Source organism: Nonomuraea sp. NPDC050786 (assembly GCF_040654115.1).
GTDB lineage: Bacteria > Actinomycetota > Actinomycetes > Streptosporangiales > Streptosporangiaceae > Nonomuraea.
In genome coordinates, this window is the sequence record NZ_JBFAHJ010000017.1 from 1 (window position 1) to 57,671 (window position 57,671).

Here is a 57,671-nt window from a genome sequence, read left to right on the forward strand (position 1 = left end):
CGCAGTTCCTGCTCGGTCAGCTCCTCGATCGCGCCGATCTGGGCGTAGCCGGCGTTGTTCACGATGACGTCGAGCCGGCCGAAGTGCTCGGCGGCCCGCTTGACGCTCTCGAAGACGGCGCCCTTGTCGGCCACGTCCATCTCCAGCGGGAGCACCGCGTCGCCGTAGGCGGCGACCAGCTCGTCAAGGCTCGCGATGTTCCGCGCGGTCGCGGCCACCTTGTCGCCGCGGGACAGGGCGGCCTCGACGAAGGTGCGGCCGAGGCCGCGCGACGAACCGGTGACGAACCAGACCTTGCTCATGATGTCTTTCCCTTCTTCGTGCGGTAGTGGAGTGTCTTGGTGCGAGTTACCAGGCGACGGGGCCGAGGCGGTCGACGAAGATGCCGGTCGGCCCGTCGGCGTCGAGCGTCGCGAGCCGGACGATCGAGTCGGTGCCCTCGGTGACCGTCAGCTGGCCGGTGTGGTGGTTCATGTCGGTGGCCGCGAACTTGCGGTTGGCGACCTCTCCGGGGGTGGCGACGTTGAACTTGATGTCCGGCAGTGCCTGGGCGTACCGGACGGTGATCATGTTCAGCGCCGCCTTGGAGGAGCTGTAGGCCAGCTCGTGCATCGCCGAGGCCGGCTGCTGCGGATCGGTCACGACCGCGAAGGAGCCGACGCCGCTGGACACCATGACCACGCGCGGGTTCTCCGCCGCCCGCAGCAGGGGCAGGAACGCGTGAGTGACCCTGATCGGGCCGTACACGTTGGTGTCGTAGACGGAGTGGACCTCCTCGGCGGTCGCCTCCGCCGGCGGGACCGCCCTCCCCGGCGCGCCGGCGTTGTTGATCAGCACGTCGAGCCGGTCGGTGTGCTCGCGCACGAGCCGTACCGCGCCGGCGACCGACTCGTCCGAGGTCACGTCCAGGGGGACCAGGACCACGTCGGCGCCGTCGGCGGCCAGCTTGTCGGCGGCGGCCCGCCCCCGGCCCTCGTCGCGCGAGCCGAGGAAGATCTTCCATCCCTGCACGGCGAGCCGCCGGGCCGTCTCGAGACCGAGTCCCTTGTTGCCCCCGGTGATCAGCACGGAGGTCCGCCGCTCCGGGTTCGTCATGTCCATGCCGGTCTTGTCGTTCATGAAGTTCTCCGCCTCATTCCCAGAGTCACACTCATGCAGTCATTGCATTCATGTGCAATGACTGCATGAGGATATACTCATCTTGTGAGCGGTCGTCAAGTCGGCCGCCGACCGACCCAGGAAGGGCAAGGGGGCACGATGACCAGTGACGCTCCAGTCCGTCGCGGCGGGCGCGAAGCGCAGCGCCGCCGCACCCGCAGAGCGATCGTCGACGCGGCGGTACGGCTGAGCGCCGGCGGCACGATGCCGTCCATCGACGAGATCGCCGCCGCCGCCGACGTGTCACGCCGGACGGTGTACATGTACTTTCCGACCCTCGACCATCTGCTGGTCGACGCGACCGCCGCCGCGATCAACGAGCCCCCGGTCGAGCAGGCGCTGGCCGACCCCACGCTGGCCGATGACCCCGCAGCCCGCGTGGACGCCCTCATCCGGACCCTGCTGGCGTACTCGCCGCAATCCCTTCCCCTGGGCCGCCGGCTGATCCGCCTGACCGTCGATCCGTCGGCGAACGACAGTCAAGAGCCGGACGCCCCGAGGCGGGCACCCCGCCGGGTGGAATGGCTGGAGAAGGCCTGCGAACCGCTCCGCGGCACCCTGGGCGAGCAGTCATTCCAGCGCCTGATCTCAGCTCTGACCATCGTGGTCGGCTGGGAGGGGCAGATCGCGCTGCGCGACGTCCGCGGCCTTGACGACCCGCAGGCCGAAGAGGAGGTCATCACCTGGGCCGCACGTGCCCTGGTGGAGGCCGCGATCAAGGAGGGGTGACCTCCGGCCTCGCGGGCGGCCGAACCGGTGGTGGGCTCCCGGGGGCTCGGCCGTGACCGTCGTCGTGGAAGCGCGTTCGTGTGGGACCAACGTCCCGCGGGGCCGGGCCGCATGGCCCTACAGGGCGGCTCCGCCCGAGCGGAGACTGGCTGCCATGGGCTGGCGAAAGGAACCCATGAACCGCATCGTGCTCGGCTACGACGGCTCCGACTTCTCGGTGCAGGCCCTGGATTGGGCGCTGGACGAGGCGGAGCTGCGGAAGCTGCCGCTGACCGTCGCCCACGCCTGGCAGTGGCCGTACGGCGAGGCGGAGGAGGACGCCAAGGCCCACCTGCGCAAGGCGGCCGAGCACGTGCTGTGGCACGGCGCCGACTGCGCCCGCTCGACCAGTGCGGGCGTACGCGTGGAGACCGACCTGTACGAGGGTCCCGCCGCCCAGCGCCTGGTCGAGCTCTCCGGCGACGCCGCGCTCGTCGTGGTGGGCTCCCGCGGGCTGAGCGCGCTGCCCAGAGCCGTCGTCGGCTCGGTGGCCGGATACGTCGCCGCGCACGCCGACTGCCCGGTGATCGTCGTACGCGGCCCGGGACCCATGCCGGCCGAGACGGATCCGGGGCCCATCGTGGTCCCCGACAAAGAGCCCGGCGCGTCCGTCCTGGAGTTCGCATTCGACGAGGCCGCACTGCGCCGGGTTCCGGTGTCCGCCTCGGCCGACCTGGCGGCGTGGGCGCGCCGCCGTCCTGAGGTCCGCATCCAGCAGGGGGAGACCCACGAGCGCTGGACGCTCATGGTCGTCGGGCGCGGACGGTCCGCTCATTTCGGCGCGGCGAACTTCCTTCTGCAGCATGCTCCCTGCCCGGTCGCGGTGGTGACGGAAGGATGACCCCCGGCCGTACGGATCGTGACTGAGTGCTCACGCGCCGCGCTGCTCGTTTGATGCGACATTTCCCGCCTCTTCCGGCCGCCGTGGCCGCCGTGGCCGCCTACCGGCGATGGCAGGCTCCGGCTCCGTGACGGAGCTATGTGCGCCAATGTCCGTTTCGGGAAGGGGGAGGGCAGGGGATGGCTCTGTGAAGGAGGCCCGGTGATGGCCGGACCGATCGTGGTCGGCGTGGACGGCTCCGAGTGCGCGAGAGCGGCGGTGGAGTGGGCGGCGGCCGACGCCCGGCGCAGGCGGCTGCCGCTCAAGGCCGTACATGTGTGCGGACGCACGTCGCGCGGCTTCGACAGCAGGACGTACTGGCACGGCGTGCTGGAGGCCGCCGCTGACAGCGCTCGCGCGATCAGCGCGGAGGTCGAGGTGAGCACCGAGCTGGCCGAGGGGAACGTCGTCGAAGCCCTGATCCGCCAGTCGGCGTCGGCCGATTCCCTGGTGCTGGGCGGCCGGGGATCGGGGGGATTCGCCGAACTGGTGCTCGGCTCGGTCGGGCTGGCGGTCGCCGGGCACGCCCAGGGACCGGTCGTCGTCGTCCGCGGGCCCGCCGCCACGGAGCACGGCCGGGTCGTGGTCGGCGAGGACGGCTCAGAGAGCGCGCGGGAGGCCATGGCGTACGCCATCGAGCAGGCGCGTGCCCGCCACGCCCAGCTGCTCGCCGTTCACGCGTGCCAGGCGCCGGTCGTCTCGGCCTATGCCCCGGACTACGGTCTCCTGCTGGAGGACGCCTTCCAGGAGGAGGCACGTACGGCGCGGGAGCGGATGACCCAGTGGCGCGCGGAGAACCCTGACGTCGAGATCCTGGAACAGCAGGCGAGAGAGCATCCGGTGCCCGCCCTCAGCCAGGCCTCGACCACGGCTGATCTGGTCGTGGTCGGCTCGCGCGGGCTGGGCGGTTTCGCCTCCGCGCTGCTCGGCTCGGTCAGCCACGGCGTGCTGCACCATGCCACGTGCCCGGTCGCGGTGGTCCGGCCCCGCACCGGGAAGCCATGAGCGCATAGGGCCGCCGGAGGTGACGGTTCAGGTCGCCACCGGCGTGGCCGTCGCCTGGCACAAAGGCGTCACCTGGGCGGTGCGGATGTACTCCGGCGCGCGGCCGCCCGGGATCACCAGCGCCTGACAGCCCTCAGGGCGCACGTCGGCGAATGCGAGGTTCACAGGCGGTCAGAAGAAGCACTCGGGCCATCACTCACTCCTGCTCTCCTACGGTGGATCTTTCATCAGCATGGGGCACAAATGGCAGACCCCTCCGGGGGCTCACTGCGGACGTCAGCGCCGGACGCCCGTGCGGTGCCGCCGGGCGAGGGCGAGCCAGGCCGCGAGGGCGACGAGCGCCGCGAGGACGATGATGCCGATCTTGAGGGGAGTCCCCATCGCACCTTGGTCGTCCATCGCGGACGCCGGCGCGGCGGCCTTGTCCCGCCCGGGCGCCGTCGCCTGACCCGTTGCGGGGGCCGTCGCCTGGCCCGTTGCGGGGGCGGTCGCCGACACGGGTGAGGCGGCGATGACGCCCGCCTTCACCTTCACCGTCGCCTTCGCCTTGGAGGGCTCGGTCGCGGTCACGGTGACCCGCCACTCGCCGCTCGGCAGCGGCTCGGCGGAGTGGTAGAGGTTCTGGCCCTCGGGCGCCGACCTGAGCGGCACCGGCCCGAAGGAACGGCCGTCCGCCGAGGTCGCCTTCAGCGTGGCCTCGACGATCTCCGTTACGGGATGGTTGTCCTTCTTGTACGTGACCAGCACGTTGACGTTGTCGGCGCCGTCTCCCGTCACCTCCAGCTTGATCGGCCCGCCGTGGGCGGAGGCCGCCGGTGCGCCGAGCACCATCGTGAGCCCGGACAGCAGGGCGGTGAGCAGGACGGTGAGGACGTATGCCGGTGCCTTGTTCACGAGTCGTGACTCCCCTCGGGTTCGGTGTCGGGGGTGAGCGCCCCTTCGCCGGGTGATGTCGGTAGGAACACGTGCTGGTGGCCGTAGCCCGCGTCGACGTTCACGGCGTCGAGAGCGGTGGCTCCGACCGACCAGGTGAAGAGCGCGTCGGCGCGTTGCCGTACGGCCAGGTCCATGGCGGCGGCGCGGGCAGGTCCTGCCATGTCCCGCGCGGCCGCGTAGGTGTCGACGGTCGTGGCGAGTTGCCGTACGGCGGAGGCGAGACTCGACCGCGCCACGTTGGTGGCGGTCTCACCGGACGGCGGGTCGGCGAAGCCTTGGACGGCCGCGGCGGCCGCCTGCCGCCAGGTCCCGACGTCGGCGGCGGTCACCGCGACGGGCCCCGCGGTGCCGTCGGCCGGCATGGCCAGGCTCAGCCCGTCGAGCACGGGGAGGAGCCGGGCCCGCGTGCTGCGGGCCAGCTCGGTCAGGGTCTTGATCTGCGTTCTGTCGCGGAGGGCGGACTCGGCACGGAGACGGTCGGCCGTCCGCTCGATCGAGTCCGGCCGGGTCAGCGCGAACACCCCGCCGCCGGCGACGATCGCGCCGAGCGCGAACGCGACCGCGAGGGCGAGCACGCGGGCCCACGCCGCACCCTGTGCGGGGGCCGGTTGCCTGGGTCGGTTCGTGATGGTCGCCACCTCCTGAGGGCGGATGTCGATGGCGCTCACGCCTCCTGAGGCGTGCCCTTGGTGTGGAGCATGATCAGCTTCTTGATGCGCCTGCGGCGCCAGGCGGCGGCCAGCCGGACGGCGAAGGGGGCGAGGACGAGGAGGACGAGGAGGGCGAGCTGCGGCCACGGCAGGGCCCAGACCGTGGTGTCGATCGCCGTCCGCTGGGCGGTGACGCCCGGGATCGGCTTGCCCGCGGGCGAGGGGAGCACCGTGACCGCCGTGCTGATGGGTCCTAGCGGCCACGTGCCGGGCACCCGTGCGACGAACGTGCGGCTGCCGCCCGGCATGAGCTCCCTGGCCTTGGCCGGGGACGGGTCGGTCCAGGTGTTCTCGCCCACGAGCGTGGACGTCAGGACCTGGTTCTCCGTGACCAGCCGGACGTTGCCGACGTTGGCCACGGTGTAGGTCACCTCGACGGATCCGGCGGCGAAGGGGTTCCACGATCCCGTGTACTCGGCTCGCACGTCGGTGACCGCCGCCTTGGCCACATAGCCGCCGGTGACGCGGATGTTCAGGCGGACGCCCACCCGGTTCTGGACCCGTACCTGACCGGAGACGGTATCCAGGGACGCGGTCACACCCGCGGGGTGATCGCCAGGCGTCGCGTTCTGGGGGATCGACACCGTCACCGGCACGACGGAGGTGGCCCCGGCGGCGATGGTCACCCTCTCGGGAACCGCTATCCAGGAGCCGCCGTCGGTCGGTTTCGCGTCCGAGGGCCGCATGTCGAAGTAGCCCTTGGCGGTCAGGTAGCCGTCGTTGGCGTCGATCGCGAAGTCGACCGGCTGAGTGGAGCGGTTGATGACCGCCACATGCTCGACCACCTGCTGTCCGCCGGCGAGTTCGAGGTCGATGACGCCGCGGCCGTCAGGACCGTCGGCGCTGGCCGGAACGACCGACCAGGTGGTGTCGGCGTCCGACGGGGTCGCGAACGCGACCATGGTGGCCAGGACGGCGACCAGCAGGGCGACACCGGCAGCGGGTAGGACGGCGAGGTGGGCGAGGGCGCCTCGCGGACGGCTTGTGGTCAACAGAGGGTCTCCAGTCTCATCGTGGCCGTCCGGGACCTGCGCCAGGCCGGCACAGGTCCCGGACGCCCAGAGCGGGCGATGGCGTCCTGCCTCCGGTTCAGGACTGGTTGAAGAGGGAGAGCGTCAGAGTCGAGTGGTACTCGCCGGCGGCGACGTCGGCGGGAGTGCGCAGCGCGAGTTCGGCGTTGACCTGCCAGCTGCCGATCTCGTCGGCGGAGTTCGCCGTCGACACCAGCAGCTCCTGCCCCTGCAGACCGACGGTGGGCGCTCCCGAGCCGTCCGAGATGACGCTGGAGACGGGCTCACCGGCCTCCACCGCCCCGGAGGAGGAGTCGCTCAGCAGGCGCGGCCGCCAGCCCAGATACTGCGGGCCGATGGGCGGCGCCGAACCGCTCGTCGCGGTGAACTCGCCGGCCTGGCCGACGACCGCCCAGAAGTCACCGGCGGGGATGTCCTCGGGCCGGCGGGTGTCGGTCACCGTGACCGTCGGCAGGGTGCCGACGAACTGGCGGGCGGCGGCGTTGGAGCCGTCCTCCCGCAGGGCCACTCCGCCGTTGTCGGCGACGGTCATCGACACCTGACCGGGAGTGGTTTTCGGCTCGATCGTCACCGACACGTCGATGCCGTTGTCGGGGTCGTCCTCCGCCACCGCGGGACCGGCCACGCCGGCGCCGGCGGCGGCGAGCGCGACACCGAGCACCGCCGCGGCGAGCATCTGCGTCATCCTGTTCGTTTTCATGTGTTCGCTCCATTGAGGGGGTGGGGCCGGCCGGCTGGTCGGCCGGCCGGCCCCGGTTCTGCTGTCGGCGGTCAGCGGCAGCTGATCGCCGGATAGGCGGCGTCGTACGACGAGCTGACCTGCTTGCCGCCGATCGTCGCGGTCCCCTTCACGGTCACCGTGCCCGCGTCGATCTGCCCGGCCCGGCTGTTGAAGGACTGGTACGCCTGCTTGCCCGGGGCCACGTCGGCCACGGTCTTCGAACCGAACGGGGTGGTCAGCGTCACCGTCGCCGGCACGTCCGAGCCGTTGACGGCCGTGACCGCCACGTACGCCGAGGTGCCGATGCAGCGGGACGAGGCGGAGACCGTCAGCTTGACCTGCGGCGCGGGCGCCGAGATCGTCAGCGTCAGCGTCCTGGCCTCTTCGACGTTGCCCGCCTTGTCGGCCGAGCGGTACTTCAGCTCGTGCTGCCCGTCGCCGGTCACGGTGACCGGCCCGGTGTAGGCGGTCCAGGCGCCGCCGTCGAGCTGGTATTCGGTCTTGTCGACCCCGCTGCCGCCGGCCTCGTCGGTGGCCTTCAGCGTGACCGACACCGGACCGGTGAACGTGCCGCCCGCCGGCTGCTCCGGATCGGTCGTCGCCGTCGTCACGGGCGCGGTCCTGTCCCCGCCCGAGCCCGCCTTGGTCAGGTGGAAGTAGTCGAACGTGACCGTCTTCGACGCCGACTGGCTGGTGCCGATGGTGTACACGCCGACCTTCGCGCCGGTGGCCACCGCGGTGTTCTCCACCGGCGCGGAGAGATCCGTCCAGGTCTGACCGTCGGAGGAGTAGGAGCCGGTGTAGGTGGTGCCCGCCTTCTTCAGCCGCAGCCACCACACGCCGCCGGTGAGGTTGTTCACCTGCGGCTGCGGGTTCTGCACGGTGCCGCCGACCTCGCTGCGCAGTTCGATGCCCCGAGCCACCGTCGAGCCTGCCGCGTTGGTGGTCAGGAAGTCGAGCTTCACGTAGTCGTCGTCGCCGGTGTACACCATCAGGCCGCCCTGCTGGTACTGCTCGTTGAGCGCAGAGGCGTCCAGCTTGGTCTCCAGCGTCCAGTCGCCGCTCGGCGCCGTCTGGAGGATGAAGTTCTTCGGGCCGCTGTTGCTGGTCCCGTAGATGTCACCGGTCGTGGTGTCGAGCGCCAGCTTGCCGTTGGCGACGCGCGCCGCCGTGGCGTCGGGGCGCACGACCGCGTTCCAGCGGCAGGCGTCGAGCGCGGTGCCGTCGAACTCGTCGTCCGGGGCCGGCGCCGTCGCCTTGTCGTCCGGCGTGATGTGGAACCAGTCGAAGGACGCGTCCACCACCGGGTGGCCGGCCCCGGCCAGCGAGATCAGGCCGATCTTGGGGTTGGCGATCCCGGCGAGCGCCTTGGTCTGCGGCATCGCGGTGAACGTGGTGCCGTCCGAGGAGTAGTGGGCGGTGATGTTCGTGCCGTCGCTGACGAACCGCACGTACACCGTGTCGGGGTAGGAGTCCCCGAGGTTGGCCGAGTTGCTCTGCGACACCTCGTTCGGGCTGCCGTTCTCCTCCCGGATGAACTGGAAGATGCGGCTGGAGTGGTCGGAACCCGAGGTCGACCGCGCCTCGAGCACCATCTTGGCGTAGTTGTCGTCGTCGCCGTAGATGAGCAGCCCCGCCTGCTGGTACGCGTCACGCGCGTCCAGCGTGAGCTTGGCGGTGGCGGTCCACGCGCCCGACGGCGCCGGCTGCACGACGATGTTCGGCGTGTTGCCGCCCGTGCTGTAGATGTCGGTGGTCGAGGTCGGGATCACGAGCTTGCCGTCCGCGACCCTGAGGTCCTGGTTCTCCCGGATGACCGACCAGCGGCCACGGTCGAGCCCGGTGCCCAGGAAGTCGTCGGAACGGCCGGTGAAGCAGACCGTGGCCGGCGCGTCCACCTTGACCGGGACCCGGGCGGTGGCCGAGGCGCCCTTGTCGTCGGTCGCGGTCACCGTGGCCGTGTAGCTGCCCGGTGCGGTGTAGGTGTAGCTCGCCTCGGCCGTGGTGGGTTCCGGCGCGCCGGTCACCCCGAAGTTCCACTTGTAGGTGATCGGGTCGCCTTCGGGGTCGGTGGCCGTCGCCTTGAAGGCGACCTTCAGCGGGGCGACGCCCGCCGCCGGGGTCGCCGTCGCGGTCACGGCCGGATGCTGGTTGTCCGTGGCGCCCTTGCCGACGAAGTCGACCCAGTTGACGTTGGCCAGGTAGGCGTTGTCGGCCGCGCTCGCCGGCTTGCGCACGACGAAGTACAGCGGTCCGCTCTCGGTCGGTGGGCTGGTCAGGTCGAGCGTGACGTCGGTGAACGTCTGCCAGCCGCCGGTGGGCGGCACGTCGACCTTGCCGACCAGAGTGCCGGTCTCGGGGTTGCCCGCCCGGACCTGCACGGTTGCGCCGGCTCCGCCCGAGGAGGCCCGGAGCCGGATCGCGGTGACGTTCGACAGGTTCACCGGGTCGAACGACCACCAGTCGCCGTCCTGGATGAAGGCGATGTGCTGGTTGCCGCCCTGGGGGTCGGTCGTGCTCTCCGCCTGGACGCCGGCGGCGTCGGTGCCCTTGCCGTCGGCCACCCGGCCGGTCCGCGCGAAGTGCTCGGCCTGCTTGCGCTTGGGCTCCAGGATGATCTGGCCCCGCCCGGTCAGCGGTCCGGCGCCGTTGGCTCCCGCGTCGGTGTAGCTGGCCTCGATGGCGTAGAAGAGGTTGTCGTACTCTCCGTGGCCGGCCTGCTGGGTCTGCAGGGTGCCCTCACAGCCCTTGAGCTGGTCGAGCGGGTGGCCGTGGCTGTCGTGGCCGAGGATCGCCTGGATCTTGACCTTCTCGCAGTCGATCGTGCCGTCCTCGGGGTCGGTGACGGTGACCTTGAACTTCACCTGGTCGCCGAACTCGAAGAAGGCGCCGTTCGGCGGGACGTCCACCTTGACGGTGGGACGGGTGTTGCCCGCGGTGATCGACACGCTGGCGGTGGCGGTCTTGCCGTCGGGGGTCCTGACGGTCAGGACCACGCTGTAATCGCCGCCCTTCTCGTAGGTGAAGGTGGGGTTGGGCTCGGTGGAGTCGGTGTCACCGTCACCGTCGAGGTCCCAGGCGTAGGAGAGTGTCTTGCCCTCCGGGTCCCGGCTGCCCTCGCTGGAGAACTTGACCGTCAGCGGCAGGGGCCCGTCGGTCTTGTCCGCCGTGGCACGGGCGATCGGCGGGCGGGTGCCCTTGGTGTACGCGATGCGGTAGATGCCGGAGTCGGCGTTGTCGCCGCCGAAGCCGGAGCCCCACTCGATCATGTAGAGCGCGCCGTCGGGGCCGAACTTCATGTCCATCGGCTTCTTGAACGACAGGGAGCCGAGGATCGGGTTCATCTCGACGAGCTTGCTGCCGGTCTCGTCGAGCTGGAACGACCACACCTTGTCGTTGTTCCACTCACCGAAGATGGCCTTGCCGTCCCAGTACGCCGGCCACTTCACGTCCGACTGCAGGTTCGGGTCGGAGCGGTAGACCGGGCCGCCCATCGGCGCGCCGCCGCTCAGCTCCGGGAAGTTCTGCGGGTCGGCCGCGTAGTGGTACCAGATCGTCGCCGGGATCACCGGCGGCAGGCTGGTCAGGCCGTCGTTGTTCGGCGAGTCGTTGACCGGCGCGGCGCAGTTGAACGGCGACCCCGACTGCTTGGTGGCGAAGTTGTAGTCGACGTACGGGGTGTTGTTGCCGATGCAGTACGGCCAGCCGAAATTGCCCGGCTTCGTGATGAGGTTCCACTCGACCGTGTTCTGCGGACCCCGGGTGGAGCTCGCCGCGTTGGCGTCGGGACCGTACTCACCGAGCATGATGTTGCCGGTCTTCGGGTCGAGACCGATGCGGAACGGGTTGCGCAGGCCCATGCCGTAGATCTCCGGCTTGGTCTTCGCCGTGCCCGGCGCGAACAGGTTGCCGGCCGGGACGGTGTAGGTGCCGTCGGCCTCGGGGTGGATCCGCAGCAGCTTGCCGCTCAGGCTGTTGGTGTTGCCCGCGGTGCGCTGGGAGTCCCAGTTGGCGCGGCCGGACTGCTCGTCGATCGGCGCGTAGCCGTCGGAGGCGAACGGGTTGGTGTTGTCGCCCGTGCCCAGCCAGAGATTGCCGGTCTTGGGGTCCATCACCATGCCGCCGCCGTGGTGGCAGCACTCGGCCCGCTGCACCGGGACGTCGAGGATCTTCTTCTCGCTCGTCAGGTCCACGGTGTCACCGGTGACGGTGAACCTGCTCAGCCGGTCGACGTTCGTCCCGGTGGGCGAGTAGTAGAGATAGACCCAGTGGTTGGAGTCGAAGCCGGGGTCGAGCGTCAGCCCGAGCAGGCCGCTCTCGTTGGCGGTGAAGACGTTCAGCTTCGCCGCCGTCACCGTGCCGCCGGCCGGTTTGATGATCTTGACCTCGCCGAGGCGGTCGATGTAGAAGACCCGGCCGTCCTTGGCGACGTCCAGCATCATCGGGTTCGAGGTGTTGTCGTCGAGCGTGACCTTCTCGAAGCTGCTGCTCTGCGAGGCCGAGCAGTCGGCCTTGACGGCGCCGGCGGCGGTCTGGATGCCGCCGAGGAGCAGCTTCAGGAAGTTGGGCTCGCTGTAGTTCTCCTTGAGGTGGCCGAGCCCGGTGTACCACGAACGGCCGCCGTCGAAGTCCTGGCACCACGTGTTCGGGTGGTCGGCGCCCATGGTGGCGCCGGTGTAGGACTTCTCGTCCATCGACGTCAGCACGTGGACCGTGCCACGCGGGTTCGCCTGGTAGTCGTACCATTCGTCGGTACGGGTCCAGGTCGTCGGCAGGCCCTTGGTCGACGGGTGGGCCGGGTCCTCGACCTTGACCGTGGCCTGCTGGATCGCCGGGTGCTGCTTGAAGTACGCCCCGACCAGCTTGCCGTACCAGGCCCAGTTGTACCCGCTGTCGGCGGCGGCGTGGACGCCCACGAAGCCGCCGCCGCGCTGGATGTAGCGCTGGAAGGCGTCCTTCTGCTCCTGCGTGCCCAGCGGGTCACCGGTCGTGGACATGAAGATCACGGCCTGGTACTGAGCCAGGTTCTGGTCGGTGAACAGGGCGCTGTCCTCGGTCGTGTCGACCGCGAAGTTGTTCTCCTGGCCGAGCTTCTGCACGGCTGCGATGCCCTCGGGGATCGAGTCGTGCCGGAAGCCGGTCGTCTTGGAGAAGACGAGCACTTTGAAGGCGGGCTCCGCGGCCGTGGCGGCCTCGGCGCTCATTGGCGCCGCGAGGAGCGTGAGGAAAGGGGCGACGAGGGCTAAGGCCATCGTGGTAGCGGTGCGCCGTCTCGGGCGTCGTCCGCTCGCTGGCAGGACCGCGTTCAGCAGTCCCGCCGCCCGCGCCCATGTTCGAGGACGTGGTGACATGGAAACCCTTCCTGACCGGGGGGACGTCAGCAAGGCGCGCGCCGCCGCGCTTGTTGCCACTGGGTGGTAGCGGATGTTGCGGTTGCTGGAGGGTGCCCTCTCCAGGTCTGTGGGGCCGTCGCTAAGATGCCGGCCTGGGGAGTGAATCCAAGATCGTCGGATCGTCGATGATGTGGTTGACCACCATGCTCGCGGCGCCCCGGGAGGCGGCGCCGAAGCCGAGCGTGGAGGCGACGAATCGGCACTGGACGGCGGGAGCGGCCACCACGAGCCGGCGCAGCTGATCTTGCGCGTGCGGCAGCAGCCACTGGGCCAGTGAGGCGAAGTAGCCGCCGATGACGATCACTCGCGGGTTGAACAGGTTGGCCAGGATCGAGCCGCCGAGCCCGAGCCACTCGCCTACCTGCGCCACCGCCGTCATCATCCGCCGGTCGCCCGAGGCCAGCCCTCTGGCGATGTCGGCCACCCGTTCGTCGGGGTCGGGCACCGGCATGCCGGGCAGCCCATACGCCTGCTCGGGCATGGCCGCGCGGACGAGCGCGGCCAGGCCGACCTTGGTCTCCCAGCAGCCGATGCGGCCACAGCCGCATCGGTCACCGTTGGGGTCGACCCGCAGATGCCCGACCTCGCCGGAGAATCCGTCCGCGCCGCGCAGAAGCTCGCCGTCCGAGATGATGCCGCCGCCCACGCCCACCTCTCCGGTGAGATAGACCAGGTGGGGCGTGCCGGCGGCGACGCCGGAGGTGTATTCGGCCAGGGCGGCGAGGTTCGCGTCGTTGTCCACCCGCACCGGCACGCTCCGCGGGCCGAGCATGGAGCTCAGCTGCTCGGCCAGGGGCAGGTCGCGCCAGTGGAGGTTCGGCGCGAGTGTCACGACGCCGCGTGTCACGTCCACGAGTCCCGGGACGGCCACCACGATGCCGGAGGGGACGGCTCCGGCCCGCCGCATCGCCTCCACGGCCTCCTTGGCCACGAGTCCGAGCCGGCGCACGGCGCTGTCCGGGCCGCTGCCCATCGCGTCGTGAACCAGCCGGCGCTCGACCAGGCTCCGGCCGCTGAGATCGGTGCCGTGGACCGCGATGTAGTCGACGTTGATCTCCATGCCCAGGGCGCCGACGTGCGCGCCGTGCAGTGCCACCCCCCGTCGTGGACGGCCGATCGCCCCCACGTGCTCGACGCCGACCTCCCGCACCAGCCGCCGTTCCAGGAGCTCGGCCATGAGGTTGGAGACGGTGGCCCGGTGCAGCCCGGTCGCCTGCGCGATCTCGGCACGGGACAGGGAGGTGTGGTCGCGCAGCTCGCGCAGCACCAGCGAGAGGTTAGCCCGGCGCAGCGTGGCGGGACCCGTCGGCGCGGCGCCGCCCGGGACGCGGGAGCGGGACAGTCTGTACGCCATCCGCACCACCTGCCCGTTTGTTTCTCTCCCAGATCAATTAATCAGGGTTGTAACACGGGGATGTCCGACCCCGCACCCCTCAAGTGCGTAACGAGTTGGCATCGCTCACTTACGTGCACTTCAGCCACGTTACTCGCCTCAGTTACCGGAACGTTATGCAAGTTACGAACGATTTAACCCTTGTGCCCGCAGGCAGTCGTGCCTTTAATTCGGCTAGCCGTCTGAACTAATCGAGGAGGGGCGCGTGGACCACAGCCGGGCCGACGGCCACGCGACCGACTCGATGAGTCGCGGCGGGTCCGCGGGAGTTCCCGCGGACCAGGCCACCGTGCGCCGTTCCAACCTCGCCCTCGTGCTGCGTCACGTCAGCGCGTGCGGCCCGTGCACCCGATCGGCCGTGGCCGCCGCGACCGGGCTGAACAAGGCGACCGTCACCAGCCTGGTGAGCGAGTTGCAGGGGCGCGGACTGGTCAAGGAGATGGGGCCGCAGCACGCCGGCTCCGTCGGCCGCCCGGGTGTCGCGCTCACCCTGGACGGCTCCCGGGTCGGCGCCCTCGGCATGGAAGTCAACGTCGACTACATCGCCGCGATCGCCACCGACCTGGCCGGCAGGGTGATCATCGACCGGCGCATCGGTTTCGACGCCATGGGCTCCGGCCCGGAACGCTCGCTGGACGAGCTGGCCCGCATGGCCGAGAGGACCGTCGCCGACCTCGACCGGCTCGGGATCGCGCCGGCCGGGATCACCGTGGCCGTCCCCGGCCTGATCGACACCACCACCGGCACCGTCGTCGTCGCCCCTAACCTCGGCTGGCGCGGGGTGGCGGTCGCGGAGCGGCTGTCCCGCGCGAACATCGCCGCGGACATCCCCGTCGCGGTGGACAACGACGCCAACCTCGCCGCCCTCGCCGAGTACACCTCGGGCGTCGCGGCGGGCACCTCCGACCTGGTCTACCTCACAGGCGAGGTGGGCATCGGCGGCGGCGTCATCGCCGGCGGCCGGCTGCTGGGCGGGGCGGACGGATTCGCGGGGGAGGTCGGCCACGTCATGATCGATCCCTCCGGCGAGCCGTGCCGCTGCGGCCGGGCCGGCTGCTGGGAGACCAAGGTCGGGCTGGCCGCGCTGGTCCGCATGGCCACACCTGACCGCGCGTACGGTACCGGCCCGCAGGTCGTCCGCGACCCGGAGGAGCGGCTGGCCGAGATCGAGCAGCGACGGGCCGAGGGAGATCCCCGCGTCGACGCCGCCGCCGCGGAGGTGGGCCGCTGGCTCGGCATCGGGGCCGCCATGCTGGTCAACCTCTTCAACCCACGGGTGATCGTGTTGGGCGGCTACTTCGCGCGACTCGCCGACCTGCTCATCCCCGCGGCGCAGCAGGCGCTGGCACGCCTGGGCATGAGCGACGCCGTCGAGCGCTGCCGGTTCGTCGCCTCCGACCTCGGCTTCGGCGCCGCCTCCCGCGGAGCGGCCGGAGTCGTCGTCGAACGAGCACTGTCCGACCCCACAAGCATCTCGATCCGAACGTCTCCCACCATCGGAGTTGTCGAGGGAACCCCGATGGCCTGATCGCCACAGTCAGCCTGATCCGCGTGTCCGCCACGCGGTCCCGATCTACCGCCCGCTACCTGAACCTCTCGTCCGCCTGACCGTCCTGTTCCGCACCGCCTCGGCACATCCCGCCCGTCTCGCGTGCCGCGGCCATGGGGCATGCGGTCAGGCGGACGGGAAACCCCCGTGTCCCTTTTCCCGTGCCCTTTCCCCACCCAGAACGTCCCGCCCGCCTGATCGGTCATCCGGGCCGCACCGGCACCGTTGACGCCGACCTCGGTGCCGTCGCGGCGGTGCCCACCGGCGCCGTCAGGCGGGCGGGGCCACCAGGCGGGCCCATCAGGTGGGGCACGGCCACACCGTCATCGAGGGAGGCCCCTGTGCCGCGGTCACCATCCGACTCGTCATCGCTGCTCGTGATGCGGGGAATCGTCAAGCAGTTCCCGGGCGTGCGCGCCCTGGACGGTGTGGACCTTGAGGTCAGAGCCGGCGAGGTGCACTGCCTGCTCGGCCAGAACGGCGCCGGGAAGTCCACGCTCATCAAGATCCTGTCCGGTGCCCACGAACCCGACGAGGGCGAGGTGCTGCTCGACGGCTCGCCCGTACGGCTGGCGCCGCCGACCGCGGCGATGGGCCACGGGATCGCCACCATCTACCAGGAGCTCGACCTGGTGGACGGGTTGAGCGTGACGGAGAACATCTTCCTCGGCCACGAGCCGGCGACCTTCGGCTTCTCCCGCCGGGCCGAGGGCGACCGGGCGGCGGCCGAGCTGCTCGAGCGGCTCGGGCACGGCGAGATCCGCCCCCGGGCCGAGGTGGGCCGGCTGTCGCCGGCTCACAAGCAGATCGTCAGCATGGCCAGGGCGCTGTCGCACTCGGCCCGGCTGATCATCATGGACGAGCCGTCGGCCGCGCTGGACCACGACGAGGTCGGCAACCTGTTCCGGGTGATCCGCGACCTCACCTCCCAGGGGGTGGCGGTGATCTACATCTCCCACCGGCTGGAGGAGATCCGCGAGATCGGCGACCGGGTCACCGTGCTGAAGGACGGCCGCACGGTCGCGGTGGGGCTGGCGGCCAAGGAGACCCCGACCTCGAAGATCGTGGCGCTCATGACCGGCCGCAACGTCGAGTACGTCTTCCCGCCCCGGCCCGGCAGGACCGCCCCCGAGGAGCGGCCCGAGGTGCTGCGGGTGGAGAACCTGACGCTGCCCGGCCGGTTCGCGGACGTGTCGTTCAGCATCAGGGCCGGGGAGATCGTCGGCCTGGCCGGCCTGGTCGGCTCCGGTCGCAGCGAGATCATCGAGGCGATCTACGGCGCGCGGCGGGCCCGCGGCCGGGTCGTGCTCGACGGGCGGACGGTGCGGCCGGGCAGCACGACCCGCGCGGTGCGGATGGGCATGGGCCTGGCCCCCGAGGAGCGCAAGGCGCAGGCGCTGCTGCTGGACCACCCCGTCGCGCAGAACATCACGCTGGCGAGCCTGAGCCGCTACACCAGGCCGCGGTGGCTGGGCTGGCTCGACCGCCGGGCCGAGTTCGCCGAGGCCGAACGGCTGTCGCGGGCGCTCGACATCCGCCCGCCCGATCCGCGCCGCCCGATCAGGACCTTGTCGGGCGGCAACCAGCAGAAGGCGGTGCTGGGACGCTGGCTGGCCGAGGACCGCAAGCTGCTGCTGCTGGACGAGCCCACCCGGGGTGTGGACGTGGGCGCCCGGGCCGAGCTGTACGCGCTGGTGCGCAAGCTCGCCGACGACGGCATCGGCGTGCTGCTGGTGTCCAGCGAGGTGCCCGAGGTGCTGGGCCTGGCCGACCGGGTGCTGGTCATCCGCGAGGGCCGGATCGTCCATGAGGCGCCGGCCGAGGACCTGGACGAGCACCGGGTGCTCGACCTGGTGATGGCCTCCGCAGGACCGAGGCCAGGATCCGATGTGGCGAATCCCCCCACCGAAGGAGCATCGCATGACCGAGGTTGATCAGGCCGCGCCGACAGGCCCGCGATTGAGGGCGGCGGGACCCGGCGGGCGGTTCGGCCGGCTGGGTGAGGTCCGGCATCTGGGGCTGGTCGCGGCGTTGGTACTGCTGGCGATCGTGGGACTGGTGACGAGGCCGGAGAACTTCGCCACCTCCTCGAACATGGTGAGCATCCTGGCGCTGGCCTCGACCATCGGTGTGATCACTGTTGGCATGACGTTCGTGATCATCGGTGGCGGCATCGATCTGTCGGTGGGAGCGCTGATGGCGCTGGCGTCGGTGTGGGCGACCACGCTGGCGACCCAGTCCTACGGGCCGGTCGTGATGATCGCCTGCGCGGTGCTGGTGGGCACCGGCGCGGGCCTGCTGAACGGGATCTTGATCGCCTACGGCCGGATGGTGCCGTTCATCGCGACGCTGGCGATGATGGTGGCCGCGCGCGGTCTGGCGCAGCGGATGTCCAACCAGCGCACGCAGCTCGTGCACCAGGACAACTCGATGATCGTGAGCCTGTCGACCACACGGGTGCTCGGGCTGCCGCTGCTGGTGTACGTGTTCGCGCTGGTGGTGCTGCTCGGCTGGCTGGTGCTCAACCGCACGACGTTCGGCCGGCGCACGTACGCGGTGGGCGGCAACCCCGAGGCCGCTCGCCTGGCCGGCATCGACGTGCGCAGGCACACGCTGCTGCTGTACGCCCTGTCGGGGTTGTGCTGCGGGATCGCCGCGGTGCTGATCATGGCCAGGACCACGACCGGTTCGTCCACCCACGGCGACCTGTACGAGCTGGACGCGATCGCCGCGGTGATCATCGGCGGGACGCTGCTGAGCGGCGGCCGGGGCACGATCATCGGATCGATCCTCGGTCTGCTGATCTTCACTGTGATCACCAACCTGTTCATCCTGAACGGCCTGAACACCGCCGACCAGCTCATCGCCAAGGGCGCGATCATCGTCGCCGCCGTGCTGCTGCAGCGGCGAAGCCTCAGAACACCCACCTGACACCAGGGCCGGATCGCAAGCCTTCCGGCTTCAGCAAGGAGAGAGCAGACATGGACAAGAACGTCGCCCGGCGCGGCTTCCTCTTCAGCGGCGCCGCCCTCGGAGCGGGTGCGCTCATCAGCGCCTGCACCAGCAACGAGCCGGTCGCCACCCAGCAGTCGAGCGCGCCCGCCGCCGCTCCCGCGGCCAAGGAAGGCAACGACGCCCCTGGCGAGAAGGTCGTCATCGGCTTCTCGGCCCCGGCCGCCGACCACGGCTGGATCGCCGCCATCAGCAAGAACGCGGCAGACGCGGCCAAGCAGTACACCGACGTCGAATTCAAGCCGGTCGAGCCGACCAACGACATCAACCAGCAGATCTCGGCGGTGGAGTCGCTGATCCAGGCGAAGGTCAACGTGCTGGTGATCCTGCCGAACGACGGCCAGCAGCTCAACCAGGTCGCCCGGCAGGCCATGGACGCGGGCATCCCGGTGGTCAACGTGGACCGCGTCTTCCCGGACAAGCTGTCGTACCGGGCCTGGATCGGAGGGGACAACTACGGCATGGGTGTGGCCGCCGGACACCAGATCGGCAAGACGCTGAAGGACAAGGGCGTCTCCAACCCGGTCATCCTGGAGATCCAGGGCATCGCCACGCTGCCGCTGACCCAGGACCGCAGCAAGGGCTTCGCCGACGCGCTGAAGACCTACGGCTTCAAGGTGACCGCCCAGCAGGACGCCAAGTTCACCGTGGAGTCCGGCACGCAGGTGGCCGCCAACCTGCTCCAGGCGCACAAGAAGATCGACGCGATCTGGAACCACGACGACGACCAGGGCATCGGCGTGCTGGCGGCGATCAAGGAGGCCGGCCGCAACGAGTTCTTCATGGTCGGCGGCGCGGGCTCGGCCAACGCGATGCGTGACATCCAGGCCGACAGCGGCGTGCTGAAGGCCACCGTCACCTATCCCCCCACCATGGCCGGCTCGGCGATCAAGATCGCCCGGCTGATCGCCCAGGGCAAGGGCATGAGCGACCTGCTGGAGCAGCAGGTGCCGCAGTCGATCACCCTGGCTTCGGAGACCATCACCAAGGAGAACGCCGCCCAGTACCTGCCTCTCGGGTTCGAGTCGTGAGGCCCGTCATCGGGATCGGCATGGTCGGCTACGCGTTCATGGGCCGTACCCACTCCCAGGCGTGGCGCAGCGTGGACGCGTTCTTCGACCTGCCGTTGAGGCCCTCGATGGTGGCCGTGGCCGGCCGATCAGCTGAGGCGACCGCGCAGGCCGCCGAGAAGCTGGGGTGGGCCGGCGCGGAGACCGACTGGAAGCGCCTGCTCGACCGCGACGACGTGCAGATCGTCGACATCTGCACGCCCGGCGACTCGCACGCCGAGATCGCCGTCGCGGCGCTGGCGGCAGGCAAGCACGTGATCTGCGAGAAGCCGCTCGCCAACACCGTCGCCGAGGCCGAGGCCATGGCCGCGGCGGCGAAGGAGGCGGCGGCGCGCGGCGTGCGCAGCATGGTCGCCTTCAACTACCGCCGCGTGCCCGCCGTCGCGCTGGCCCGGCGGTTCGTCGAAGAGGGCATGCTCGGCGAGATCCGGCACGTACGGGCGCAGTATCTGCAGGACTGGATCGTCGACCCGGAGTTTCCCCTGGTCTGGCGGCTCCAGAAGGACAAGGCCGGCTCCGGGGCCCTCGGTGACATCGGCGCCCACATCGTCGACGTCGCCGAGTTCGTCACCGGCGAGCGGCTGACCGGGGTGACGGCGCTGACCGAGACCTTCGTCAAGGAGCGTCCCCTGGCGGCCAGTTCGGCCGGGCTCTCGGCCGGCGGCGGAACCGGGAGGGGAGCGGTCACCGTGGACGACGCGGCGCTGTTCATCGGCCGGCTCAGCGGCGGCGGGCTGGCCTCCTTCGAGGCCACCCGCTTCGCGGCCGGGCGCAAGAACGCGCTGCGCATCGAGGTCAACGGCGCCCTGGGCAGCCTGGCCTTCGACTTCGAGTCGATGAACGACCTGTGGTTCCACGACCACACCATCGACAGCGCCGAGCACGGATTCCGGCGGGTGCTGGTCACCGAGCCGGACCACCCGTACGCGGGGGCGTGGTGGCCGCCGGGCCACGGCCTCGGGTACGAGCACACCTTCGTCCACGAGATGAAGGACTTCCTGGAGGCGATCGCCGCCGGCGCCGACCCCGCACCGTCCTTCGAGGACGGCCTGCGGGTGCAGCGGGTGCTGGCGGCCGTCGAGCAGAGCGCGGCTGAGGGCAGCCGCTTCATCACTGTGGAGGGTTCATGACGAGGCCGGTCACGTTGTTCACCGGGCAGTGGGCGGACCTGCCGTTCGAGGAGGTCTGCCGGCTGGCGTCGGAGTGGGGCTATGACGGGCTGGAGATCGCCTGCTGGGGCGACCACTTCGAGGTCGACAAGGCCCTCGCGGACGACTCCTACATCGAACGCAAGAAGGAGACCCTGGCCAAGTACAACCTCGGGGTGTGGACGATCTCCAACCACCTGGTCGGCCAGGCCGTCTGCGACCACCCCATCGACGAGCGCCACAAGGGCATCGTGCCCGCCCGCATCTGGGGTGACGGCGAGCCCGAAGGCGTACGGCGGCGCGCCGCCGAAGAGATCAAGAACACCGCCCGCGCGGCGGCGGCGCTCGGCGTCAGGACCGTCGTCGGCTTCACCGGCTCGTCGATCTGGCACACGCTGGCGATGTTCCCGCCGGTGCCCCCGTCGATGATCGAGGCGGGCTACGCCGACTTCGCCGACCGGTGGAACCCGATCCTCGACGTCTTCGACGAGGTCGGGGTGCGCTTCGCCCATGAGGTGCACCCGAGCGAGATCGCCTACGACTACCACACCACGGTCAGGACGCTGGAGGCCATCGGGCACCGGCCGGCCTTCGGGCTGAACTGGGACCCCTCTCACATGGTGTGGCAGGACCTGGACCCGGCGAACTTCATCCTCGACTTCGCCGATCGGATCTATCACGTGGACTGCAAGGACGCCCGGGTGGCCACCCGCGATGGACGGCGCGGCCGCCTCTCCTCGCACCTGGCCTGGGCCGACCCCCGGCGCGGCTGGGACTTCGTGTCCACCGGCCGGGGCGACGTGCCGTGGGAGGCGTGCTTCCGGGCGCTCAACCACATCGGCTACGACGGCCCGATCTCCATCGAGTGGGAGGACGCGGGCATGGACCGGCTGCACGGCGCGCCGGAATCCCTTGCCTACATCCGTTCGCTCAATGCCATCACCCCACCGGCCGCGGCCTTCGACGCCGCCTTCTCCTCTGAGTGACGCATCACGCCGGGGCGGTGGCCGCAGGTGGCCGCCGCCCCGGCAGCACCGGCTGGGACTCCACCGGAACGGCTCAGTTTCTCGGCGGTGCCGTGCTCTCCCGGACCGTGAGCGTGGTCGCGATCTCCAGTCCCACCTGATGGACCGGGTCCCCACGGCCGATGGCCAGCGCCAGCTCCGTGGCGGCGACCGCCATCTCGCTCAGCGGCTGGTGAACCGTGGTCAGAGGCGGGTCGATCCAGGCCACGACCGGGAGATCGTCGAAGCCCACCACGCTCAGGTCCCGGGGGATGGACAGCCCCAGCTCGCGAGCGGCCTGGTAGACGCCGAGCGCCTGCAGGTCGTTGGCGGTGAAGATCGCGGTCGGCCGGTCGGGCCTGGACAGCAGCTCGCGCGCCGCGGCGCAGCCGTCCTCGCGGGTGAGGAGTGTCCGGACCAGGAGCCCGGGATCCGCGGGAACGCCGGCTTCAGCCAGTGCGGAGAGGTAGCCGGCCACTCTGGCGCGGCAGAACGGATGGTCCGGTCCGCTGATCATGGCGATGCGCCGATGGCCCAGCTCCAGCAGGTGCCGGGTGGCCGCCTGGCCACCCCGCCAATTGGTGGCGCCCACGAACGGGACGTCGTCCGGCAACTCGTCGATCGGGTCGAAGACGACGAACGGGATGCCTTTCGCCTTCAACTTCTCACGCTCGGACGGCGAGAGCTGAGCCACCGACAGGACGCAGCTGGGGCGCCGGCCGACCGTGTCGTCGATGGACATCGCGGGCGTGTCGTGGAGGCCGAACTCCGAAACCATGACCCCGACCCGGCTCTTGCGAGCCACCCGCTCGACACCGCGGATGATCTCCACGGCCCACATGTTCTCGAGTTCCCGGAAGACGAGCTCGACGACATTGCTCCGGCTGCCCGAGGGCTTGCGGTATCCGTGCCGGTTGATCAGTTCTTCGACACGGGCACGAGTCCGCTCCGAGACCCCGGAGCGTCCGTTGAGCACCTTCGACACGGTGGGGATCGAGACGCCGGCGGACTCGGCGATGTACGCGATGGTGACCGACCCCGGCCCGTCACCTTGCGCGCCCTGCGCGTCGGCCACCGGCTCGTCCGATCGGTTGTCCGTCACGTTCGCCCTTCCTCCGCGGCGGGTCGTACTCAAGGAAACTATAGAGCAAGGCCGCCCAAAACTTTCCTGTCGCGCGCCCGCCGGCCGAAGTCCGTCCTCACCGACAAGCCGTGCTTTCCCCTGGTGCACCGGCGCAGGCGAGCGTGGGGCGGGCCGTCCCGTACAGCCGGGGTATGGCGGTTGTCGCAGGTGCAGCACGCCTTCCCGGAAGCCATGTTCGATAGTACGGTTTCGCGAGAAAGTTTCGCACTGCGCTCAGGAGAAGCATGCTCCCTCGCTACTTCGAAGACTTCTCACCCGGCTACGGCGGGCTGGCACCGCGTGCCGTTCTCGCTTCGGACGCCCCGCGGCTCGACCTGAACGGTGACTGGGCGTTCCGTTTCTCTCAGACGGGCCTCGACGAGCCGGACGGTTTCGAGCTGCCCACCTACGACGACAAGGAATGGGATCGGCTCCCCGTCCCTTCGCACTGGCAGCTCCATGGGTACGGCAAGCCCGCATACCTGAACATCCCTTACCCGATTCCGCTGGATCCCCCTTTCGTCCCGGACGAGAACCAGACCGGTGACTACCGCCGGGTCTTCGACGTGCCCGAGTCGTGGGAGGGGACACCTGCCGTGGTGCGCTTCGAGGGCGTGGACTCGTGCGCGCGGGTCTGGCTCAACGGGGTGGAACTGGGGGTCAGCCGGGGCAGCCGCCTGCCGGTGGAGTTCGATGCGTCCGAGGCGCTGCGTCCGGGACGTAATGTCCTGGCGGTCAGGGTCCACCAGTACTCCTCGGGCACCTACCTGGAGGACCAGGACACCTGGCGGTTGTCCGGGATCTTCCGCGACGTCGCACTGCTGGCCCGGCCCGTCGGCGGCATCCGGGACGTGTTCGTGCACGCCGACTATGACGCCTCGAGCGGCGGCGGGCAGGTCCGCTTCGATGTGGAGGCGGGGGCATCCGTCCAGGTCAGCATCCCGCTGCTCGGGGTGAGCGCCGCCTCCGCCGGGGAGACCCTCGCGTTCGACTCGGTGCGGCCGTGGAGCGCGGAGGAACCGTTTCTGTACGAGGCCGTCCTCGCCACCCCGGACGAACAGGTGCGCGTGCGGTTCGGCTTCCGCACCGTCGCCATCAGCGACTCAGGCGTGCTGACGGTGAACGGCCGGCGAGTGGTGCTGCGCGGCGTCAACCGGCACGAGTTCGACCCCGATCGCGGGCGCGTGATGAGCCTGGAGCTGATGCGCCGCGACGTGGAACTGATGAAGCAGCACAACATCAACGCCGTCCGCACCTCGCACTACCCGCCCCACCCCGCCTTCCTAGACCTCTGCGACGAGCTCGGCCTCTGGGTCATGCTGGAGTGCGACCTGGAGACCCACGGTTTCGAGCAGACACGGCCCGAGCCCTGGCAGCGGAATCCCTCGGACGATCCGCAGTGGCGTGACGCCTATCTGGATCGCGTCCGACGGACCGTGGAGCGCGACAAGAACCACCCCAGCGTCATCGCCTGGTCACTCGGGAACGAGGCCGGCGACGGGCAGAACCTCGCGGCGATGGCCGCGTGGATCCACGAACGGGACCCGTCCCGGCCGGTGCACTACGAGGGCGACCGGCTGGCCCGCTACGTCGACATCTACGGCGAGATGTACCGCACCCCGACCGTCGTCCACCGCATCGGTCAGGGACGGCTGCGGCCCGGGGAGATGTTCTATCCGGCCAAGGACGGCGCGGGCGACCCGGCGGACGAACCGCGCAACAGCAAGCCCTTCGTCTACACCGAGTTCGCGCACGCGATGGGCAACGGCCCCGGCGCCCTGGCGGAGTACATGCGGCTGTGCGAGCAGTACCCGCGCGTCCAGGGCGGGTTCGTGTGGGAGTGGCTGGACCAGGGCCTGCGCTCCACCGACGCCCTCGGCCGTGAGTTCTTCGCCTACGGCGGCGACTTCGGGGAGGACCTGCATGACGGGAACTTCATCTGCGACGGCCTCATGTTCCCGGACCGGACGCCGTCCCCGGGCATGCTGGAGTACCAGAAGGTCAACGAGCCCGTCGTCATCGAGCCGGGCGGCCCCGGCCACCTCTCGGTCCGCAATCGCTACGCCTTCCAGGACCTGTCCCACCTGCGGTTCACCTGGTCGCTCGCGCAGGACGGAGAGCCGATCGCCGACGGGCGGCTTACGGTGCCGCACGTCGCCGCCGGGGAGCGCGTGGAGGTCCCTGTCCCGCAGGCGTACGAGAAGGGTGACGGCTGGCTGACCGTGCAGGTCGAGCTGGCGGAGAGCACCGCGTGGGCGCCCGAGGGCCATGTGGTGGCATGGGGCCAGATTCCGCCCACCAGCGGGACCGGTGCCCGCGCCGCCCTGACCGACAGGCGGGTGCCCGCCGAGACGGCCGGCGAGCACATCGTCCTCGGCCCGGCGCGTTTCGACCGGCGTACGGGGACGCTGGCCGGCCTCGGCGACCACCGTTTCGACGGGCCGCGGCTGGCACTGTGGCGCGCGCCCACGGACAACGACGCCGCATGGGCGCAGGGCGACGCCCGGTACTGGAAGGCGCGCGGCCTGGACCGGCTGCGCCACCGCACCGTCTCCGTCGAACCGGGCGAGGCCGGCCTGGCCGTCGTGGTACGCAGCTCGGCGGCCAACTCCGACTGCGGCTACCTCAGCACGTACCGCTGGGACACCGACGGGCGGCACCTGCGGGTGCGGGTGCACACCGAGCCGTTCGGCCACTGGCCAGAACGGGAGGATTTCTTCGCCGAGGCGATGGTGGACCCCGACCTGCCGGACGAGGAGCGCGAGGAGCTGCTCCGCCGCGACAAGGCGCCATCCCTGGCGCGCATCGGCCTCGTCTGGCAGCTTCCCCAGGAATGGTCGCAGATCCAGTGGTTCGGCGCCGGACCCGGCGAGGCGTACCCCGACTCGCGGCAGGCGGCGCGGATCGGCCGCTTCCACGCCACGGTCGACGAGCTGCAGACCCCCTACGTCCGCCCGCAGGACAACGGCACTCGCGCCGACGTGCGCTGGGCCGAGATCACCGACCGGGCGGGCGCGGGAATCCGCATCGAGGGTGAGCCGCTGTTCAACCTCGCCGCCCGGCGCTGGAGCGACCGGCACCTCGCGGCGGCCCGGCACCAGACCGACCTGGTCCCCGAGCCGCTGATCTACCTGCACACCGACCACGTCGTCCACGGTGTCGGATCCGGGGCGGTCGGCCCTGGCGCTCTTCCCCGCTACCGGCTCGACGTCCGGGCCGCCGACTTCGCCTTCATCCTGTCGGCGACGTCCTGAGCGGAAAGCCACCGCCCCCTGCGCATGCGCAGGGGGCGGTGGCATCAGATCAGAAGAGTCAGGACGCGATGCCGGTGACCGTGTCGCCGGACCTGGTCACCTGGTAGGTGACCTTCGCGCCACTCCAGAAGTGGAACGTGAGCGTCAGCGGCGCGCCCTCGCGCATGACGCCGAGGAAGTCCTTGAGGAGGCGGACGGAGCCGCCGGCGTAGTCGGGGGAGTAGGTCCTGCCGTACTCCTTGTAGGACGTCCAGTCGTGGGGTGCGGCGTTGGTGCCGTCGGCGTACGTGGCCTCCATCGTGGCGACCCGGTCACCGTTGAACCGGGTGGGGATGGCCAGCGACTCCGTGGTGCCGGTCGCGTTCGACAGGACCGGCGTGTCGTAGCTGATCACATAGATCTTCCACGGGATTCCCGAGGAGAACCGGGCCTGGATCGTCGCGTTGACACCGTGGGACCGGTCGCCTGCCAGCCGGGTGAGGGCCGCCGCCGTGAGCGTGAGCTTGTCGCCGGAGACCGTGTAGTCCGGGCCCGGGTGAAGCCTGGTGGCGCCGTGCCAGAGCCCGCGGAACGAGGTTCCGTTCAGGTTCAGGGTGAGCGTCCTGGCCTCGATCGCGCCCGACGTCGGCAAGAAGATCGAGTCACTGGACGTGCTGCCGGAACGGGTGGTGAAGCTCGACCTGATCTGGGCGAACAGGTCGGGGTCCTGCCACTCCCGCAGGGTCTGCCGGTTGAGGTGCTGGCCGTTGTCCCACCACATCGTGGTGAGCTTGTTGATCCGCGCCTGGTGCCCCAGCAGCTCGAAGAACTTCAGCTTCTCGCCCTGCTGGACGGCGTTCCGGTCCACGTCGAAGCTGAGCAGGCCGTACTCGCCGACGATCACCGGGATGCCGCGGTCGACGAAGGTCCTGGCCGGCCTGTCGAAGTAACCGATCAGGTCCTGCCGGGTCGTCTCGTCGAGGGTGGTGACTCCGGCGATGTTCACGCTGAACGGCCAGTAGCCGTAGAAGTGGACGGTCGCGGCCAGGTTCTTGTCGTTCAGCGCGGCGATCTCGCCGGCGAGTCCGTCCAGGTACTTCTGGTCCGCGCTGGTGTGCACGGTGGGCAGGACCAGGATCCGATCGGCGTTGCGGCCGCCCGAGCCGCGGACGATGCCGTGGAAGGAGCGGTTGAGCTCGGCTAGAAGGCTCATCTTCGCCTCGTCGGTGGCGTTGTCGAACTGCGGCTCGTTGACGCTCTCGAAGAGCACCTTGCTCGGCGCGTCACGGAACGCGCCGGCGATCTGGGTCCACGAGGCGTTGAAGCGGGCCACCACCTCGTCGCGGCTGGCGGCCATCTTGGAGATCCACTGCCACGAGTCGTGGTGCACGTTGATCAGGACGTAGAGGCCGGAGGCGAGCGCCAGGTCGACGACCTCCTTCACCCGGTTCATCCACTTCGCGTCGATGGTGTACGGCGCGGTGGCGGACTGGTGGTCGGTCCAGGTGACGGGGATGCGGACGCTACGGAAGCCCTGGGCACGGATCGTTTCGAACAGGGCCTTGGTGGCCGGCGGGTTGCCCCATGAGGTCTCGTCGGGGAACGCGTCCAGCGTGTTGCCCAGGTTCCAGCCGGGCTGCATCGCCGCCACGACGTCCATCGCGCCGCGGACGTTCCTGTCGGCCGAGGCCGTGGTGGGGCTGCTGACCAGCCCCACCACGGTGATCAGCGCGATGAGGAGGCTCGCCGCGCGCGAGAGGGGGGTTTTCCGCATGTCTTCCCTTCCATGAGTCGCCACCGCGCCTGCTGCGCCGTGGAGTGGAGACGGCCGGTGAGGAGCAGGAGGCCGGCGCCGGCGGTTCAGGGCGTGACCTCGTAGTCGAACCAGTCGAAGTGGACGGCGCCGGTCGCGGCGTACATGCCGATCACCCGGCCGGTGAAGCCGCCCGCCACCTCCGTGGACAGGGAGCAGCCGTCGAGGGAGGCGAGCACGGTGGAGAGCCGGACCGCCAGGCCGCCGCGCCCCTGCGCGGCGTCGATCAGGGTCCTGGCCCGCCACCTCACGTGCTGCGCGCGGCGGCCGAGGAAGGTCACGTCGGGCTCGTCGAGGGAGGCGCCGCCGGCGCGGAGCGTCAGCCAGCCGGCCCGCTCCTTGGTGGTGCACAGGTCCGCCGGGCGGCTCCGCACCGAGATCCAGCACGCCTGAAGCTCGGCCAGGTCGAAGTCGTCCAGGAATGGTCCGGGCGGCGAGCCGGAGACGATCTCGCCGACGACCGGCCAGCCGTCCTCCCAGGTCACGGGGGCGAGGAAGGTTTCACGGCCGAGGACGTGCCAGCCGGGGGTGCCTCCGCCGGGCCGTACGCCGAGGAAGACCATCCACCAGGAGCCGTCGGGAGCCTGGACGAGATCCGCGTGGCCGATGTTCTGGACCGGATGGCCGGTGCTGCGGTGCGTCAGGATCGGGTTGGCCGGGCACGGCTCGAACGGCCCGTCGGGCGCGGGTCCCCGGGCGATGGAGACGCCGTGGCCGCGCTCGGTGCCCCACTCGGCGATCACCAGGTACCAGTGCTCGCCGATCCGGTAGAGGTGCGGCGCTTCGGGCGCCAGCGCGCCGGGAGTGCCGGACCAGATCTCGTACGGTTCGCCGAGCGTCTGTCCGGTACGCGGGTCGATGCGCACCTGCGCGATCCCGGCGACCGTGCACCAGCAGGTGCCCTCCTCGTCCCAGGCCAGGTCGGGGTCGATGCTCTGGATGCCGGGTAGCGGGATCGGGTCGGACCAGGGTCCGGCCCGGTCGCTGGCGGTGAACAGCAGGGTGCCGCCGCCGCCCACGACGGTGACGGCCAGCCAGAAGCGGCCGTCGTGGTGGCGGAGCGTGGGCGCGTAGACGCCGCCCGAGGAGTGGGTTCCGGTGGTCAGGCGCAGCTGGCTGGGCCGGTCCAGAGCATTGCCGATCTGCGTCCAGCGCACGAGGTCGCGGCTGTGGAAGACGGGCACGCCGGGGAAGTACTCGAAGCTGGAGCAGGCGAGGTAGTAGTCGTCGCCGACGCGGCAGATGCTGGGGTCGGGATGGAATCCGGCGATGACCGGATGCGGGTGGGACACCCCGTGCGGTCCTTTCATCGTGATCACAGGCTGTTTCTCAGTACGGCGCAGCCGCCCGGCGGCAGCTCGCTCACGGGAGCGCCGGTCAGCAGATCGTGGGCGCTTTCTGGAAGGCTGATCGCCGTGGCGGTGTGGTTGAGGAGGAACTGCCAGCTGCGGCCGTCCGTGGAATGCCGGGTGACGGATTCGACGCCCGACGGCTCCCTGCCGATCCCGAGAATCCGGGTGATCAGGGCGGCGTGACCGCGGTCGTCGAGCCCTGTCGACAGGTACCAGGCCTCGCCCTGGCCGAACCGGTGCCGGGTGAGGGCGGGCCGCCCGGTGAGCATGCCGTGGGTGTAGGTGAGGACCGTCTCGGCGCCCTCGGTGCGCAATAGTTCGCTCCAGGCCGTGGCCCGGCTGCCGTCCGACAGGACGATGTGCTCGCCCCGCCGCAGCGGACGGTACTCCTCGACGCGGATGCCCAGCGCCTCGCGCAGCGGGGCCGCGGGGTAGCCGCCGAGGCGGGCGTGGAGGTACTCGTCGACGAAGCCGGTGAAGTGCTGGACGAGCAGCGTCCCGCCGCCGGAGACGTAGCGGCGCAGGTTCTCCGCCCCGGCGTCGGAGAGCAGGAAGAGGGCCGGAGCGACGACGAATCGGTACCGGCTCAGGTCGTGCTCGGGGTGGGCGAAGTCGACCGTGACCCCGGCATCCCACAGCGCGCGGTGGGCGCGGCGCAGGCTGCCGTGATAGTCGAGGTCCGCCGAGGGCAGGCCGTCGACCTCCAGCGCCCACCAGGCGTCCGCGTCGTGCAGCACGGCCACCTGCGCGGTGACCGTCGAACCCGCGACCTCGCCGAGCCGCTCGACGGCCTCGCCCACCGCCGCGACCTCGCGGAAGACCCGGCTGTCGGCTCCCGCGTGCGGGACCATCGCCGAGTGCCACGTCTCGGCCCCGGCGCGGGACTGCCGCCACTGGAAGAACAGGGCGCCCTCCGAGCCGCGGGCGATGTGGCCGATCGTGTGGCGCAGGATGTCGCCGGGCTCCTTGCCCAGGATGCGGTCGCCGTCGTAGACGGTGTTGGTGCCCTGCTCCATCAGCAGCCAGGGGCGCCCGCCCGCGAAGGAGCGGGCGCGGTCGGCGGCGAAGGCGGTGTCCGCGGCGGCGTCCAGGCCCGGCGCGTCCGGGTAGTGGTCGATGGCGATCAGGTCCACCTCGCGACCCAGGGCCCACAGGTCCAGGTTCTGGTAGCCGGGAAGCATCATGTTGGTCGTCACCGGCCGGTCGCTGTGCTCGCGAATCGCGTCGCGCTGCTCGCGGAAGGCCGCCAGCACCAGGTCGGACCAGAACCGCCGGAAGTCCAGGTGCTGGCCCGGGTTCTGGTGCCAGTGGGTGGCCCGCGGCGGCAGCACCTGCTCCCAGGAGCCGTACCGCTGACTCCAGAACGCCGTCCCCCACGCCTCGTTGAGCGCCTCGAGCGACCCGTGACGCTCACGCAACCAGTCGCGGAACGCGGCGGCGGTGTGGTCGCACCAGCAGAGCGTGGTGTACTCGTTGTGCACGTGCCACATCGCGACCGCCGGATGCTCGCCGTACCGCTCGGCGAGTGCTCGTGCGATGTTCCGCGCAGCGGTGCGGTAGGCGGGGGAGGCCAGGCAGTAGGTGTCCCGGCTGCCGTGAACGTGCCGGACGCCGTCTTGTGTGACGGGCATGGCGTCGGGATGGGCCAGGGTGAACCAGGGTGGCGGGGAGGCGGTGGGAGTCGCCAGGTTCACCGAGACGTCGTTGGCGTGGAGCCGGTCGAGGTGCGCGTCGAGCCAGGCGAAGTCGTAGCGGCCCTCCTCCGGCTCCAGCAGCGCCCAGGAGAAGACACCGACCGTCGCCAGGTTGACCCGGGCGCGGCGCATCAGCGCGTCGTCCTCCTTCCAGACCGCTTCGTCCCACTGCTCCGGGTTGTAGTCGCCGCCGAAGAACATCATGCTTTCTCCACTCTGATCGGTAGCCGGGCGCCGCCCTTGGCTCACCATCGGCTCAGCCCTTGATGGCGCCGGTCAGGAGGCCGGTTCGGAAGTGCTTCTGAACGAACGGGTAGACGATCAGGAGCGGCACCAGGGTGAGGACGACCACGGCCATCTGCAGCGACAGGGGAGCGGTCTGCGCGTGTGCCATGCCGAAGCCGGCGTTGACCGTGCCGGGCATGGCGACCCCGCGGTTGACGTAGGTCAGCAGCACGTACTGCAGCGGCCACTTCTCGCTCTCCGTAGGCATGTAGAGCATGACGTTGAAGAAGGAGTTCCAGTAGCCGACCGCGTAGAAGAGCGCGATCACCGCGGTCACCGCCCGCGAGGTGGGCAGCACGACGGACCGGAGGATCCGCCAGTCGCTCGCGCCGTCGATCCGCGCCGCGTCGATCAGCTCGGCGGCGGTGCTCGAGTAGAAGGAGCGCAGGATCAGGATGAAGTCCGCGACGGACTTCACCTGGTCGGCGGTGATGCCCCGCGCCTCGAGGATGTCGCGCCGGTAGAAGATGCAGCCGGGGACCATGAAGTTGCCGGAGAAGCAGGGGATGCCGTAGAGCTTGTCGCCCCAGACGCAGGCCTGCCAGGCGCCGGTGGGGATGGCGGCGAGGTTGGGATACTTCTTGACCTTGTCGCCGGCCAGGTACGGGGTCAGGTCGGCGAGCTGGCTGCCGACCAGCCGGTCGGTGCCGAAAGCGGCGTTCCACCAGGGAGGGAGCCGGATCCAGTCGGGCAGCTTCTTGGCCGCCGCCATCGGCGTGACAATGGTGTCGTAGTTGGTGCCGTCGGCCGGCTTCATGGTGAGGGTGGCGCCCAGGGCCTTGTTCATGGCCTGGTAGAAGGAGTTGTTCGCAGGCGGCACCGTCCCCCAGAGCGGGGTGACGGCGGTGTAGGTGCCGCCCTTGCCCGGCACTCCCTGGACCGTGGCGGTCCCGCCGGACGGTAGCTCAGGAAAGCGGGGTCGGTCGCCGCGCCGCCGGAGCCGGGGACCGAGGCGATGTCCGGCTTGACGGAGGTGCTCGGCACATAGGACGGGAGCGCCGCCCGGAGCCCGGTCTTGGTGTTCGTGCCGACCTTCTGCCTCTGCTGGGGGGCGTTGCTGCACGCGGCGAGGCGCGGGATCATCGCCGCCGCACCGATCAGGGTTCTGCGGTTCAACTCGGGTGGCATGGGGGGTGACCCTTCGAAGTCGTCGAAGCGCTTCTTGTGTTGCCGTGAGACTAATGACCTGTTTCAGGCACGACAAGGGCCAGTTGTTAAACGAAAGTTTCTCTTCTGTGAGGCATTGACACTCCGGCGGCCTCGTGACAGCGTCGATGCGCTTGGTCAACCGTCTCCCATCGAGCCTGCTTAGAGGTCTGACACGTGAGCCTCCCGTCTCCGTCCGCGGCCGACACGTTTCCCTTCAGGGACCCCGCCCTCCCGCTGCACCAGCGCGTCGACGACCTACTCGAACGGCTGACACTCAACGAAAGAATCGCGATGCTCCACCAGTACGCGCCCGCCGTGCCGCGCCTGGGCATCGCCTCGTTCCGCACCGGGAGCGAAGCCCTGCACGGCGTGGCCTGGCTGGGCGTCGCGACGGTGTTTCCGCAGGCAGTGGGCCTGGGGGCGACGTGGGACGAGGAGTTGGTACGGCTGGTCGCCGAGGCCGTCTCGGTCGAGCTGCGCGCCTTCCACCGCCACCGCCCGCCCGTGATCGGCTCCGGCGCCAACAGCCTGCAGGCGTGGGCTCCCGTGGTGAACCTGCTGCGCGACCCGCGCTGGGGGCGCAACGAGGAGGGCTACTCCGAGGACCCGGTGCACACCGCGCGGCTCGGTGCGGCCTATTGCAAGGGTCTGGCCGGCGACCATCCGGCCATCCTCCGTGCGGCTCCGGTGCTCAAGCACTTCCTGGCGTACAACAACGAGGAGGACCGGTGCGTCACCTCCTCCGGCGTCCGTCCCCGTGTGCTGCAGGAATACGACCTGGCGGCGTTCCGGCCGGTGGTCGCCTCGGGCCTGGCCACCGGCGTGATGGCGGCGTACAACCTGGTCAACGGCCGCCCCTGCCACGTCAGCCCGCTCATCGAGACGGAGCTGCGGCGCTGGGCCGAGCCCACCGGGCACGAGCTGTTCGTGGTCAGCGACGCGGAGGCGCCGTCCAATCTGGTCGATCTGGAGCACTACTTCGACGACCACGCCGAATCCCATGCCGCCGCGCTCAAGGCCGGCATCGACAGCTTCACCGACCATGGCGAGGACAGCGCGACTCCGGTCGGCAGGCTGCGCGAGGGCCTGGAGCGGGGACTGATCGACGAGGACGACATCAACCGCGCGGTGCGACGGCAACTTTCGCTCCGCTTCCGGCTCGGGGAGTTCGACCCGGACCTCGACCCGTACGCCGCCATCGGTCCCGACGTGATCAACTGCGCCGAACACCGGGCTCTCGCCCTGCGCGCCGCGACCGAGTCGGTGGTGCTCCTCAAGAACGACGGCCTGCTGCCGCTGACCGGCGGCCCTCGTGTGGCGGTCATCGGCCCCCTCGCGGACCTGCTGTTCGAGGACTGGTACAGCGGCACCCTGCCGTACGAGGTCAGCGTCGCCGCCGGGCTGGAGGCGGCGCTCGGCGAGGTCGTTCGCGTGCCAGGCGCCGACCGGATCGCCCTGCGCTCGCGCTCCACCGGCGAGCTGCTGGGCGGGTCCTCCTTCGATGTCGTCGACTGGGGCGGCGGGGCGTTCACCCTGCGTGACTCCGCCACCGGCCGCTACCTCGGCGTCCGGGACGACGGCTCGCTGGCCGCGGACCGGGAGGTGCTCAAGACCTGGTTCGTCAACGAGACCTTCAGCCTCGAACCGGTCCCCGGTGGCGTGGTGCTGCGCAACGTTCGCACCGGCCGGTACGCCGCGCTCGACCCCGTCGACGGGCGGCTCGGCGTCACCGCCGAAACCCCCGCCGACGCCGAGTGCTGGGAGCGGGAACTCCTGCGTGACGGTACGGCGGAGGCCAGGGCCGCCGCCGAGAGCGCCGACGTCGCCATCGTGGTGCTCGGCAACCACCCGCTGATCAATGGCCGCGAGACGGAGGACCGCCGGGATCTCGCGCCGCCCCCGGGACAGGAGGCGCTGCTGCGCGCGGTCGCCGAGGTCCGCCCCGAAACCGCGCTCGTCGCCATGAGCAGCTACCCCTACGCCCTGGACTGGGCCGACGAGCACCTGCCCGCCATGCTGTGGACGTCCCACGGCGGGCAGGAAACCGGCCGGGCCCTGGCTGCCGTCCTGCTCGGCGAGGCCGACCCCGGAGGGCGGTTGCCGCAGACGTGGTATCGCGGCGACGACGAGCTCCCGCACCCGCTGGACTACGACATCATCAAGGCGGGCTGGACCTACCAGTACCACCGGGCCGCCCCGCTGTACCCCTTCGGCCACGGACTTTCCTACACGGAGTTCAGCTACGGCGACCTGCGGCTCTCCTCGGAGACCCTGACCACGGACGGTTCGGCCGACGTCACGATGACGCTGACCAACACCGGAACCCGGCCGGGCTCCGAGGTGGTGCAGCTCTATGTCCGGGCGTTGGCCGCGCGCTACGAGGCGCCCCGGCTGCGGCTCGCCGACTTCCGCAAGATCGTGCTGTCGCCGGGCGAGAGCCGGAAGCTCACCTTCCGGCTGTCAGCCGAGCACCTCGCCCACTGGGACGTGGCCGGCGGGGCGTTCACCGTCGATCCCGGCGCCTATGAGGTGCTGGTGGGCCGTTCCGCCGGCGACATCCAGCGGACGGCGCCGATCGCGGTGCGCGGTCCCGCCCCAGGACCGCGCGTCGTCGTCGACAGGAGCACCTCGGCCGCCGACTTCGACGACCACACGGGCATCACCCTGGTCGACGCCACCCGCACCACGGGCGACGCGGTCGCTCCCACCAGCCCGGCACGGCCCGCGACGTTGCTGTTCCGCTCCACCGACCTGTCCGGGGCCGGCCGCGTCGAGGCCGAGGTTGCCGGTACGAGCTCGGGGAAGCTGGAGTTCCTGGCGGGCGACCGGCTGCTCGCCGAAATCCCGGTGCCGCTCACCGGGGGCCGCTACGCGTGGACGAGCGTCGCCGCGGACCTGACCTCATCGCCGGAAGGCGTCCACGACCTGCGGGTCAACCTGCACGGCGACATCCGGCTCGCCGCGTTCCGCTTCGGCTCGACAGCCTGAGAACGAGCGATCCGCCCCGGTCCCCGCAGCCGGCGGGCGTGGGACCGGGGCCTTTCCTTCCTCCCATCATGGAACAGCCCTTCAAGTGAGCCTTGCGCAGTCACGCGGGTGGTTCGGTCCCTTCGGGGGCGGCGGGCAGACGAGCGAGGAAGGGGGAGCGGCCGCGGAAGCCGCGGTGGATGCGCCCAGGCAATCCGGTGCCGAGGAACTCCTCCAGCCACGCCACGTGTTCGATCTTCTCGTCGTGGATCGCTCGGGCCAGGAGATAAGTGCGTTGATCTCTGCCTGCGGTGAGGTCGCACAGGCCGCCATAAGGGTGGACGGCTTGTCGCACCTCTTCGGCGAGCGCCGCGACCGGATCCGCCGCGACCGGATCCGCCGCGTCGGCGGAGCCGCCCTCCGGCCGTTCAGTCCCGCCTTCCAGGAACTGCCGGATGTCCTCGGGAAGCGTTCCGTCCAGCTCGTAGATGCGGCCCACGAGGGCGTCGAAATGGCGGCGATCCTCATCGCGGATGTCTTTGAGGATCTGGCGTAATCCCTCATCGGCGAAACCGAGCTGATGAACGGTGAGAATCGTGTAGCGGTAGACGGCGCCCAGCTCCGCGGCGGCGGTGGCGGCGAGCTGATCGATCAGGCTGGTCACATCGACGCCCGCTCGTTCGACGATTTCGCGCGCGCTGATCATGTCGGCTCCTGGCGGTCAGATTGCGGAGGGTTCCAGGGGGGCGCGTTCCTTCGGGTTGAGCGCGAGGAAAGCCACCCCGGCCAGGGCGCCGCCCGCCAGGTCGGCCAGGAGCCAGATCCAGATCTTGGACCAGGCGAACAGTCCCATGGAGGCGGCGCCGACGGCGACGGCCGGGTTGAAGGCCCCGCCGGAGATGCCGCCGACCGCGAACGCGCCGGCCGCCACGGTGAATCCGATGGCCAGGCCGTAGAAGCTGTTGCCCGGATGGTCTTTGCTGGTGGCCGCGTTCAGCACCACATACGCGAGCGCGAACGTGAACAGCGCCTCGGCCAGCAGCGCCACCACCAGCCCGCGGCCCGAGGGTGACAGCGACGGCACGCTGGCGGGATTGACGATGTAGGAGGCGGTGAGCGCGGCGATGACGCCTCCGGCCAGCTGGGCGATCCAGTACGGGACGGCGTCCGCCAGGCCGATCCGGCCGCGCAGCAGCACGGCCAAGGTCACGGCAGGGTTGTAGTGGGCGCCGGAGACGTGCCCTCCGGCGTACACCATGACCATCAGGATCGCGCCGATGGCCACGGGCGCCAGAGGCGTCTTCGTCAAGACGGTGGCGCCGATCGTGAGAACCAGGAAGAACGTGCCGATGAACTCCGTGATGTAGCGGCGCATGGACTGTCCTTTCCGCTTGTGGACCGAGACCGGTGACGCGTTGCGGCAGCGCATCCAGATCGTGCCATGAGCCTTCTCCTCGGAGATTGCGGGCTTCTTACGGACCTTTACGGCTCTTTACGGCTCGCCGCACCGAAATGAGGGCTCTTGCCGGACGGCGCGGGATCCGCTAAATGATGCGCCCTCGATACAGGCCCGGACGCCGATCGGCATGAAGGCGGCGGCGCGAACGTTCGCGCCGGCCTGGCTGTCGCCGTCATCGGCTTGTAAGAAGTGACGCAGAGCCGCGCTTCTAGAGTGAACGGCATGTTCCCCGTACGAACGGCGGTCGCGATGGCGGCAACTGCCCTCCTGGCGGTCGGGTGCAGCGGCGCAGGGCAGCGCGAGGCGGCGAGTGGCACCGCATCGGCCGCTGCGACCTCCATCACGACCCCCACTGCGACCTCCACGTCGGCGGCGTCCCAGGAGGCCTCCGTGACACCCGTACCGACTGCGTCACAGGAAGCGGCGGCGGGCAAGGCTCCGGTGCCGGCCGCGCTGCGGTTCTCCGCCCGGACGCTGGATGGTGCGGACTTTCAGGGGGCGAGCCTGGCGGGCAGGCCGGTGGTCTTCTGGTTCTGGGCGCCGTGGTGTCCCAAGTGCCTTTCTGAAGCGCCCGCTGTGAAGGCCGTGGCCGGCAAATACGGTGAGGTGGCATTCGTCGGGGTCGCGGGGCTGGACACCGAGGCGGCGATGAAGGAATTCGTCCAGCGAACCGGGACCGGCAACCTCGTACACCTGTCAGACGCCAAGGGCGTGGCCTGGACGAAGCTGGGGGTCAGCCAGCAGTCCACGTTCGTGTTCATGAAACCGGACGGCTCCACCGAGAAGGCGTCGGGCCCGCTCAGCCAGGACAAGCTGGACGAGCACCTCCGCGAGCTCCTCGGCCGGTAATGCTGCCATGCTCTCATCCATCCCGCAGGAGCGTGCATGAGCGATCTGCCGCTCGCCCTGGCACTCACGGCCGGCACCGTGGCCGCGTTCAACCCGTGCGGCTTCGCCATGCTCCCCGCGTACCTCACCCTCTTGATCAATGACGAGAAGACCACCCGCCGCGGGCCCATCGGACGAGCGCTGATGCTCTCGGCGGCCATGACCGCCGGATTCGTCACGGTTTTCGGCCTGTTCGGGCTCGCGGTCACCGTGTTGGCGGTGTCGGTGGGCGGCTATCTGCCGTGGGTGAGCCTGGGGATCGGAGTGGTCCTGGCCGGCCTGGGCGTCTGGTTGCTGTCCGGCCGCGAGCTGCTGCTGCGCCTGCCAGGGCCGGCTACCGGCCGCCCCACCACCTCACCTCTGTCCCTGTACGGCTACGGGCTGTCGTATGCGCTGGCCTCCCTGTCCTGCACGGTCGGGCCCTTCCTCGCGGTCACCTCGGCCTCCCTGTCCGGCGGCGGGCTGCTCGGCGGCGTGGCGGCCTTCGCGACCTACGCGCTCGGCATGGGCCTGGTCATCGCCGTGCTGTCGCTGACGGTGGTGTTCGCCCGCGCCGCCGTGGTCGCCGGACTGCGACGTCTGCTGCCGTACGTGTCCAGAGCCAGCGGCGGCCTGCTCACCCTCGCCGGCCTGTACGTCGTCTACTACGGCTGGTACGAGCTGCGCGTCTTCGCCGGAGCCGACGCCGACGACCCGGTTGTGAGCACCGCGACAGCCGTACAGGCGGCCATCGCCGGCTGGCTGGCAGGGCTGGACACCCGCTGGATCATCGTCACGCTCGCCCTGCTCACCGTCGGGGCGCTCGCGGTCCGCAGGACGCGGCTGGTCGCCAGGCGGTGGGGCGGGAAGGTAGTCGCCGGTCATCGGGCAAGCCTCGACGGACATGGGGACGGGCAGCCTGGAGCAGGCGAACGGTGATACCTCGACGGCTGCGCGGCTCACTCGGGCGGGAGCGCGTTGGCGTGATGGGCGCGTGCTGCTGAGCGTGACAAGGGTTCGATCACAAAGCCTCCTTATTTATTCAACTTCGATCACTTTTGATCGGTAGTATGAGCCCAGCGAGGAGGACTATGACGAACACAGCTACCGGCGCGGCGGTCGAAACGGCAGGGCCGCTGCTCTCCGTCTGGGGCGCCGCGGCGTCGCCCGCGGGCCTGGCCGGCTTGTTGGTGTCGCCCGACGTGGCGCTGCCCGTCCCCGTTGCCGGGGCTGAGCTCTGGGAGCGCGCCGCCGACCGCCTCGCCGCCGTCCGCGAGCAGGCGGAGGCGGAGCGGGACACGCCGTGGCCGCGACCGTCGGCGTCACAGTACGCGCGCTTCTTCCGCGACGGGAACCGCACGGAGTACGAGAGCCAGGTGCGAGAGCGCCAGGCCCGGCTCACCCGGGCGGTGCTCATGGCGGCGGCGAGCGGGCAGGACGCGTGGCTGGACGAGGCCGCCGACGGCATCGTCCAGCTGTGCGAGCAGAGCACGTGGTGCTGGCCCGCGCACGAGGAGACCTGCCGGCCCCGTGGGACGGTGCTGCCCGACGTGACCTCTCCCTGCCTCGACCTGGGCGCCGCCGACGTGGCCGCACAGCTGGCCTGGGCGGATCATGTCCTGGGCGCGCGGCTGGACAGGCGCTTCCCCGGGCTGCGGGAACGGGTGCGCCGGGAGACGCGCGTGCGGGTGCTCGACCCGTTCGTGCAGCGCGAGGACTGGCATTGGCTGGGCCTCGACGGGGACGTGCACAACTGGTGCCCGTGGATCTGCGGCAACGTGCTCGTCGCCGCGCTGCGCCTGAGCGAGCCGGGCGAGCTGCGGGCTCTCCAGGTCTCCCTGGCGGTGGCGGGCGTCGATCGCTATCTCGCGGCGCTGCCGGACGACGGTTCCGTCGATGAGGGTTACGAGTACTGGTGGAACGGCGCGTGCCGCGCGCTCGAGGCGCTCGACGTCCTGGAGCACGCGACATCGGGAGCACTGGACGCCGCGGTGGTCCCGGTGGTGCGCGAGACGGTCCGTTTCCCGCACCGCATGCATCTGGGCGGGCCCTGGTACCTGAACCTCGCCGACGCGCGGGCCCGCCCTTCCGGTGACGTGCCGTGGCATGTGCCGTACCGGTGGGCCAGAAGGCTGGGCGAGCAGGACGCGGCACGGCATGCGGCCTCCCAGCGCCCGGCCACCGTCGTGTCCGAGGAGCTCGGGCGGGCGCTGCGGCAGCTCACCGACCCCGGATGGCAGGACGCCGTGGCGGAGGCGCCGCCCCTGATCGCCGGGGTCTGGCTGCCGGGGACGCAGGTCGGCCTCGCCAGGACGGCCGGTGGGACGGCGCGCGGACTCGCGCTCGCGGTCAAGGGCGGGCACAACGGCGAGCACCACAACCACAACGACGTCGGCTCGGTCGTCGTCGCGGTGGACGGTGTGCCCGTGCTCGCCGACCCGGGCAGGCCGACGTACACGGCGCAGACCTTCGGTCCCGAGCGCTACTCGATCTGGACGATGCAGAGCGGCTGGCACAACGTCCCCGAGGTGCGCAGCACGCCGCAGCGGCAGGGCGAGCGGTACGCGGCCAGGCAGGTCGAGGTGGTGGACGGGCCTGACCGCTTCGAGGTACGGCTGGATCTGGCGGCCGCCTACCCGGTGCCCGAGCTGGAACGGTGGTGGCGCAGGGCCGCCCTCGACCGGTGCGGGGGCCGCGTGACGATCGAGGACGCCTGGAGCTTCACCGGCGACGGCGGCACGAGCGTCCTGCACTTCGTGCTGGCCGGACAGGTCGAGCAACCGTCTCCTGGGCGGGTCGTGGTCCGGCCGCCCGACGGCGCACGGTCCGCGGTCGTCAGCTGGGATCCTGCCGGCGCGACAGCCGCGCTGACCGTCCGTACGCTGGATGATCCCATGCTCACGGAGGTGTGGGGCGAGCGCCTGACCCGGCTGGAGCTGCGGCTGCCCGGCACGGCGCGCGGAGCGTTCGAAGTTCGGGTGGAGGTGGGGGAGTGACGGTGTCAGACTCGCCGGGCCAGTTGCCGGACGAGCGCCGCGCCCAGATGGTGGAGCTGCTCCGCCGCCGCGGCGTGGTCCGCGTCCACGAGCTGGCGGCCGAGCTGGACGTCTCGGCCATCACCATCCGCCGCGACATCGCGTTGCTGTCCTCACAGGGCATCATCCGCCGGGTCCGCGGTGGCGCCGCGCTCCACGGCCGGCCGCTCGCCCAGCCTCTCACAGGCGTCGAGACCGAGGCGCGGACAGGGGAGGCGCCGCCGCCACAGCCGGCGACCCAGCCGGCATCCGCGGAGGAACGGCAGGTCACCATCGGGATGGTGGTGCCGTCACTGACCTACTACTACCCCGACGTGATCAAGGGCGTCCGTGAGGCCGCGGCGGAGTCCGGCGCGCGCATCGTGCTGCGCGGCGGCGGCTACCGAGCCGCCGACGAGCGCCGCCAGCTCTCCCGGATGCTGGAGACGGCGGGCGTGGACGGGCTGCTGGTGACGCCGACCACCACGGGAGAGGAGGGAGAGGCGCTGGTGCGCTGGCTGCAGGACGCCCACGTGCCCGTGGTCCTCATCGAGCGGGCGGCCACCGTGGGCCCCTACCACGAGGCGATGGAGTCGGTGGTCAGCGACCACGCCTTCGGAGCGGCCATGGCCGTGCGGCATCTCGTCGCGCTCGGCCACCAGCGCGTCGGGCTGATCACCACCCAGCAGAGCCCGACGGCCCCGCACGTACGGCGCGGCTGGCGGCAGGCGTGCGAGGAGCTCGCCCTCCGGCTCGACGGCACGCCCGACATGAGCACGGTCGATCAGCTGCATCCCGAATGGCCGGCCACGCTCGATCGCGTTCTGGACGAGTGCCTCGCCTCGGGGACGACGGCGCTGCTCGTCCACTCGGACCCGGAGGCGATCAGCCTGGTCGAACGCTGCCAGGAACGCGGCCTCCGGGTGCCCGGCGACCTGGCCGTGGTGGCCTACGACGACGAGGTGGCCGAGCTGTGCGACCCGCCGCTGACGGCGGTCCGCCCGCCCAAGACGGCCATCGGGCAGGCGGCTTTCGCCCTGCTCGCGGCGCGGCTGGCGGACGAGGATCCGCAGCGCCCCGCCCACCGCGTCGTCATCGAGCCGCGCCTGATCGTCCGGGCGTCGTCATCGAGCCGCGCCTGATCGTCCGGGCCTCCTCGTCGAGCCGCGCCTGATCGTCCCGGCGTGATGATCAGGCCTGGCGGGGGACGGCGCCGAGGTCGTCCTCCGTCCCGTCCGGCCAGGTCACGCGGGCGGCCGCCGCGCCGTACCAGGAGACCGAGGGCGGCCGGCCCGGCTCCTGCCCGCCGAGGTGAACCGCCACCTCGTACCAGGTGTCCGGCAGGGCGGGCGCGCCGGTCGCGCACCACGGGACGAGCGTCCACGGGCCCAGCGGCGAGGAGTCCGCGGCGGAGATCACGCCGGACAGGTTCAGCCCCGCTCCGGCGACGAGGCACGAGTACCTGGTGCCGTTCGAGACGCGAGGTTCCGCTCCGGGGGCGGGTTCCGCGGCCGCCACAGGCCAGCCGCCGATGCGCAGCGCGCCTGGGCCGGGGCGCGATCCGGCGTCACCGCCCGGCGAATCCGGGGCGGGAAGCGGTACGCCGCCGGGGCGCGATCCGGCATCACCACCTGGCGAATCCAGGCCGGCCCGCGGCGAGCTCGCCAGCCGCACCAACCGCAGCTCCCAGGCGCCCCGCACCGCCGAGACCACCTCGATCCACGGCCCCAGACGCACCGTCCCCGCCCGTCCGTAACCGTGGTCCGGCCCGTCCGCCCCGACGTCCACCCAGTGGGCCTGCCAGCGCGAGGCCCCCACCAGCGTCCCGGACGGAAGGCGGTCGAGCCGCAACGTCTCGAAGCCCGTCCGGTGGCTGGGCCGGCCGCCCGCGTCGAGAATCGTCACCGACTGGTCCAGCGGCTCGGCGGCGTGCTCCCCGGCCAGCACGGGAGAGGTCGCGGTCGAGTATCCCAGCCGCGCGTACAGCGGGGAGTCCGTACGGTTCGTCCCTGGAGTGGAGTGGTCGGTGCCGTGGTTGACCACGCGCACGACGCCGTCGGCGCGAGTGCCGCTGACCAGCCAGCCCGGCGCGGGCAGCGCGAGATGGAAGTCGCCCGTCTCGACCGGCAGCGGCTCCTCCACGGCCGTCCACACCGGGTGGTCGGCGGGCAGCGAGAGCCCGAAGAAGCCCTTGGCCGCCCAGTACGGCGAGCCTGGCCCCGAGTACGACTGGGCGATCGGCCGCCAGGCCCCATGCCACCCGAGCGTCAGGACGCCGTCCTCGTCCGGGGCCCCGTGCTCGGTGAAGTGGCGGACGATCCCCGAGGCGGCGCGGCGCAGGAGCCCCGGGCTCGGTGTCGCCGTGCCCGAGCGCGCGCCCACCCAGAACTGCGTGGCCGCGGCGAACCGGTAGGTGAGGCTGCGCCCCTGGATCAGGGGTGACCCGTCGGCGGCGACGAGGTGCACCGCGTCGTTCAGGTAGCGTTCGAGCCGCTCCAGGTAGACCGGCCGCCGCGCGTCCGCCGCCGGGTCGCCCGCGGCCATCTCGCTCCACATCAGCGGGTAGAACTGCAGCGCCCATCCCGAGTAGTGGTCATAGGAGCGCTCCGCGCCGTCGGCGTACCAGCCGTTCCGGCGGGCGAAGCCGTCGAGGAGCGCGAGCCCGTCCTCGATGTCCTTGCGCTCGTAGGGGCCGCCGACCGAGGCGAGGAACTGCTCGACGACGATCTGGAACCAGATCCAGTTGATCGGCGGATAGTCGGAGCCGACCGCGGGCGCCAGATAGTCGACGACCCGCTCCCGCACACCCGCGTCGAGCCGGTCCCACAGCCACGGCCTCGTCAGGTGGAGCACCAGGGCGATGGACGCGGCCTCGACCTTGGCCTGGCCGTGCTCGTCCAGCCGCACCCAGCGCTCCGGCGAGCGGGGGTCGGTCCCGGCGGCGAGCCCCTCGGCGTACCACTCCATCAGTCCCAGCGGATCGCGCCCGCCCTCGCCCGCCACCCTGAACCCGGCGGCCAGGAACGTGCGCGCGAAGCCCTCCAGCCCGTCGACGTCGGCCCCGTACCCGCCCGGCGGGCCGGGGAACGAGATACGCGCGTGTGTGTCCGACGCGTAACGCCGCGCCGACAGCAGCAGGTGATCGGCGAGGGCCGCCCAGTGGTCCCGCGTCCATCCCGTGTACGGAGACAACCGCAGATCGTCGAACTCCCTGAGCGAGCGCATCAGCCCTCCTGATCGGAAACGAATGCCCCGGAGTCAACGCGATCGCTTCCTCCCACGTCAAGGGCGCACGGCGACCACCGTACATTATCGATCAGTATCGATCAGATCGAGTGATTACTCTGCGGTAACAGAGTATTGACGTGATTGAAATGATCAGACATGATCAGCGCACTGGTAAGCGCTTGCCGCCGAAAGGACCCAGGTGAGAGACGTACGACCGCAGGCCCTGCTGGTCATGGATTCCTCGAAGTTCGCCGTGCAGTTCCAGGAGCCGCAGCTGCGCCGGTTGCAGGAGCTGGTCGAGCTCGGCGATCCCATCGTGACCGACGACCTGGACGCGGAGCACGTGCGGCGGCGGCTGCGCGAGGTGGAGGTGCTGGTGACCTCGTGGGGTTGCCCCCCGCTGACGGCCGAGCGGCTCGCCGACGCGCCCCGGCTGCGGGCGATCTTCCACTGCGCCGGCACGGTGCGCACGTTCGTCACCGACGAGGTCTGGCGCCGGGGCATCCTCGTCACCAACGCCGCCGACGAGAACGCGATCCCGGTGGCCGAGTTCACCCTCGCCGCGATCATCTTCGCGGGCAAGAAGGCGCCGTTCCTCGCCCAGGACGCGCGCCGCCACCGCGACGACTGGTCCTACCTGGCACACCGTGGCGAGCTGACGAACCACGGACGCACGATCGGCGTCGTCGGCTTCTCCCGCACGGGGCGCCGGGTCGTCGAACGGCTGCGCAGCCTGGAGGCGGACATCCTGATCGCCGACCCCTACGCCGATCCCGCCGAGGTGAGCGCGGCGGGCGGCCTCCTGGTCGGGCTGGACGAGCTCCTGCGGCGCTGCGACATCCTCACGCTGCACGTCCCGGCGCTGCCGTCCACCCGCCACCTCATCGGGGCGCGCGAACTGGCCCTGCTGCGCGACGGGGCGACCGTCATCAACACCGCGCGCGGCGCCGTGCTGGACACCGCCGCACTGGAACGCGAGTGCGCCACAGGACGGCTCGACGCGATCCTCGACGTCACCGAGCCGGAGCCGCTGCCGGCCACCTCGCCCCTGTACGACCAGCCCAACGTCATGATCACCCCCCACGTCGCCGGCTCTCTGGGATCGGAGACCCGGCGGATGAGTGAGAGCGCGCTCGACGAGCTCGAACGCTACCTGTCCGGCGAGCCGCCCCGCGCGGCCGTGACCGCCGCCGACTTCTTGGTAAGCGCCTGAGCCCTGCGACCGGCTCAATGGAAAGGAGACCGGATCAATGATCCTTTCGCACGCGTCGGGAAGAGCCCGAGAGCGCCGTCATCTGATCAGGAGCATCGCCGTCGCGGCCGCGCTCACCCTCGCGGCCACCGCCTGCGGCTCGGGCGGGCAGGCGAGCGGCAGCGGCGACGGAGGCAACACGCTGACCGTCACGGTCTGGAACATGGCCAAGACCCCCGAGTTCAAGGCGCTGTTCGACGCCTTCCAGGCGGCGAACCCCGGGGTCAAGATCCAGCCGGTGGACATCCTCGCCGACGACTACCCCGACAAGGTCACCACCATGCTCGCCGGCGGTGACACGACCGACGTGATCACGATGAAGAACGTCACGGACTACTCCCGCTACTCCAGCCGGGGCCAGCTCGCCGACATCACCGACCTGGTGAAGTCGGCCGACACCTCCAAGCTGGCCGGGCTCGACGCCTTCAACGTCAAGAACGCGTACTTCGCGATGCCGTACCGGCAGGACTTCTGGCTCCTCTATTACAACAAGACGTACTTCGACAAGGCGGGCGTCAAGATGCCCGAGAGCCTCACCTGGGACGAGTACGCCAAGCTCGCCCAGCAGCTCACCAAGGAGGAGGGCGGCAAGAAGGTCTACGGCACCTACCACCACACCTGGCGGTCGGTGGTGCAGGCCATCTCGGCGGCGCAGACCGGCGGCGACCAACTGGGCGGCGACTACGGCTTCTTTACCGAGCAGTACAACCTGGCGCTCGGGCTGCAGAAGGCCGGCGCCGCCCTCGACTTCGGCACCGCCACCGCCCAGAAGTCGGACTACAAGACGATGTTCGAGACCGGGGCGGCGGCCATGCTGCCCATGGGCACCTGGTACATCTCCTCGATCCTGGCGCAGAAGGAGAAGGGCGCCACCGATGTCGACTGGGCGCTGGCCCCGATGCCGCAGCGGCCCGGCGCCACAGGCGTGACGACGTTCGGCTCGCCGACCGCCTTCGCCGTCAACAAGCGCGCCAAGAACGCCGACCTCGCCAAGAAGTTCGTGCAGTTCGCCGCGGGCAAGGCGGGTGCCGAGGCGATCGCCAGGATCGGCGTGGTGCCCGCGCTGAAGACCCCCGAGATCACCACCGCCTACTTCGGGATCAAGGGCATGCCGACGGACGAGCTGTCGAAGAAGGCGTTCCAGCCGGACAAGGTCGTCCTCGAGATGCCGGTCAGCGAGCACACCTCCGACGTCGACACGATCCTCAAGGAGGAGCACGAGCTCATCATGGTCGGCGACAAGTCGGTGGCCGACGGCATCAAGTCGATGAACGAGCGCGTCAAGAACGAAGTCCTGAACTAGGGAGCAGCGGCGGCCGCGGAGCCCTCCGGGGCCGCCGCCTCCCTGGAGGAATCCCATGACTCACGTCATCACGCAACCGGCCCCGTCCTCCGTGGGGCCCCGCTCCAAGCGCGCCTGGCGCGCCACCCTCATCGGGTGGAGCTTCATCCTGCCGAACTTCGTCGGTTTCGCACTGTTCACCCTCATCCCGATGCTCGCGGCGTTCGCGCTGGCGTTCCTGGACTGGGACTCCTACAGCACGCCCGAGTGGGTCGGGCTGAAGAACTTCCAGCGCCTGCTCTCCGACGAGAACTTCCACGTCGCGCTCCGCAACACGCTGTTCTACGCCGCCGGCCACATCCCGCTGACGCTGATCGTCGCGCTCGGCCTGGCGATGGTGCTCAACAGGAAGATCCGCGGCGTGCAGTTCTTCCGCACCGCGGCGTTCTTCCCGTACATCACCTCGCTGGTCGCCGTCGCCGTCGTGTGGAACATGCTGTTCAACCCGACGGCGGGACCCATCAATCAGGCCCTCGAAGCGATCGGCGTCGCCCACCCGCCCCGGTGGGTGGCCAGCACCGACTGGGCGATGCCCGCGGTGATCGTCACCAGCGTGTGGCGGGACATGGGGTACTACATGGTGCTCTACCTGGCCGGCCTGCAGACGATCCCGAACGAGTACTACGAGGCCGCCCGGGTGGACGGGGCGAACGCCTGGCAGCGTTTCTGGGGCGTCACGCTGCCGTGCCTGCGGCCGACGACGTTCTTCGTCCTCGTCATGCTGACGATCCAGAGTTTCAAGGTCCTCGACCTCATCGTCGTCATGACCGACGGCGGCCCCGGGCGCAGCACGCTGGTCCTGGCCCAGCTCGTCTACCGGGAGGGCATCACCGAGGGGCACTTCGGCTACTCCTCGGCGATCGCCCTGGTGCTCTTCGTCATCGTGCTCACCGTGACCGTCGTCCAGTTCCGCCTCAACGAACGCAGGAGCGCCTGATGGCCACACTGCATGATGCTCCACCGGCCACCGCCGGCCCGCCCCGCCACGTGCCCGCGGGCGCGGAGCGGACGGGGCGCGGCCTCGTCCGCAAGGTGCTGGCCTACATCGTGCTCGTCGTCGTGGCGGCGCTGGTGCTGGTGCCGTTCGCATGGATGCTCTCGTCCTCGCTGAAGCGCGACAACGAGGTCTTCACCATCCCCATCGAGTGGATCCCGCGCGAGTTCCGCTGGTCCAACTTCGTCGAGATCTGGGAACGCATCCCGCTGCTGACCTACCTGGGCAACTCGGCGTTCCTGTCCACCACCATCACGCTGCTGCAGCTGCTCACGGGGAGTTTCGCGGCCTACGGGTTCTCCAAGGTGCGCTTCCCCGGGCGCGACGCGCTGTTCCTGGCCTACATCGCCACGATCGCCGTGCCGTGGCAGGCGTACATGGTGCCGCAGTACATCATGATGCAGCGCGCGGAGCTGACGAACACCTACTGGTCGATCATCCTGCTGCAGGCGTTCGGGGCCTTCGGCGTGTTCCTCATGCGCCAGTACTACATGTCGATCCCGGACGAGCTCTGCGAGGCCGCCCGGATCGACGGGCTGAGCGAGTACGGCATCTACCGGCGGATCATGCTGCCTCTGTCCAAGCCGGCGCTCGCCAGCCTGGCCCTGCTGACCTTCGTCAACACCTGGAACGACTACATGGGGCCGTTCATCTACCTGACCAGCAACGAGCTGTGGACCGTGCAGCTCGGCCTGCGCTCGTTCATCGGGCAGTACGACGCCGAGTACGCCATGATGATGACCGGCGCGGCGCTGTCGATCCTGCCGATCCTGGCCGTCTTCCTGTTCGGGCAGCGATACTTCATCCGCGGCATCGCGACCAGCGGGCTCAAGGGATGAGGGCGCTGCTCAGGCCCGCGCGGCAGGAGACCTACGAGAGGGTCTTCCGCACCGTGCACACCGGCCTCATGACGAACGTCCTGCTGGCCGTCGCGTGCGCCCCGCTCCTCGCGGCGCTCGCGATCGTCCGGGACCCGCCGGCGTCGTGGCCGTTCTTCGCCGTGCTGTCGTCTCTGTGCGCGCCCGCGCTGGCCGGGGCGTTCCGCTGCTTCGCCGAGCTGGGCGAGGGCTCCGCGGCCGTGTTCCGCCCGTTCTGGGAGGGCTACCGCCGGGCTGCCGGCCGATCCCTGATCGTCTGGGTGGCCGGCGCCGCCGCCGTGAGCGTGCTGGCCGTGGACGCCGTCGCCGTCTCGCGCACGGCGTGGGGCCCCGCGCTCGCGCCCTTCTTCGCGAGCGCGGCGGCGCTGGTCGTGGCGGTGGTCGTCGCCGTCCTGGCGCTGGTCGCGGAGCAGCCCTCCGTACGGCTGCGCGGCCTCGTCCGGCCCTGCCTCTACCTGGTGGCGCGGCGCTGGTACCTGGCCGCGGCCAACGTCGTCGTGCTGGGGCTGGCCGCGGCGGTCATCCTGCTCAAGCCGGTGATCGGGCTGCTCCTCCTGTGCTCGCCCCTGCTCTACCTGGTGTGGGCCACGACCCGGTTCGTTCTCGCGCCGGTCCTGCCGTCCGGCACGGACGCCCGTACCTGATGCCCGCCCGTCGTCCGAGGAGCGGTAGACGTCCGTTCTTGCCCGGGGCACATACCAGCCTGTTCGCCAAAGAGTTGATCTTTCGAATCGGAGGCCGCCAGGTCAGATCATCGGACGTCGTTCTCGGCCCTCGCATCCTGATAGCCGCCGGCCTGGAGGCGGAACAGCCGGGCGTACTCGCCGTCCGCGTCCATCAGCTCGTCGTGACTGCCCTGCTCGGCGATCCGGCCGTCGACAAGCGTGGCGATCAGTTCCGCGCCGCGCAGCGCGGACATCCGATGGGAGATCAGCAGCCGGGTACGGCCCTCCGCGTGCCGGTGAAGGGCAGTGTGCAGGCGGTGCTCACCCTCGGCGTCCAGCCCCGAGGTCGGCTCGTCGAGCACGATCAACTCGGCGTCGGTGCGCATCAGGCAGCGGGCCAGGGCCAACCGCCGCCACTGCCCGCCGGATAGCGTCACGCCGGCCCGCTCGCCGTCGTCCGTGTGCGTCCTGGACAGCACGGTGTCGTAGCCGTCGGGCAGTGCCGCCACCGTGTCGTCGGCATGAGCCGCCCGCGCGGCCGCGACGATCCGCGACCGGTCGTCCGGCAGGCATCGACAAAGCTGCCCTCAATTCGATCAAGAGTCAAGATCTTGACCATACTCCGTACAACGGACTATGGTCGCTCGCATGCTCAAGAGATCGGCTCTTGTCGCGACCGTGCTGTGCGCTGTCATGCTCGCGGGCTGCTCCTCCCGCCCACCGGCGCAGCCTGCCACTACGGCAACAGCGGACGTCGGGTGGGGCAGGCCGCAGAAGATCCAATCGCTCATCGCCGATTGCATGAAGCAGAAGGGCTTCCGCTACCTCGCCTGGGTCCCGAAGCCCAAGCCCAGGACGGACGTCGACAAGGCCGCGGGCGGCGACTACGAGGCCATGAAGAGGGTGCGCTCCAAGCGGGGCTTCAACGTGTTCATCGACGTTCTCGACTCCGATTCCGAACGGGATCAAGCCGCCGTGACGGCCGGCGACGACCCCAACAGCGCGATCAGGGAGTCACTGTCGAAGGCGCAGTCGCGCAGCTATGACAAGGCCCTCAATGGCTGCCAGGTCAAGGCAGTCAAGGACGTGACCGGCAAGAACATCAGCAGCATGGCCGACGAGTTCGAGCAGTACGAGACCTCCTACAAAGCCGCTGTCGAACGTGAGCTGAACGGCGATCCCGAGCTGGTGGAGCTGGCCTCGGCGATGGGCGACTGCCTCAAGGGCAAGGGGTATCGCGTGGACTCCGTCAGCCCGACCGGCATGAGCGAGCGCGGTTACCGCGAGTTCTCGGCGCGGATGAACGCCATCGCCAAGAAGCAGGGCCTGGTGGACGCCGGCGCCGACGACAACACCGTCTACCGGCCACGGCTGTCGCAGGCGGAGGCGAACAAGTACCTCGCCGAGGAGACCAAGGCCGCGCTCGACGACCTCGAGTGTGGCAAGAGCTTCTACGCCGACTTCGGACCCAAGGCCGGGGGCATCGCCGCCCGCCTCGACTCCGAATTCGGCCGCTGGACGCTCTGAGCGTGGCGGTGGCCAGGCGGGTCATCAGGCTGGATCAAGATCAAAACTCCCATGATTGGATGGCTTGTGCGGAAACACATCGCACTCCTGATTTCGTTATTTGCCCTCATCGGCTCGGTCGCGCCCATGGCGCCGGCCGCGGCGAGCACGGCGTCGATCTCGTGGCAGCCGTGTGCGGAGGATCCCGCGGTCGATTGCGGGACGATGACCGTACCCCTTGATTGGGGCGACCCCGGTGGCGAGAAGATCCAGCTGGCGCTGGCGCGGCGCAAGGCCACCAACCCCTCGGCGAGGATCGGCTCGCTGGTCGTCAATCCCGGCGGGCCCGGCGGCTCGGGCAAGCAGATAGTGCTGCGTGACCGGCTGCCCTTCTCCTCGGAGATCACCAGCCGGTTCGACATCGTGGGCTTCGACCCACGCGGGGTGGCGGGCAGCCATCCCATCCAGTGTTCCCGGGAACTGGCCGCGCAGGCGCCCGACCCGTTCCTGAAGAGCCAGGCCGACTTCGTGCGGCTGCTGGCTTTCAACGCACGCTACAAGCAGGACTGCCGAGCCCGCACCGGCCCGCTGTTCGACCATGTGGACACCGGCAGCGTCGCGCGTGATCTGGACGCCCTGCGGGCTGGTCTCGGGGACGACAAGCTCTCCTTCTACGCCATCTCCTACGGCACCCTGATCGGCCAGATCTACGCCGAGCGTTTCCCCAACCGGGTCCGTGCCCTGGCGCTGGACAGCAACATGGACCACAGTCTGGGCACCAGAGACTTCCTGGACACCCAGGCATGGACGACTCAGGATTCCTTCGACGAGTTCGTGAAATGGTGCGACAAGACCTCCTCGTGCGCACTGCACGGCAAGAACATCCGCACCTTCTGGGCCGGCCTGGTGGCGCGCGCCGATCGCGGCGAACTGCACTACCCGGGCCGGCCGGACACTCCCCTCACGAAGCTGCTGCTCATCTATGAGGCCACGGGTGCGTTCTTCGGCCCCGACTGGGCCGACCTGGCCGAGTTCCTGGTGGCGGTCGACAGCGGCGAGGGCGAGGCGAGATCGCTGCTCAAGCCGCTGCCTGACCAGGAGGTGGTCAACGACGCGACTCAGGTCTTCTGCCTGGACTACCTGCTGCCGGTGCGCAACTATGACGAATACGCGGCTCATCTGGCGAGTTCCCGCCGCATCGCCCCCGACATGCAGGCCGGTCCTGAGGCCCTCGCCACGATGGCCGCTTGTCTGGGCCAGCAAGCCCCGATCCCCAACCCGCAGCACCGCCTGCGCGTTTACAGCCCCCCAGTCCTGGTGGCCAACGCCCTGCACGACCCCGCCACCGGCTACAACTGGGCGGTGAGCACGGCGCAGCAGCTTGGCCGCTCGGGAAGGCTGTTCACCTACGAAGGCTGGGGCCACCGCATCTACGACCACGGCCAGTGCGCCGCGGGCGGCATCGACCGCTACCTGGTCTCCCTCGAGCTGCCGGCCAAGGGCGCCAGCTGCCCGGCCATCCCACCCACCTCGTCCACAGTCAAGCGTTCCACGTACCAGCCACTCCCCGGCCCGGTTCCCGGCCTCCCCGGCTGGGTGAGGTCGTGACCCCATAGCGTGAGCCGTGCCCGCTTCTCACCTGGCACGGCTCCATCGCCATTTCCTGAGAACCGACTCTGTCGCCGAGGGTTCCGCCAGCCCTGACGGTGCGCCGGTCACCACGCCGGTCAGCAGAGCGGCCCGCATCTCGCCGCCGTCGCGACAGGTGACCGTGACGCCGTCGCCGGCCGAGTGGTGCCAGCCTGCGGTGATCTCGGTGGAGGCCAGGTCCTTGCCGGTGCAGGGACTCAGAGCCTGGTGGCGATGATCGGAGCTAGGTCGCATGCGCGTTCTAGCGGACCACCCGGTACGTCAGGTGGGTGACGAGGCCGGTGCCCGACGGGGCGCCGAGCGGTTGCAGGGTGATGTCGCCGACGTTGTCGAGCAGCCGTTCGCCTCTGCCGAGGATCACGGGCGCGACATGCAGGCGCAGCTCGTCGATGAGCCCTGCCGCCAGGTACTGGTTCACCGTCTCGGCGCCGCCGGCGATGGCCACGTCGCGGTCGCCGGCGGCCTCGCGCGCCTGCGCCATGGCCGCCCCGATCCCGTCGGTGACGAAGGTGAACGTCGTGCCGCCCTTCATCGTCAACGGCTCGCGCTGATGGTGCGTGAGGACGAAGACCGGCGCGTGGTACGGCGGCTCGTCGCCCCACCAGCCGTTCCAGTCCAGGTCCCAGGCGCCGCGGCCGGGGCCGAACATGTTGCGGCCCATGATGAAGGCCCCGGCCGCGGTGATGCCCTCGATCACCGCGGCGTGCTGCTCGGGCTCGTCGAACATCCACTGGTGCAGGCGGTCGTCCACGCCCTCGCCGAACGGCTTGTCCAGGCTCTGGTGCGGGCCTGCCACGAAGCCGTCGAGGGACATCGCCATGTCACAAGTGACCTTGCTCATCTCACTGCCTCCTGCTCTCCGGCGCCCGTCCGGCGCCGCCTTCACGAGGAGGTCGGAGCCGTCCGCCCCTTCTTCACATGCCGGCCGGATTTTTCTCAGGGAATCATTTCAGCAGGGCGTCGATGGCGGCGTCGCCGGTCGGCGGGCCGAGGCGGGTGGGGGCGCCGGCCGCCAGGAGGGCCTCGACCGTGCCCAGGTAGTCGCCGTCCGCCGCCCGGTTGTTGCGCAGCCCCCACAGCGCGCAGTCCAGCGGGGTCGGCCCCTCGTCGTCGAAGGCGCGGTCGCCGAGGTCGGCGCCGCGTTCGACCAGCAGCCGCACCGTCTCCGCGCGGCCGTGCATGGCGGCCTGGTCGAGCGGCGTGAAGTTGCTCCAACCCCGGGTGTCCACCGCCATCCCGCCGTCCAGCAGCGCCCGCACCACGTCGGTACGGCCCAGCAGCGCGAACTGGCCCAGCACCCAGCCGTAGTCCCCGGTGTCCGGGTTGCCGAGGGCCGGCGGCGGGGCGGCGGGCAGGCGGGCGGACTCGCCGCGGGCGACGGCCAGGACCGCGGCGTCCACCGGGTCCAGGTCGGCGCGTGCGCCGCGGGCGGCCAGCAGCTCGTACGCCGCCAGGTGCCCGCAGCGGGCGGCCAGGGCGAGAGGGCGGCGGCCGGCGTCCCAGCGGTCCCAGGGCAGGTTCACGTCGGCGCCGGCATCGAGGAGCATCGTGAGGATGGCCGTGCTGCGGCCCCGGGCGATGGCGTGGTGCAGCGCGCGGCAGGCGTTCACGTCGACGCCGCGATCGAGGAACCAGCGCAGCCCCGCCGCGTCCTCGAAGTCCAGCTTGTGCAGCACCAGGCGCTCGTAACCGGGCCGGTGGAGGAGGTCGAGGAAGGCCGTGTCCGACTGCTCGCAGGCATGGTAGAACGCATCCTCGTCCCGGGGAGCGCCGCGCTCGACCAGGAGCCGCGCCAGGGCCAGGTCACCGCGCTCCACGGCGTCGAACAGGGCCGTCCGGCGCCATTCGCCGCCCTGCTCGACGGTGTGGCTGCCCGGGTCGGCGCCGGCGTCCAGGAGGAGCCGGGCGCACGCGCGTACCCGCTCATCGGGCGCGACGGCGCGGCGCAGCAGCACCAGCAGCGGCGCCAGCCCGGCGACCGGATCGGTGGCCGGATTGTCGGCCCGCACGGTGGCCGGATCGATGGCGTGATCGGTCACCGGGGCGCGATCGGCCGCCAGGAGCGCCGCCAGCGCGGCCGGATCGGCCAGGACGAGCGCCCGCTCGATGCCCTCCAGGGCGGCGACACGCACGTGCTCGACGAGCTTCGGCCAGCTGGGGAAGCCGTATTCGCGAGCGATCTGGAACTGGGCCCGGCTCAGCGGAATGCCCTGGGCGTGTTTGCGCTGTTTGGCCTGCTTGCGCAGGTGCTCGAGCGAAGGGCGCGGGGGAAGAACAGGCACGGCGAACCTCCGTCTGCCCGGGTCCGCGTGCTCGGGCCGAGGTCCGTCGACCACGTGCGGGATGCCGCCGGTGGGATGATCCCTTCCCCGCGGACCGGACGCGCCCGGCAGCGCGGCCCCCATCATAACGTCCGGGGACCGCGCCGCGGCGTCAGAGCGTGATCGGTACCCGCGTGCCCGTGCGGGCCGATTCGAGGGCGGCGGTCACCATGGCCAGGCTGCGGATGTTGTCGTGGCACTCGCCCTGCGGCGCCCGCCCCGTACGCAGCCCCGTCACGAACTCCTCCAGCCCCTCGGCCAGCCCGCCGAAGCGCCGGCGGCCGGGGAACGGGTCGGAGTCAGGAGCGTACGCCCGCACCACCTGGCCGTCGGCCGCCTCGGCTGTCGGAGCATGGCCGTCACCGTCCCACAGCGCCGTCCCGCGCGGGCCGGCGGCCCGCCAGCTGCCCGTCCACGACGTCGGCTGCCCGGGCGCCGACCAGCTCCCGGCGAACGTGTAGCGCAGGCCGCCGGTCATCTCGAAGATCGCGGTGGCCGAGCACGCCCCGGCGTACCAGGTCCACGAGGGACGGAACGACTCGCAGTAGACGGAGACCGGATCGGCCCCCGACACCGCCCGCGCCGCGTCGAACAGGTGGATCGCCATGTCCTGTAACAGCGGATGTTCCAGGGTGTCGAGGAAATTCTTGTTCCGGTACGGCATGAAGAACTCCGACGTCAGCAGCCCCAGCGGCCCCAGATCGGCCACCGTGCGCCGGAAGGCCACCAGCGTGGGCATGAAGCGGCGGTTCTGGTTGACCGCGAACAGCCGCCGCGACTCGTCGGCGGCCCGCACCATGGAGCGGGCCTCGTCCAGGCTGACTGCCATGGGCTTCTCGCTCAGCACCGACACCCCGCGCCGCAGCGCCGTGACCGTCACGTCGTGGTGAGCCTGGGGGACGGTGCAGTTGACGATGAAGTCGGGCTCCTCGCCGTCCAGCACGGCGGTGAGCGAGGCGCCGACGGGCAGGTCGTCGAGGCCGAGCTTGCCGGCGGCGGCGCGGGCGCGCTCCTCGTCCACGTCCACCCAGCCGGCCAGCGAGGTCTGGGGGTGGGCGAGCAGTTCGGGCGCCCACTGGCCGCCGATGAAGCCGGCGCCGACCACCACGCCGCGCAGCGGCCTGTCCGCTCCGATGGTGTCGAAGGTCATGCCGCGCCTACCAGGTGATGGGGGTGTGGGCGTTCTGCAGGGGCTCGCCGACGCCGTCGGGCGGGGCGGCCCACAGGACCGCGTTGGCCAGCACGCGCCGGACGCCGGGGTGGTGGTAGATCGGATATTCCTGGTCGCCGGGGCTGAAGTAGAAGATCCGGCCGAGGCCCCTGCGGAAGCAGCAGCCGCTGCGGAACACCTCGCCGCCGCTGAAGTTGCTGATGAACACCAGCTCGTCGGGCTCCGGGATGCCGAACGGCTCGCCGTACGTCTCCTGCTGCTCGATGACCAGCGGGCGGGGCACGCCGCGCGCGATGGGGTGGCCGGGCGCGACCGTCCAGACCAGCTCGCGCTCGGCCGCGTCGCGCCAGGTGAGCGTGCAGGTGGAGCCCATCAGCGCGCGGAAGATCTTGGAGTAGTGGCCCGAGTGCAGCACCAGCAGGCCCATCCCGCCCAGCACGCGCCGGCGCACGCGCTCCACGACCTTGTCGTTCACCTCGTCGTGCGCCATGTGCCCCCACCAGGTCAGCACGTCGGTGCCGGCCAGGACCTCGTCGGTCAGGCCGTGCTCGGGCTCGTCGAGCACGGCGGTGCGCACGCGCACCTGGTCGCCCAGCACCTCGGTCAGCCCCTCCGCGATGGCGCCGTGGATGCCGTCGGGGTAGATGCGGCGTACCGCCTCCTCGCGTGGCTCGTGGTAGTACTCGCTCCAGACAGTGACGTTGACGGCCATGCGGTTCCTTCCTGGCACGTACGGGCGCGTGATCAGCGTACGTCGCCGTCCGCCGTCTCCAACAGCACCCGCGCCTCCCACGGGCCGGGTCGCTCCGGCTCTCCGCGCCCCGGGAAGACGATCCCGGCTTGCGGCGAAGGATGGATGATCGCTGTTCACCATTCGGAAGGCACACTTATGACGGAGACGGGAACGTGACCGCCGACGTAGGCGAGCGGGTGACCGACGCCGAGCTCGTGGCCGGGTACCGGCGGAACCCCGAGCTGTTCACTGCGGTCCACGACCGTTATTTCCGCGACATCTACCTGTACGTGGCAGGCCGCCTGGACATCCAGGTGGCCGAGGACATCACGGCCGAGACATTCTTGCTGGCCTTCGACCGGCGCGACCGGTTCGACCCGGAACGCGGGGGACTGCGGCCCTGGCTGTTCGGCTTCGCCACCAACCTGGTGGCCAGACACCGCCGCAAAGAGGCACGCCACTACCGGGCGCTGGCTCAGCTGCCCCCCGAATCCGCCGTGGAGGGACACGAGAACCGGGTCGTCACCTCTGTCGCGGCTCAGCGCATGCAGCCGCACCTGGCCAAGGCGCTCGCCGCGCTGACCAGCGGCGAGCGCGACGTGCTGCTGCTCGTGGCGCTGGCCCAGCTCAGCTACGACGAGGTGGCACAGGCCCTCGGCATCTCCACCGGCACGGTGGGCTCACGGCTGAGCCGGGCCCGCGCGAAGATCCACGCCCTGATCGACAAGGAGACCGTTCATGAATGACCTGGAAGAGCTCGCCGCTCTGCTGGCCAAGCCGGAGCCGTCCGCCGAGACGGCGGCCCGCAGCAGGAGCCGGCTCCACGGCAGGACGCGTGGCCGCGCGCGAAGGCGTATCGGCTGGCTCGCGCCGGCAACCGCGCTGGCCGCCGCCGCGGCCGTGACCGCGGTCGTGGTCTCCACGGGGGCGACGACGACCGGCGGCACAGTGGCGGTGACGGCGACGACCGCCGGTGCATCGGCCTCTGCCAGGGAGATCCTGCTCGTGGCCGCCGCGAGCGCGGCACGCACGCCGCAGGGCTCCGGGACGTACTGGCATGTCAAGCGTGAGTGGCTGAACATGGACGTTCCGCCGATAGAGAGCTGGACCGGGCGCGACGGCAAGCGCTGGTCCAAGAACCAGCCGGAAGACCCTCCCGGCGCCGTCGTACGAGACCAGGCCTCGTGGTTCATGCTC

46 protein-coding genes (1 of these 46 running past the window's edge) are annotated in these 57,671 nt (G+C 70.6%); 24 read left to right on the forward strand and 22 right to left on the reverse strand.

Annotated elements, in window-relative coordinates:
• A partial coding sequence (locus AB0H84_RS27925; RefSeq protein ID WP_357610171.1) for an SDR family NAD(P)-dependent oxidoreductase occupies nucleotides 1–302 on the reverse strand: 302 nt, incomplete at its 3' end.
• 46 nt (nucleotides 303–348) lie between these two features.
• The gene (locus AB0H84_RS27930; RefSeq protein WP_357610174.1) at nucleotides 349–1,119 is read right to left on the reverse strand and encodes an SDR family oxidoreductase; all 771 of its coding nucleotides are present in this window, start codon (nucleotides 1,117–1,119) and stop codon (nucleotides 349–351) included.
• 138 nt (nucleotides 1,120–1,257) lie between these two features.
• Here AB0H84_RS27930 and AB0H84_RS27935 point away from each other — a divergent pair, with 138 nt between their 5' ends.
• From AB0H84_RS27935 to AB0H84_RS27945, 3 genes are all read left to right on the forward strand, one after another.
• Nucleotides 1,258–1,887, forward strand: coding sequence for a TetR/AcrR family transcriptional regulator (locus tag AB0H84_RS27935; RefSeq protein WP_357610177.1), 630 nt, complete (start codon nucleotides 1,258–1,260; stop codon nucleotides 1,885–1,887).
• 175 nt (nucleotides 1,888–2,062) lie between these two features.
• Nucleotides 2,063–2,767: a universal stress protein gene (locus tag AB0H84_RS27940; RefSeq protein ID WP_357610179.1), complete on the forward strand. Its 705-nt coding sequence runs from the start codon at nucleotides 2,063–2,065 to the stop codon at nucleotides 2,765–2,767.
• A gap of 204 nt (nucleotides 2,768–2,971) precedes the next feature.
• Nucleotides 2,972–3,811, forward strand: a complete 840-nt coding sequence (locus AB0H84_RS27945) for a universal stress protein (protein WP_357610182.1) — start codon at nucleotides 2,972–2,974, stop codon at nucleotides 3,809–3,811.
• 276 nt (nucleotides 3,812–4,087) lie between these two features.
• Here AB0H84_RS27945 and AB0H84_RS27950 read toward each other — a convergent pair whose 3' ends face one another.
• From AB0H84_RS27950 to AB0H84_RS27975, 6 genes are all read right to left on the reverse strand, one after another.
• On the reverse strand, nucleotides 4,088–4,705 hold the full coding sequence (locus AB0H84_RS27950) for a hypothetical protein (RefSeq protein ID WP_357610185.1): 618 nt from the start codon (nucleotides 4,703–4,705) through the stop codon (nucleotides 4,088–4,090).
• Complete coding sequence (locus AB0H84_RS27955; protein WP_357610188.1) at nucleotides 4,702–5,415, reverse strand: hypothetical protein; 714 nt, start codon at nucleotides 5,413–5,415, stop codon at nucleotides 4,702–4,704. The genes AB0H84_RS27950 and AB0H84_RS27955 overlap by 4 nt, the downstream gene beginning before the upstream one ends.
• Nucleotides 5,412–6,449 (reverse strand): hypothetical protein, encoded by a 1,038-nt coding sequence (locus tag AB0H84_RS27960; protein ID WP_357610191.1) that lies wholly within the window; start codon nucleotides 6,447–6,449, stop codon nucleotides 5,412–5,414. The genes AB0H84_RS27955 and AB0H84_RS27960 overlap by 4 nt, the downstream gene beginning before the upstream one ends.
• Nucleotides 6,450–6,546: 97 nt before the next feature.
• The gene (locus tag AB0H84_RS27965; RefSeq protein WP_357610194.1) at nucleotides 6,547–7,188 is read right to left on the reverse strand and encodes a hypothetical protein; all 642 of its coding nucleotides are present in this window, start codon (nucleotides 7,186–7,188) and stop codon (nucleotides 6,547–6,549) included.
• Between the two features lie 71 nt (nucleotides 7,189–7,259).
• A complete protein-coding gene (locus AB0H84_RS27970) occupies nucleotides 7,260–12,413 on the reverse strand; it encodes a ThuA domain-containing protein (protein ID WP_357610196.1) in 5,154 nt (1,717 codons plus the stop codon).
• A gap of 268 nt (nucleotides 12,414–12,681) precedes the next feature.
• Complete coding sequence (locus AB0H84_RS27975; RefSeq protein ID WP_357610200.1) at nucleotides 12,682–13,956, reverse strand: ROK family transcriptional regulator; 1,275 nt, start codon at nucleotides 13,954–13,956, stop codon at nucleotides 12,682–12,684.
• A gap of 244 nt (nucleotides 13,957–14,200) precedes the next feature.
• On the opposite strand from AB0H84_RS27975, the gene AB0H84_RS27980 reads away from it, so the two are divergent.
• From AB0H84_RS27980 to AB0H84_RS28005, 6 genes are all read left to right on the forward strand, one after another.
• A complete protein-coding gene (locus tag AB0H84_RS27980; RefSeq protein ID WP_357610203.1) occupies nucleotides 14,201–15,523 on the forward strand; it encodes an ROK family transcriptional regulator in 1,323 nt (440 codons plus the stop codon).
• 362 nt (nucleotides 15,524–15,885) lie between these two features.
• Nucleotides 15,886–17,478, forward strand: a complete 1,593-nt coding sequence (locus tag AB0H84_RS27985) for a sugar ABC transporter ATP-binding protein (protein WP_357610206.1) — start codon at nucleotides 15,886–15,888, stop codon at nucleotides 17,476–17,478.
• The gene (locus AB0H84_RS27990; protein WP_357610209.1) at nucleotides 17,465–18,475 is read left to right on the forward strand and encodes an ABC transporter permease; all 1,011 of its coding nucleotides are present in this window, start codon (nucleotides 17,465–17,467) and stop codon (nucleotides 18,473–18,475) included. The genes AB0H84_RS27985 and AB0H84_RS27990 overlap by 14 nt, the downstream gene beginning before the upstream one ends.
• 50 nt (nucleotides 18,476–18,525) lie before the next feature.
• Complete coding sequence (locus AB0H84_RS27995) at nucleotides 18,526–19,587, forward strand: ABC transporter substrate-binding protein (RefSeq protein ID WP_357610212.1); 1,062 nt, start codon at nucleotides 18,526–18,528, stop codon at nucleotides 19,585–19,587.
• A complete protein-coding gene (locus AB0H84_RS28000) occupies nucleotides 19,584–20,756 on the forward strand; it encodes a Gfo/Idh/MocA family oxidoreductase (RefSeq protein WP_357610215.1) in 1,173 nt (390 codons plus the stop codon). The genes AB0H84_RS27995 and AB0H84_RS28000 overlap by 4 nt, the downstream gene beginning before the upstream one ends.
• Nucleotides 20,753–21,760 (forward strand): sugar phosphate isomerase/epimerase family protein, encoded by a 1,008-nt coding sequence (locus tag AB0H84_RS28005; RefSeq protein WP_357610218.1) that lies wholly within the window; start codon nucleotides 20,753–20,755, stop codon nucleotides 21,758–21,760. Before AB0H84_RS28000 ends, AB0H84_RS28005 begins: the two co-directional genes overlap by 4 nt.
• A gap of 73 nt (nucleotides 21,761–21,833) precedes the next feature.
• Here the strand turns inward: AB0H84_RS28005 and AB0H84_RS28010 are convergent, their stop codons facing one another.
• Nucleotides 21,834–22,880, reverse strand: a complete 1,047-nt coding sequence (locus tag AB0H84_RS28010) for a LacI family DNA-binding transcriptional regulator (RefSeq protein ID WP_357610221.1) — start codon at nucleotides 22,878–22,880, stop codon at nucleotides 21,834–21,836.
• Between the two features lie 266 nt (nucleotides 22,881–23,146).
• On the opposite strand from AB0H84_RS28010, the gene AB0H84_RS28015 reads away from it, so the two are divergent.
• Nucleotides 23,147–26,155 (forward strand): glycoside hydrolase family 2 TIM barrel-domain containing protein, encoded by a 3,009-nt coding sequence (locus AB0H84_RS28015; RefSeq protein ID WP_357610224.1) that lies wholly within the window; start codon nucleotides 23,147–23,149, stop codon nucleotides 26,153–26,155.
• 58 nt (nucleotides 26,156–26,213) lie between these two features.
• Here the strand turns inward: AB0H84_RS28015 and AB0H84_RS28020 are convergent, their stop codons facing one another.
• From AB0H84_RS28020 to AB0H84_RS28035, 4 genes are all read right to left on the reverse strand, one after another.
• The gene (locus AB0H84_RS28020; RefSeq protein WP_357610227.1) at nucleotides 26,214–27,908 is read right to left on the reverse strand and encodes a cellulase family glycosylhydrolase; all 1,695 of its coding nucleotides are present in this window, start codon (nucleotides 27,906–27,908) and stop codon (nucleotides 26,214–26,216) included.
• Between the two features lie 86 nt (nucleotides 27,909–27,994).
• Complete coding sequence (locus AB0H84_RS28025) at nucleotides 27,995–29,239, reverse strand: family 43 glycosylhydrolase (protein ID WP_357610230.1); 1,245 nt, start codon at nucleotides 29,237–29,239, stop codon at nucleotides 27,995–27,997.
• Nucleotides 29,240–29,262: 23 nt separating this feature from the next.
• Nucleotides 29,263–31,197 carry a beta-galactosidase gene (locus AB0H84_RS28030; RefSeq protein WP_357610233.1) on the reverse strand — a complete coding sequence of 645 codons (1,935 nt, stop codon included), beginning with the start codon at nucleotides 31,195–31,197 and terminating at the stop codon, nucleotides 29,263–29,265.
• Nucleotides 31,198–31,249: 52 nt separating this feature from the next.
• Nucleotides 31,250–32,149, reverse strand: a complete 900-nt coding sequence (locus tag AB0H84_RS28035; RefSeq protein WP_357610236.1) for an ABC transporter permease subunit — start codon at nucleotides 32,147–32,149, stop codon at nucleotides 31,250–31,252.
• Nucleotides 32,150–32,601: 452 nt separating this feature from the next.
• Here AB0H84_RS28035 and AB0H84_RS28040 point away from each other — a divergent pair, with 452 nt between their 5' ends.
• On the forward strand, nucleotides 32,602–35,415 hold the full coding sequence (locus AB0H84_RS28040) for a glycoside hydrolase family 3 C-terminal domain-containing protein (RefSeq protein WP_357610239.1): 2,814 nt from the start codon (nucleotides 32,602–32,604) through the stop codon (nucleotides 35,413–35,415).
• Between the two features lie 100 nt (nucleotides 35,416–35,515).
• Here the strand turns inward: AB0H84_RS28040 and AB0H84_RS28045 are convergent, their stop codons facing one another.
• On the reverse strand, nucleotides 35,516–36,100 hold the full coding sequence (locus tag AB0H84_RS28045; protein WP_357610242.1) for a ferritin-like domain-containing protein: 585 nt from the start codon (nucleotides 36,098–36,100) through the stop codon (nucleotides 35,516–35,518).
• Nucleotides 36,101–36,115: 15 nt separating this feature from the next.
• Nucleotides 36,116–36,769 carry an aquaporin gene (locus tag AB0H84_RS28050; RefSeq protein WP_357610245.1) on the reverse strand — a complete coding sequence of 218 codons (654 nt, stop codon included), beginning with the start codon at nucleotides 36,767–36,769 and terminating at the stop codon, nucleotides 36,116–36,118.
• Nucleotides 36,770–37,075: 306 nt separating this feature from the next.
• Here AB0H84_RS28050 and AB0H84_RS28055 point away from each other — a divergent pair, with 306 nt between their 5' ends.
• The 4 genes from AB0H84_RS28055 to AB0H84_RS28070 all read left to right on the forward strand — a co-directional run bounded on the left by AB0H84_RS28055 (nucleotide 37,076) and on the right by AB0H84_RS28070 (nucleotide 41,876).
• Nucleotides 37,076–37,702, forward strand: a complete 627-nt coding sequence (locus tag AB0H84_RS28055; RefSeq protein ID WP_357610247.1) for a redoxin domain-containing protein — start codon at nucleotides 37,076–37,078, stop codon at nucleotides 37,700–37,702.
• 36 nt (nucleotides 37,703–37,738) lie between these two features.
• Nucleotides 37,739–38,659, forward strand: a complete 921-nt coding sequence (locus AB0H84_RS28060) for a cytochrome c biogenesis CcdA family protein (protein ID WP_357610250.1) — start codon at nucleotides 37,739–37,741, stop codon at nucleotides 38,657–38,659.
• A 152-nt stretch (nucleotides 38,660–38,811) separates the two neighbouring features.
• A complete protein-coding gene (locus AB0H84_RS28065; RefSeq protein ID WP_357610253.1) occupies nucleotides 38,812–40,716 on the forward strand; it encodes a heparinase II/III family protein in 1,905 nt (634 codons plus the stop codon).
• Complete coding sequence (locus AB0H84_RS28070; protein ID WP_357610256.1) at nucleotides 40,713–41,876, forward strand: substrate-binding domain-containing protein; 1,164 nt, start codon at nucleotides 40,713–40,715, stop codon at nucleotides 41,874–41,876. Before AB0H84_RS28065 ends, AB0H84_RS28070 begins: the two co-directional genes overlap by 4 nt.
• 49 nt (nucleotides 41,877–41,925) lie before the next feature.
• On the opposite strand, the gene AB0H84_RS28075 is transcribed toward AB0H84_RS28070, so the two are convergent.
• Nucleotides 41,926–43,959 carry a DUF2264 domain-containing protein gene (locus AB0H84_RS28075; RefSeq protein WP_357610259.1) on the reverse strand — a complete coding sequence of 678 codons (2,034 nt, stop codon included), beginning with the start codon at nucleotides 43,957–43,959 and terminating at the stop codon, nucleotides 41,926–41,928.
• Between the two features lie 202 nt (nucleotides 43,960–44,161).
• On the opposite strand from AB0H84_RS28075, the gene AB0H84_RS28080 reads away from it, so the two are divergent.
• The 5 genes from AB0H84_RS28080 to AB0H84_RS28100 are packed head-to-tail and all read left to right on the forward strand — an operon-like array spanning nucleotide 44,162 to nucleotide 49,072.
• Nucleotides 44,162–45,175 (forward strand): hydroxyacid dehydrogenase, encoded by a 1,014-nt coding sequence (locus AB0H84_RS28080; RefSeq protein ID WP_357610261.1) that lies wholly within the window; start codon nucleotides 44,162–44,164, stop codon nucleotides 45,173–45,175.
• Between the two features lie 37 nt (nucleotides 45,176–45,212).
• Entirely contained in the window at nucleotides 45,213–46,517 is a 1,305-nt protein-coding gene (locus tag AB0H84_RS28085) for a sugar ABC transporter substrate-binding protein (RefSeq protein WP_357610264.1), read from the forward strand.
• A 55-nt stretch (nucleotides 46,518–46,572) separates the two neighbouring features.
• Nucleotides 46,573–47,493 carry a sugar ABC transporter permease gene (locus AB0H84_RS28090; RefSeq protein WP_357610267.1) on the forward strand — a complete coding sequence of 307 codons (921 nt, stop codon included), beginning with the start codon at nucleotides 46,573–46,575 and terminating at the stop codon, nucleotides 47,491–47,493.
• The gene (locus tag AB0H84_RS28095; protein ID WP_357610270.1) at nucleotides 47,493–48,389 is read left to right on the forward strand and encodes a carbohydrate ABC transporter permease; all 897 of its coding nucleotides are present in this window, start codon (nucleotides 47,493–47,495) and stop codon (nucleotides 48,387–48,389) included. The genes AB0H84_RS28090 and AB0H84_RS28095 overlap by 1 nt, the downstream gene beginning before the upstream one ends.
• On the forward strand, nucleotides 48,386–49,072 hold the full coding sequence (locus AB0H84_RS28100) for a hypothetical protein (protein WP_357610273.1): 687 nt from the start codon (nucleotides 48,386–48,388) through the stop codon (nucleotides 49,070–49,072). Before AB0H84_RS28095 ends, AB0H84_RS28100 begins: the two co-directional genes overlap by 4 nt.
• A gap of 107 nt (nucleotides 49,073–49,179) precedes the next feature.
• Here AB0H84_RS28100 and AB0H84_RS28105 read toward each other — a convergent pair whose 3' ends face one another.
• Nucleotides 49,180–49,602 carry an ATP-binding cassette domain-containing protein gene (locus tag AB0H84_RS28105; RefSeq protein WP_357610276.1) on the reverse strand — a complete coding sequence of 141 codons (423 nt, stop codon included), beginning with the start codon at nucleotides 49,600–49,602 and terminating at the stop codon, nucleotides 49,180–49,182.
• A 292-nt stretch (nucleotides 49,603–49,894) separates the two neighbouring features.
• On the opposite strand from AB0H84_RS28105, the gene AB0H84_RS28110 reads away from it, so the two are divergent.
• Complete coding sequence (locus AB0H84_RS28110; RefSeq protein ID WP_357610279.1) at nucleotides 49,895–50,620, forward strand: hypothetical protein; 726 nt, start codon at nucleotides 49,895–49,897, stop codon at nucleotides 50,618–50,620.
• 204 nt (nucleotides 50,621–50,824) lie between these two features.
• Complete coding sequence (locus AB0H84_RS28115) at nucleotides 50,825–52,207, forward strand: alpha/beta hydrolase (RefSeq protein ID WP_357610282.1); 1,383 nt, start codon at nucleotides 50,825–50,827, stop codon at nucleotides 52,205–52,207.
• Nucleotides 52,208–52,234: 27 nt separating this feature from the next.
• Here the strand turns inward: AB0H84_RS28115 and AB0H84_RS28120 are convergent, their stop codons facing one another.
• The 5 genes from AB0H84_RS28120 to AB0H84_RS28140 form a co-directional block, all read right to left on the reverse strand.
• Nucleotides 52,235–52,483, reverse strand: coding sequence for a hypothetical protein (locus AB0H84_RS28120; RefSeq protein ID WP_357610284.1), 249 nt, complete (start codon nucleotides 52,481–52,483; stop codon nucleotides 52,235–52,237).
• Nucleotides 52,484–52,490: 7 nt separating this feature from the next.
• On the reverse strand, nucleotides 52,491–53,090 hold the full coding sequence (locus AB0H84_RS28125) for a dihydrofolate reductase family protein (protein ID WP_357610287.1): 600 nt from the start codon (nucleotides 53,088–53,090) through the stop codon (nucleotides 52,491–52,493).
• Between the two features lie 103 nt (nucleotides 53,091–53,193).
• Entirely contained in the window at nucleotides 53,194–54,531 is a 1,338-nt protein-coding gene (locus AB0H84_RS28130; RefSeq protein ID WP_357610290.1) for an ankyrin repeat domain-containing protein, read from the reverse strand.
• Nucleotides 54,532–54,682: 151 nt separating this feature from the next.
• The gene (locus AB0H84_RS28135; RefSeq protein WP_357610293.1) at nucleotides 54,683–55,720 is read right to left on the reverse strand and encodes a Gfo/Idh/MocA family oxidoreductase; all 1,038 of its coding nucleotides are present in this window, start codon (nucleotides 55,718–55,720) and stop codon (nucleotides 54,683–54,685) included.
• Nucleotides 55,721–55,727: 7 nt separating this feature from the next.
• Nucleotides 55,728–56,453, reverse strand: a complete 726-nt coding sequence (locus AB0H84_RS28140) for a ThuA domain-containing protein (RefSeq protein ID WP_357610296.1) — start codon at nucleotides 56,451–56,453, stop codon at nucleotides 55,728–55,730.
• 194 nt (nucleotides 56,454–56,647) lie between these two features.
• Here AB0H84_RS28140 and AB0H84_RS28145 point away from each other — a divergent pair, with 194 nt between their 5' ends.
• Both AB0H84_RS28145 and AB0H84_RS28150 read left to right on the forward strand, forming a co-directional pair.
• A complete protein-coding gene (locus AB0H84_RS28145; RefSeq protein WP_357610299.1) occupies nucleotides 56,648–57,220 on the forward strand; it encodes an RNA polymerase sigma factor in 573 nt (190 codons plus the stop codon).
• Nucleotides 57,213–57,671: the 5' portion of a CU044_5270 family protein gene (locus AB0H84_RS28150; protein WP_357610302.1), read on the forward strand. The gene runs 423 nt beyond the window's last position; only the first 459 of its 882 coding nucleotides appear in the window; it begins with the start codon at nucleotides 57,213–57,215; its stop codon lies beyond the right edge, outside the window. Before AB0H84_RS28145 ends, AB0H84_RS28150 begins: the two co-directional genes overlap by 8 nt.

Coding starts and splice junctions, on each gene's coding strand:
- AB0H84_RS27930 (WP_357610174.1), bottom strand. CDS start 1,119: ATGAACGACAAGACCGGCATGGACATGACGAACCCGGAGCGGCGGACC.
- AB0H84_RS27935 (WP_357610177.1), top strand. CDS start 1,258: ATGACCAGTGACGCTCCAGTCCGTCGCGGCGGGCGCGAAGCGCAGCGC.
- AB0H84_RS27940 (WP_357610179.1), top strand. CDS start 2,063: ATGAACCGCATCGTGCTCGGCTACGACGGCTCCGACTTCTCGGTGCAG.
- AB0H84_RS27945 (WP_357610182.1), top strand. CDS start 2,972: ATGGCCGGACCGATCGTGGTCGGCGTGGACGGCTCCGAGTGCGCGAGA.
- AB0H84_RS27965 (WP_357610194.1), bottom strand. CDS start 7,188: ATGAAAACGAACAGGATGACGCAGATGCTCGCCGCGGCGGTGCTCGGT.
- AB0H84_RS27970 (WP_357610196.1), bottom strand. CDS start 12,413: ATGAGCGCCGAGGCCGCCACGGCCGCGGAGCCCGCCTTCAAAGTGCTC.
- AB0H84_RS27975 (WP_357610200.1), bottom strand. CDS start 13,956: ATGGCGTACAGACTGTCCCGCTCCCGCGTCCCGGGCGGCGCCGCGCCG.
- AB0H84_RS27990 (WP_357610209.1), top strand. CDS start 17,465: ATGACCGAGGTTGATCAGGCCGCGCCGACAGGCCCGCGATTGAGGGCG.
- AB0H84_RS27995 (WP_357610212.1), top strand. CDS start 18,526: ATGGACAAGAACGTCGCCCGGCGCGGCTTCCTCTTCAGCGGCGCCGCC.
- AB0H84_RS28005 (WP_357610218.1), top strand. CDS start 20,753: ATGACGAGGCCGGTCACGTTGTTCACCGGGCAGTGGGCGGACCTGCCG.
- AB0H84_RS28015 (WP_357610224.1), top strand. CDS start 23,147: ATGCTCCCTCGCTACTTCGAAGACTTCTCACCCGGCTACGGCGGGCTG.
- AB0H84_RS28020 (WP_357610227.1), bottom strand. CDS start 27,908: ATGCGGAAAACCCCCCTCTCGCGCGCGGCGAGCCTCCTCATCGCGCTG.
- AB0H84_RS28030 (WP_357610233.1), bottom strand. CDS start 31,197: ATGATGTTCTTCGGCGGCGACTACAACCCGGAGCAGTGGGACGAAGCG.
- AB0H84_RS28045 (WP_357610242.1), bottom strand. CDS start 36,100: ATGATCAGCGCGCGCGAAATCGTCGAACGAGCGGGCGTCGATGTGACC.
- AB0H84_RS28050 (WP_357610245.1), bottom strand. CDS start 36,769: ATGCGCCGCTACATCACGGAGTTCATCGGCACGTTCTTCCTGGTTCTC.
- AB0H84_RS28055 (WP_357610247.1), top strand. CDS start 37,076: ATGTTCCCCGTACGAACGGCGGTCGCGATGGCGGCAACTGCCCTCCTG.
- AB0H84_RS28060 (WP_357610250.1), top strand. CDS start 37,739: ATGAGCGATCTGCCGCTCGCCCTGGCACTCACGGCCGGCACCGTGGCC.
- AB0H84_RS28065 (WP_357610253.1), top strand. CDS start 38,812: ATGACGAACACAGCTACCGGCGCGGCGGTCGAAACGGCAGGGCCGCTG.
- AB0H84_RS28075 (WP_357610259.1), bottom strand. CDS start 43,959: ATGCGCTCGCTCAGGGAGTTCGACGATCTGCGGTTGTCTCCGTACACG.
- AB0H84_RS28085 (WP_357610264.1), top strand. CDS start 45,213: ATGATCCTTTCGCACGCGTCGGGAAGAGCCCGAGAGCGCCGTCATCTG.
- AB0H84_RS28090 (WP_357610267.1), top strand. CDS start 46,573: ATGACTCACGTCATCACGCAACCGGCCCCGTCCTCCGTGGGGCCCCGC.
- AB0H84_RS28095 (WP_357610270.1), top strand. CDS start 47,493: ATGGCCACACTGCATGATGCTCCACCGGCCACCGCCGGCCCGCCCCGC.
- AB0H84_RS28100 (WP_357610273.1), top strand. CDS start 48,386: ATGAGGGCGCTGCTCAGGCCCGCGCGGCAGGAGACCTACGAGAGGGTC.
- AB0H84_RS28110 (WP_357610279.1), top strand. CDS start 49,895: ATGAAGCAGAAGGGCTTCCGCTACCTCGCCTGGGTCCCGAAGCCCAAG.
- AB0H84_RS28115 (WP_357610282.1), top strand. CDS start 50,825: ATGACCGTACCCCTTGATTGGGGCGACCCCGGTGGCGAGAAGATCCAG.
- AB0H84_RS28120 (WP_357610284.1), bottom strand. CDS start 52,483: ATGCGACCTAGCTCCGATCATCGCCACCAGGCTCTGAGTCCCTGCACC.
- AB0H84_RS28125 (WP_357610287.1), bottom strand. CDS start 53,090: ATGAGCAAGGTCACTTGTGACATGGCGATGTCCCTCGACGGCTTCGTG.
- AB0H84_RS28135 (WP_357610293.1), bottom strand. CDS start 55,720: ATGACCTTCGACACCATCGGAGCGGACAGGCCGCTGCGCGGCGTGGTG.
- AB0H84_RS28140 (WP_357610296.1), bottom strand. CDS start 56,453: ATGGCCGTCAACGTCACTGTCTGGAGCGAGTACTACCACGAGCCACGC.